Source organism: Streptomyces sp. NPDC047000 (assembly GCF_040644295.1).
Classification (GTDB): Bacteria; Actinomycetota; Actinomycetes; order Streptomycetales; family Streptomycetaceae; genus Streptomyces.
On sequence record NZ_JBEYWE010000001.1, the window covers coordinates 229,568 to 287,238 of the forward strand.

Annotated in this window: 44 protein-coding genes (2 of these 44 running past the window's edge); 21 read left to right on the top strand and 23 right to left on the bottom strand. The window is 72.4% G+C overall.

The annotated features are described in order from the left end of the window. The 8 genes from ABZ862_RS00970 to ABZ862_RS01005 all read left to right on the top strand — a co-directional run. Positions 1–1,110 carry the 3' portion of a magnesium chelatase gene (locus ABZ862_RS00970; RefSeq protein WP_360950084.1) on the top strand. 828 nt of this gene lie to the left of the window's left edge, so the window shows 1,110 of its 1,938 coding nt (coding positions 829–1,938); its start codon lies beyond the left edge, outside the window; its stop codon occupies positions 1,108–1,110. Next, positions 1,100–2,398, top strand: coding sequence for a CHAT domain-containing protein (locus tag ABZ862_RS00975; protein ID WP_360950087.1), 1,299 nt, complete (start codon positions 1,100–1,102; stop codon positions 2,396–2,398). Before ABZ862_RS00970 ends, ABZ862_RS00975 begins: the two co-directional genes overlap by 11 nt. Continuing rightward, positions 2,395–5,865, top strand: coding sequence for an FxSxx-COOH system tetratricopeptide repeat protein (fxsT, locus tag ABZ862_RS00980; RefSeq protein WP_360950090.1), 3,471 nt, complete (start codon positions 2,395–2,397; stop codon positions 5,863–5,865). Before ABZ862_RS00975 ends, fxsT begins: the two co-directional genes overlap by 4 nt. Before the next feature lie 183 nt (positions 5,866–6,048). Next, positions 6,049–6,312, top strand: coding sequence for a hypothetical protein (locus tag ABZ862_RS00985; RefSeq protein ID WP_360950093.1), 264 nt, complete (start codon positions 6,049–6,051; stop codon positions 6,310–6,312). Positions 6,313–6,427: 115 nt separating this feature from the next. Then, on the top strand, positions 6,428–7,624 hold the full coding sequence (locus ABZ862_RS00990) for an FxsB family cyclophane-forming radical SAM/SPASM peptide maturase (protein WP_360950096.1): 1,197 nt from the start codon (positions 6,428–6,430) through the stop codon (positions 7,622–7,624). 138 nt (positions 7,625–7,762) lie between these two features. Then, positions 7,763–8,893, top strand: a complete 1,131-nt coding sequence (locus tag ABZ862_RS00995) for an ABC transporter ATP-binding protein (protein WP_360950099.1) — start codon at positions 7,763–7,765, stop codon at positions 8,891–8,893. Further along, complete coding sequence (locus ABZ862_RS01000) at positions 8,890–9,603, top strand: ABC transporter permease (protein ID WP_360950102.1); 714 nt, start codon at positions 8,890–8,892, stop codon at positions 9,601–9,603. The genes ABZ862_RS00995 and ABZ862_RS01000 overlap by 4 nt, the downstream gene beginning before the upstream one ends. Beyond that, positions 9,600–10,268, top strand: coding sequence for an ABC transporter permease (locus tag ABZ862_RS01005; RefSeq protein ID WP_360950105.1), 669 nt, complete (start codon positions 9,600–9,602; stop codon positions 10,266–10,268). Before ABZ862_RS01000 ends, ABZ862_RS01005 begins: the two co-directional genes overlap by 4 nt. Before the next feature lie 80 nt (positions 10,269–10,348). On the opposite strand, the gene ABZ862_RS01010 is transcribed toward ABZ862_RS01005, so the two are convergent. The 4 genes from ABZ862_RS01010 to ABZ862_RS01025 all read right to left on the bottom strand — a co-directional run bounded on the left by ABZ862_RS01010 (position 10,349) and on the right by ABZ862_RS01025 (position 14,689). Continuing rightward, complete coding sequence (locus ABZ862_RS01010; RefSeq protein WP_360950108.1) at positions 10,349–10,948, bottom strand: ATP/GTP-binding protein; 600 nt, start codon at positions 10,946–10,948, stop codon at positions 10,349–10,351. A 10-nt stretch (positions 10,949–10,958) separates the two neighbouring features. Next, on the bottom strand, positions 10,959–11,351 hold the full coding sequence (locus ABZ862_RS01015) for a DUF742 domain-containing protein (RefSeq protein ID WP_360950111.1): 393 nt from the start codon (positions 11,349–11,351) through the stop codon (positions 10,959–10,961). 186 nt (positions 11,352–11,537) lie between these two features. Beyond that, positions 11,538–12,014: a roadblock/LC7 domain-containing protein gene (locus tag ABZ862_RS01020; RefSeq protein ID WP_360950114.1), complete on the bottom strand. Its 477-nt coding sequence runs from the start codon at positions 12,012–12,014 to the stop codon at positions 11,538–11,540. Continuing rightward, entirely contained in the window at positions 12,011–14,689 is a 2,679-nt protein-coding gene (locus ABZ862_RS01025) for an ATP-binding protein (RefSeq protein ID WP_360950117.1), read from the bottom strand. The genes ABZ862_RS01020 and ABZ862_RS01025 overlap by 4 nt, the downstream gene beginning before the upstream one ends. 489 nt (positions 14,690–15,178) lie before the next feature. Between ABZ862_RS01025 and ABZ862_RS01030 the strand changes: the two genes are divergently transcribed. Further along, positions 15,179–16,138, top strand: coding sequence for an ABC transporter substrate-binding protein (locus ABZ862_RS01030; protein WP_360950120.1), 960 nt, complete (start codon positions 15,179–15,181; stop codon positions 16,136–16,138). 9 nt (positions 16,139–16,147) lie between these two features. Beyond that, positions 16,148–17,722 (top strand): aromatic amino acid lyase, encoded by a 1,575-nt coding sequence (locus ABZ862_RS01035; protein WP_360950123.1) that lies wholly within the window; start codon positions 16,148–16,150, stop codon positions 17,720–17,722. A gap of 36 nt (positions 17,723–17,758) precedes the next feature. Here the strand turns inward: ABZ862_RS01035 and ABZ862_RS01040 are convergent, their stop codons facing one another. The 8 genes from ABZ862_RS01040 to ABZ862_RS01075 all read right to left on the bottom strand — a co-directional run bounded on the left by ABZ862_RS01040 (position 17,759) and on the right by ABZ862_RS01075 (position 26,314). Next, a complete protein-coding gene (locus tag ABZ862_RS01040; protein WP_360951355.1) occupies positions 17,759–19,090 on the bottom strand; it encodes a glycoside hydrolase family 43 protein in 1,332 nt (443 codons plus the stop codon). Between the two features lie 258 nt (positions 19,091–19,348). After that, the gene (locus ABZ862_RS01045) at positions 19,349–19,966 is read right to left on the bottom strand and encodes an ATP/GTP-binding protein (protein ID WP_360950127.1); all 618 of its coding nucleotides are present in this window, start codon (positions 19,964–19,966) and stop codon (positions 19,349–19,351) included. After that, entirely contained in the window at positions 19,953–20,312 is a 360-nt protein-coding gene (locus tag ABZ862_RS01050; RefSeq protein ID WP_360950130.1) for a DUF742 domain-containing protein, read from the bottom strand. The genes ABZ862_RS01045 and ABZ862_RS01050 overlap by 14 nt, the downstream gene beginning before the upstream one ends. A 1-nt stretch (position 20,313) precedes the next feature. Next, entirely contained in the window at positions 20,314–20,742 is a 429-nt protein-coding gene (locus ABZ862_RS01055; RefSeq protein ID WP_360950133.1) for a roadblock/LC7 domain-containing protein, read from the bottom strand. An 11-nt stretch (positions 20,743–20,753) separates the two neighbouring features. Further along, a complete protein-coding gene (locus ABZ862_RS01060) occupies positions 20,754–23,192 on the bottom strand; it encodes a nitrate- and nitrite sensing domain-containing protein (protein ID WP_360950136.1) in 2,439 nt (812 codons plus the stop codon). A gap of 239 nt (positions 23,193–23,431) precedes the next feature. Then, on the bottom strand, positions 23,432–24,439 hold the full coding sequence (locus ABZ862_RS01065; protein WP_360950139.1) for a substrate-binding domain-containing protein: 1,008 nt from the start codon (positions 24,437–24,439) through the stop codon (positions 23,432–23,434). 655 nt (positions 24,440–25,094) lie between these two features. Continuing rightward, complete coding sequence (locus ABZ862_RS01070) at positions 25,095–25,607, bottom strand: DUF6114 domain-containing protein (protein WP_360950142.1); 513 nt, start codon at positions 25,605–25,607, stop codon at positions 25,095–25,097. After that, positions 25,604–26,314, bottom strand: a complete 711-nt coding sequence (locus tag ABZ862_RS01075) for a DUF6230 family protein (RefSeq protein WP_360951358.1) — start codon at positions 26,312–26,314, stop codon at positions 25,604–25,606. The genes ABZ862_RS01070 and ABZ862_RS01075 overlap by 4 nt, the downstream gene beginning before the upstream one ends. A 629-nt stretch (positions 26,315–26,943) precedes the next feature. On the opposite strand from ABZ862_RS01075, the gene ABZ862_RS01080 reads away from it, so the two are divergent. Continuing rightward, a complete protein-coding gene (locus ABZ862_RS01080; protein ID WP_360950145.1) occupies positions 26,944–27,582 on the top strand; it encodes a Tat pathway signal sequence domain protein in 639 nt (212 codons plus the stop codon). A 40-nt stretch (positions 27,583–27,622) separates the two neighbouring features. Here the strand turns inward: ABZ862_RS01080 and ABZ862_RS01085 are convergent, their stop codons facing one another. Next, positions 27,623–28,564 carry a lytic polysaccharide monooxygenase gene (locus tag ABZ862_RS01085; RefSeq protein ID WP_360950148.1) on the bottom strand — a complete coding sequence of 314 codons (942 nt, stop codon included), beginning with the start codon at positions 28,562–28,564 and terminating at the stop codon, positions 27,623–27,625. Between the two features lie 461 nt (positions 28,565–29,025). Between ABZ862_RS01085 and ABZ862_RS01090 the strand changes: the two genes are divergently transcribed. The 4 genes from ABZ862_RS01090 to ABZ862_RS01105 all read left to right on the top strand — a co-directional run bounded on the left by ABZ862_RS01090 (position 29,026) and on the right by ABZ862_RS01105 (position 34,518). After that, positions 29,026–29,673, top strand: coding sequence for a ScbR family autoregulator-binding transcription factor (locus tag ABZ862_RS01090; RefSeq protein WP_360950151.1), 648 nt, complete (start codon positions 29,026–29,028; stop codon positions 29,671–29,673). Positions 29,674–29,786: 113 nt separating this feature from the next. Next, positions 29,787–31,946, top strand: coding sequence for a germacradienol/geosmin synthase Cyc2 (cyc2, locus tag ABZ862_RS01095; protein ID WP_360950155.1), 2,160 nt, complete (start codon positions 29,787–29,789; stop codon positions 31,944–31,946). 259 nt (positions 31,947–32,205) lie between these two features. After that, positions 32,206–33,333 (top strand): aminopeptidase P family protein, encoded by a 1,128-nt coding sequence (locus ABZ862_RS01100; protein ID WP_360950161.1) that lies wholly within the window; start codon positions 32,206–32,208, stop codon positions 33,331–33,333. Positions 33,334–33,534: 201 nt separating this feature from the next. Further along, complete coding sequence (locus tag ABZ862_RS01105; RefSeq protein WP_360951361.1) at positions 33,535–34,518, top strand: aminoglycoside phosphotransferase family protein; 984 nt, start codon at positions 33,535–33,537, stop codon at positions 34,516–34,518. A gap of 39 nt (positions 34,519–34,557) precedes the next feature. Here ABZ862_RS01105 and treZ read toward each other — a convergent pair whose 3' ends face one another. Further along, entirely contained in the window at positions 34,558–36,306 is a 1,749-nt protein-coding gene (gene treZ / locus ABZ862_RS01110; RefSeq protein WP_360950165.1) for a malto-oligosyltrehalose trehalohydrolase, read from the bottom strand. A 185-nt stretch (positions 36,307–36,491) separates the two neighbouring features. Here treZ and ABZ862_RS01115 point away from each other — a divergent pair, with 185 nt between their 5' ends. The 3 genes from ABZ862_RS01115 (at position 36,492) to ABZ862_RS01125 (ending at position 39,127) form a co-directional block, all read left to right on the top strand. Beyond that, positions 36,492–37,043, top strand: a complete 552-nt coding sequence (locus ABZ862_RS01115) for a DUF1707 and FHA domain-containing protein (protein WP_360950168.1) — start codon at positions 36,492–36,494, stop codon at positions 37,041–37,043. Between the two features lie 297 nt (positions 37,044–37,340). Continuing rightward, positions 37,341–38,666, top strand: coding sequence for a M14 family zinc carboxypeptidase (locus ABZ862_RS01120; RefSeq protein WP_360950171.1), 1,326 nt, complete (start codon positions 37,341–37,343; stop codon positions 38,664–38,666). After that, positions 38,663–39,127 (top strand): SSI family serine proteinase inhibitor, encoded by a 465-nt coding sequence (locus ABZ862_RS01125; protein ID WP_360950174.1) that lies wholly within the window; start codon positions 38,663–38,665, stop codon positions 39,125–39,127. Before ABZ862_RS01120 ends, ABZ862_RS01125 begins: the two co-directional genes overlap by 4 nt. A gap of 207 nt (positions 39,128–39,334) precedes the next feature. On the opposite strand, the gene treY is transcribed toward ABZ862_RS01125, so the two are convergent. Next, positions 39,335–41,719 carry a malto-oligosyltrehalose synthase gene (treY, locus tag ABZ862_RS01130; protein ID WP_360950177.1) on the bottom strand — a complete coding sequence of 795 codons (2,385 nt, stop codon included), beginning with the start codon at positions 41,717–41,719 and terminating at the stop codon, positions 39,335–39,337. Positions 41,720–41,936: 217 nt separating this feature from the next. Next, entirely contained in the window at positions 41,937–44,126 is a 2,190-nt protein-coding gene (gene glgX, locus ABZ862_RS01135; protein WP_360950180.1) for a glycogen debranching protein GlgX, read from the bottom strand. 438 nt (positions 44,127–44,564) lie between these two features. On the opposite strand from glgX, the gene ABZ862_RS01140 reads away from it, so the two are divergent. Both ABZ862_RS01140 and ABZ862_RS01145 read left to right on the top strand, forming a co-directional pair. Next, complete coding sequence (locus ABZ862_RS01140; RefSeq protein ID WP_360950183.1) at positions 44,565–45,806, top strand: SAV2148 family HEPN domain-containing protein; 1,242 nt, start codon at positions 44,565–44,567, stop codon at positions 45,804–45,806. Positions 45,807–45,888: 82 nt separating this feature from the next. Next, positions 45,889–46,611, top strand: a complete 723-nt coding sequence (locus ABZ862_RS01145) for a 3'-5' exonuclease (RefSeq protein ID WP_360950186.1) — start codon at positions 45,889–45,891, stop codon at positions 46,609–46,611. A 52-nt stretch (positions 46,612–46,663) separates the two neighbouring features. Here ABZ862_RS01145 and ABZ862_RS01150 read toward each other — a convergent pair whose 3' ends face one another. Beyond that, on the bottom strand, positions 46,664–47,530 hold the full coding sequence (locus ABZ862_RS01150) for an aminoglycoside phosphotransferase family protein (RefSeq protein ID WP_360950189.1): 867 nt from the start codon (positions 47,528–47,530) through the stop codon (positions 46,664–46,666). Between the two features lie 170 nt (positions 47,531–47,700). Then, positions 47,701–49,962, bottom strand: coding sequence for an MMPL family transporter (locus tag ABZ862_RS01155; RefSeq protein ID WP_360950192.1), 2,262 nt, complete (start codon positions 49,960–49,962; stop codon positions 47,701–47,703). Between the two features lie 530 nt (positions 49,963–50,492). Between ABZ862_RS01155 and ABZ862_RS01160 the strand changes: the two genes are divergently transcribed. Then, entirely contained in the window at positions 50,493–51,044 is a 552-nt protein-coding gene (locus ABZ862_RS01160) for a DUF1697 domain-containing protein (RefSeq protein ID WP_360950195.1), read from the top strand. A gap of 188 nt (positions 51,045–51,232) precedes the next feature. Here the strand turns inward: ABZ862_RS01160 and ABZ862_RS01165 are convergent, their stop codons facing one another. From ABZ862_RS01165 to ABZ862_RS01185, 5 genes are all read right to left on the bottom strand, one after another. Then, on the bottom strand, positions 51,233–52,570 hold the full coding sequence (locus ABZ862_RS01165; protein WP_360950198.1) for a protein kinase: 1,338 nt from the start codon (positions 52,568–52,570) through the stop codon (positions 51,233–51,235). Beyond that, positions 52,571–53,515 (bottom strand): protein phosphatase 2C domain-containing protein, encoded by a 945-nt coding sequence (locus ABZ862_RS01170; protein WP_360950201.1) that lies wholly within the window; start codon positions 53,513–53,515, stop codon positions 52,571–52,573. Between the two features lie 8 nt (positions 53,516–53,523). Further along, positions 53,524–54,198 carry a tellurium resistance protein gene (locus tag ABZ862_RS01175; RefSeq protein ID WP_360951364.1) on the bottom strand — a complete coding sequence of 225 codons (675 nt, stop codon included), beginning with the start codon at positions 54,196–54,198 and terminating at the stop codon, positions 53,524–53,526. Between the two features lie 321 nt (positions 54,199–54,519). Continuing rightward, a complete protein-coding gene (locus tag ABZ862_RS01180) occupies positions 54,520–56,136 on the bottom strand; it encodes a hypothetical protein (protein ID WP_360950204.1) in 1,617 nt (538 codons plus the stop codon). Beyond that, on the bottom strand, positions 56,133–57,671 hold the 3' portion of the coding sequence (locus tag ABZ862_RS01185) for a GTPase-associated protein 1-related protein (protein ID WP_360950207.1). Its footprint extends 1,161 nt past the window's final position; the window shows 1,539 of its 2,700 coding nt (coding positions 1,162–2,700); its start codon lies beyond the right edge, outside the window; its stop codon occupies positions 56,133–56,135. The genes ABZ862_RS01180 and ABZ862_RS01185 overlap by 4 nt, the downstream gene beginning before the upstream one ends.

Genomic DNA, 57,671 nt, shown 5'->3' on the forward strand with positions numbered 1-57,671 from the left:
CCCGACCAGATCGACGAGGCGGCACGGCTCATCGGAGTTTCCACGGCTCCGGCCGGGAACGGACGGGACGACGTTCCCGCCGATCTCGTTCCGCCAGCCGCTCCCGGGCAGGGCAGTGGCGGCCGACCGTCGCCGGACGGGCCGGTACCGGATCCATCCGGAGCCGACGAGGTTCCACCGGGATCCGCTCCGGCTGTGCACGCCGACTCCCCGGAAGCTCTGGATGCCTTCCAGGCCCACCAGGACCAAGCGCATGCCTCCGCCTATCCGGAGGATGACGCCCAGCTCCTTCGCGACTTCCACGCGCTGCGGATCCCGTGGCAGCAGCGCCCGGTACCCAGCTCCGCCCGAGGACCGGTCACCGGTGTGCGCCCTGCCACCGTACTGCGGGACTTGGCCCTTGTGGCCACCGCCGTGGAAGCAGCGAAGTACCAGCACCTGTCGGTCCGCCGCGCCCTGCGTGAACCTGGTGACGGCAGGCTGGTCATCCTTCCCGGTGACCTGCGCAGCTACATTCGGTTTCCGGTCGCCGAGCGTATGCTCGTCCTCCTTCTCGACCACACCTGCCGCAGCGGGTGGGACTGGCAGCCGGCCCTGGCTCCCTATCTGCAGTGGGCCTACACCGGGCGCGCCTCGGTCTGCGTGGTCGAGGTCGGCGGCCTGGACGCCGCTCACGAGCTGCGTGCCGAACACTTCGTCGCCCACAGTCTCCTCGACCCCAGGGTCGGTGCCGCACTGCACCGGCCGGCGGGCCGCAGCACCCCTCTTGCACATGGGCTGGCGGTGACCGATCAGCTGTTGCGGCGCGCGTTCCAGCAACAGTCCGACCTGGTGGAGGCGTGGCTCGTGGTGGTGTCCGACGGGCGGGGGAACGTCCCTCTCGACGCGAGTATCGGCGGCCGGCTCACAGGGCCGGTACGACGTACCGGTGTTGACGACGCTCTCGCAGCGGCTTCCCGGATCGGGGCCATGGGACGGATACGACTGCACTCGGTCGTGGTCGACGCGGCACGTCAGCCGTACCCCGACCTGCCTTTTCTGCTCGCTGACGCGCTGGGCGGGGTGACGGTGGCCGGGCGGACCGCGACAGAGGTACGGCATGGCGGCTGAATCCCGCGGACCGCTGGGTCTGGGGGCGGTGACACCTCTGGGTTTCCGCTCGCCGGCCAGAGCGCTGGTCCCCGAGCCGCTGCCGGCACCGCGCACCACGCCGGTACCGCAACAGGTGACCCTCTCCGCCGAAGCGGCCTCCCTGGCATCGGCGCCTGTCGATCCCGACTCACGCCTGCCCGACGGCATCGCCCGCCTCGCGGTACATCGGGGCATGGACGAACACGGAAAGGAGCCGTTCTGGCTGAAGGGCCGTAGCGGGGATCAGGAGCTGGCTCTCGACTCGGCGTATGCCCGACTGCGGCCGGACGACATTGCGCTGAGCAACATACGGAAGGGCGGGTTCGCCCCCAGCGAGCTGCTGCGAGCGGTCGCAGAGTGGTCGGGCAACCAGGAGGACCTCCTCGGCTGGATCAACGATCTGCGCGCCAGATACGGCACGAAGCTCCAACTGGTGGTCTGGGACGACACCGATTACGACATACCGTGGGAACTACTTCACCTGCCCCCGGACCACAGGTACGGCTTGGCGTCCGGAATTCTGGGCGCTTTGGTCACCGTGGTGCGCTGGACCACCATCCGCAGGCCGGGACCCGTCCCCGTGGCAGAACCCGCCAGCTGTTCCGGGCATGTCCTCGGCTACTACGCCAAGGACATGAGAGGTGACATCGAGGTGTTCGAGGGCTTCATCCACCGGGTGCACAAAGCCAGCAGTACGTTTCTCGGTGACCTTGCCCGTCCCGACCTCGGTGCCGGTCTGGTCTACATGGGCTGTCACGCCACCTACGGCTCGAAACTGTACGACCTCCGACTCGACACCCTCACGTGGGGAGAGCTCAACGCGCAATCCATGGCCGCTCTCGACGGCCGGCGCACCCTCGTGTGTATCAACGCCTGTCATTCGGCCCGCATGGTCGACAACAGTCCACGGGGGGAGAGAGCTCTGCGCGGGTTCGCCGAACTGTTCCTGCGCAAGGGGGCCGGCGGCTGCATCGCCACATCGGGCAAGGTGGGGGACGACGTCGCGCACACCCTGGTCCGTGATCTCGTCGAGCGGCTCTGTGCTGATCCCGAGCTTCCGGTCGCACAGGCGCTTCGCGAGTTCCGGGCCCGTGCCGTGGCCGCACTGCCCGATCCGCTGCCGTCTCTGTACACCGACGAGGGCACGTTCGACAAAGTGGGCCAGCAGCGGCTGCTGCCGCTGCTCTACAGCTTCATGTTCCTGTACTTCGGGCATCCTCTGACCACGCTCCGGCTGAGTCTTCGTGCTCAGGAGGCGAGATCGTGAGCAGTGATCCGGCCTCCTTGCCAGTGGCGCCCCTGGTGGCCTGGCCGCGCAGGGCGGTCGCCGGCCGGAGTTACCTCGTGACCGTCGATCTGGACGGACCGGTGGCGGCTGACGACTGGCCTTACACGGAAGAGGAGTTGGAGTTCGGCGTTGCCCTTGACGGCGCCCCCCGCTTCGTCTGCGAGGTACTGAACGATCCCAGTGTCGTCCTCCACCGTTTCGGCGGGACCTACGGCCCGGCCCGGTTCGTCGTCACCGCTCACGGCACGGTCGGGCCCGCCGCGATCTGGCTGACGATCAGCAACCGCTGGGGGGTTCCCGTCCGTACGGTCGAACTGGCCGGTGAGATCGTCGACGAGCCTGACGAACCGGGGGAGCCGGCTGCTGTTGTCTCCGTGCCCTGGGGAGGACCGGTCGTCGGACAGGATTTCGAGCGTGTCCCTTTGCGGGACCTCTTCGTCCTCCGCGGCGGGAGCGGCTCCCCTCCGGGAGAAGTGGCGTCATCGACCTCTGACCAGGTCACCATCAGTTATGCGGGTGCCCAGCGGCCTTGGGCCGCCTGGATCAGTCACCAGATCGAACAGGCGGGCTGCCGAACGAGCCTGCGACGGTGGGATCCGGGCTCCGGCACCCCGCTGGCCGATGCCCTGGCCGACCTGTTCCGACTGCCCGGCAGGATCCTTTTCATCTTCGACGACGGCTACCTCCGTCTGGGGGATCACAGCGAGGTCGCATGGAGCGAGGCCATGCGTGCGGTGCCGGCGGCCCTCGCGCAAAGGCTCGCGGCTGTCAGCCTGACCCTCCGGGCACTACCCGCGTTCACTGCGAACCTGGTGTCGGTCGACCTGCGAGAACTTGACCCCGAGGAAGCCCGCAGACGTGTGCTGCGCTGTCTCGGTCTGCCGCTGCCCGGTGGGCCGTCCGCGGAAGCCGGTCAGGACGCGGAAGCCGGGCCCCGATTCCCCGAAGACGTGCCGCACGTCTGGAACGTGCCGGTCCGCAACACGCGCTTCACCGGGCGTGACGAGCTCCTCGACGAGATCCACGACCGGTTCGAGCGTCCTGACCGGGGTGTGGCCCGGGTCGCGCTGAGAGGCATGTCCGGGGTCGGTAAGAGTCAGATCGCGATCGAGTACGCACATCGGTTCGGCACCGATTACGACGTCGTGTGGTGGGTCTCGGCCGGTTTCCGGGCCACTGCCCGTGAACGCTTCGCCCAGCTCGCCCCGAGCCTGGAGCTCCCGGTCGGCCAGGAGCTCCGTGCGCGGATCAGAGCGGTCCATGACGCCTTGCGGGCCGGGCAGCCGTACCGGCGCTGGCTGGTGGTACTGGACGGCGCGGACGACGTGGAGCAGATCCAGAACCTGCTTCCAGAGGGCGACGGACACGTTCTGCTCACCACACTCACCGGGGCCTGGGAAGCCCATGACGTCGTGGAGCTCAGGGTGCCACCGTTCCGGCGTGCCGAGAGCGTGGCCTACGTGCGCGACCGCGCCCCTCGCCTCACCCCCGACGACGCCGACCGCCTCGCCGAGGCCGTCCAGGACCTGCCGCTGCTGCTGGCGCAGACGGCGGCCTGGCTGGCAGCCAACGACATACCGGTCCAGGACTACATCGCGATGATCCGGCGCGGTGAGGCCGGCCGGATCGGCATCCGCATCTCGACCGACTATCCACTGGGATTCCGTGCGAGTTGGTCGATCACACTGGACACCCTCAGGGACCGGCATCGCGACGCGAGCGAACTCCTCGACCTCTTCGCCTTCTTCTCCCCGGACGCCATCCCGGTCCGGCTGATGCAGACGGCACGTCCCGCACACCTGCCGCCCGTCCTGGCCGCGGTGGCTGCCGACCCGGTCCGCTGGCGGACAGCGCTGCGCCGTCTGTCGGAATCCACTGCAGTACGACTGGAGTACTCGCAGTCGGCCGGGACGGCCGTGGACAACGCCTCCATGCACCGCTTGTACCACGGCTTCCTCCTGAGCAGTCTCTCCCAGGAGCGACGTGAGGAACTGTCACGGACCGCGTGCACGCTGCTGGCCGCGGCCGATCCTCGGCGCCCCAACGACACGGCCGAGTGGAACCGGTACGCGGAGCTCATACCCCATCTGGAGGCCGCCGGCGCGCTCGACAGCACTGTGCCGGAGGTCCGCCAACTGGTGCTGAACTGTATTGAGTACATGCGGATCCGGGGCGAGACCCGGGCCGCCCTGAAACTGTGCGAACAGGCATTTGACCGCTGGCACACCCGGCTGGACCCCGAGGACCCGGACATGCTGGTCCTGATACACGACCACGCGAACATGCTGCGGCGCGGCGGGCGCTACCTCGAGGCGGAAGCCGTCGGAAGGGCTGTCCTCGAACGCCTCACGGAGTCGCGGCGTGCGCTCGATCCCGATCTGCTACGGGCCCGCAACGGGCTCGCGGGCACCCTGGTTTCCCTGGGACGTTATGAAGAGGCGCATCAGATGTTCCACGACTGCGTCCGGGCGTATACCGCCACGCACGGCTCGGAGGCGACGCGCACCCTTCAGGACCGCAGCAACCTGGCAGTGGTCACAGGTCTGCTCGGACGGTTCGAGGAGTCACTGGAGATGCACCTCGACATCTTGCTGTTCAGAGAACGCCTGCTGCACCCGCGCCACCACCTGACGCTGCGGACCGGAATGCTGTGCGCCTGGATGCTGCGGCTGCTCGGCCGGTATGCCGAGGCCGTGAGCCGACAGGATGCCAACCACCGTGACCACCGGCGGGTCATGGACCGGTACACCCCCCAGGCCCTGCTTGCCGAACACAATTTCGCCCTCTGTAAGTGGCGTATCGGTGAACGGGCCACCGCCGAGGCCGTGATGAAGGATGTCGTCGACCGTTTCGTGCAACGGCAGGGCCCGCGCCACCCCGACGCACTTCTGGTGCAAGCCGGTCTCGCCATGCTCGAACTGAGGCTGGGCAGACTGGAGGACGCGCGGAGGCTCGCGGTCACCGTCGCCGACGGTTACCTTGCCCTGGTGGGCCCGGCGCATCCCTATGCCCTGGGTACGGCAGGCAACGTGGGCCTCGTGCTGGACGCCATGGGCGAGCGCGGCCGGGCCGCGCAGATCGCCGAGGAGACGCTGGCGGCGATGCGTGAGGCCGTCGGCCCCGTGCATCCGTGGACCCTGGGCGCCGGTCTCAACGCCAGCGGCGCGCGCAGCACGGCCGGGCGCCGGGAGGCAGCGGCAGACCTCAGTGGTGAGACCCTGCGCTCAGCGAGCCGGGTCATGGGCGCGATGCACCCGCTCACGCTCTCCTGCGCAGCGGCCCACGCCGATGATCTGCGCGGTCTGCGGCACGTTGACGAGGCCGGGAAACTCGAACGTTCGACACTTCTGCAACTCGAGGAGGCCCTTGGACCACACCATCCGCAGACCATGGAGACACGCCAACGGCGAAGGCCGTTCTGGGACTTCGAACCGCTGCCCACGTGACCCGGGCCCGGGTGGCTGCCGGGCGGATCAGGACGGCAGAGCAGGTCCCGGCTCGCTGAACCGGTGAAGCCGCCGTGGCATCGCGAGAACCCGGGCGGGGCGTGTCGCCCTGGTACGCCCACGGGCGGGAGACTGGGCGGACCGTGCGACCGCGCTGGGCGGCGGAGAACAGAGGAGCACAACGTGACGGACGTGGCCGAGGAGCAGGGCGTGCGGCGCGAAACCACCCGGCGGGCGGGGCACACAAGGGACGCAGCCCAGGCAGGATGCGATCGCGACGAGGGCGGCCCGCTGCCTGACTGGACGGGAACCGACCTGGCCGCGCTCCGTGCCCGGACCGTTCATCCCGCACTGGCCTCGGTGCTCACCACACTCCTGGCCCGGTCACTCCGCGACGACGGCGGTTGCGTGGCTTATCACGAGGACTCACCGGGCGTGGACATCTAGGGTGAGTACAAAGGCACGACCCGGAGGAGGCGAGGCCGTGCACAGCGTGCCGAACGGCGATTCAGGCCCCTGCCCGCACGAGGTGTTCGCACCATGGCCCTACTCCGCACCGGGCTTGGCCGCTGCGCGAGACGCAGAGTACCGGCTCCACCCTTTCAGGCAGTTCGTCCTCAAAGCGCATGGCCGGTGCAATCTGGACTGCCAGTACTGCATCATCTACCACAGCGCGGACGCCGGGTGGCGCAATCGTCCGGCCCAGGTCCCCCCGGAGGTGATGACGCGGACCGCCCGGCGGATCGCCGAGCACGCTGCGGCCCATGACCTCGCCGAGGTGCGGATCGACCTCCATGGCGGTGAGCCCCTGCTTTCCGGCGCTGCGGCGACGCTTGCCTACGCGGCTGCCGTGCGCTCGGCCCTCCCGGGCCACATCGGTCTCTGTACGACCGTGCAGACCAACGGAACCCTGGTCACCGAGCGGGTCCTCGACGAACTCGCAGAGGCGGACGTCCGGGTCGGGCTCAGCCTCGACGGCGGGACCGACGCGCTCAACCGCCGCCGCGTGGACCACTCCGGCCGACCCGCCTGGCCCATGGCGGCACGGGCCGCCCGGATGCTGGCCGATCGGCCCGGACTGTACAGCGGGATCCTGTGCACGATCGACATCACCAGTGACCCGGCGGAGGTGTACACCTCGCTGAGTGCCCTGCACCCCCCGCAGCTCGACCTTCTGCTGCCGCATGCCAACTGGTCGAGCCCACCACCGGGTCTCACCCCCCGCCCGCCATCGGCTGCTCGGGGCGGGCGGGCCGTCACCACTCCGTACGGGGACTGGCTGGCAGAGGCCTTCGACCTGTGGTGGGACCGCTCTGAGACCTCGCCGGACGAACCGCAGCCAAAGGTAAGGCTGTTCACCGAAATTCTGGCGCTGCTCCTCGGAGCACCCAGCACCACCGAGTCGGTGGGGTTGTCGCCGATGTGCGCCGTGGTGGTGGAGACGGACGGCACGCTCCAGCAGATCGACGCCGTCAGGCTGGCCTACGACCAGGCCGCCTCCACCGGTCTCGATGTCTTCCGCAACAGTTTCGACGAGGCACTGGACCTTCCCGCCTTCGTCGTTCGCCAGACCGGTGCCGCGGGACTGGCCGAAGAGTGCCGTGCCTGTCCCGTGGTGCGGGTGTGCGGCGGTGGTAACTACGCCCATCGATTCCAGCGCGGGACCGGATTCCGCCATCCGTCCGTGTACTGTGCGGATCTGGAACGGCTGGTCCGGCACGCGGCCGAGCGGCTGCTCCGGGTGATGCCCGAAGACTGACCCCGGTGACCGGTGTCATGGCCACCCGCCGAAGCAGCCCCGCAACATGACCTGTTTAGACTCTCCGGATCGACGGCCCACATTCGTCGGTCCGGCCCAACGGCCCGCACCTGCCAGACCCGAAGGGTATTCGGCGTTTTGATACGGATAGATTCAGTCACCAAGCGGTATCCGGACGGCACCACGGCGGTCGACCGGCTCTCCCTGGAGATCCCGGACCGTTCGATCACCGTCCTCGTCGGCCCGTCCGGATGCGGCAAGACGACGACCCTGCGGATGATCAACCGGATGGTGGAGCCCACCGAGGGCACCATCACGCTCGACGGCGTCGACATCACCCGGCAGCCCGTCAACACGCTGCGCCGGTCGATGGGTTACGTCATCCAGAACGCCGGTCTCTTCCAGCACCGCACGATCCTCGACAACATCGCCACCGTGCCCCGGCTGCTGGGCTGGAGCAAGGACAGGGCGCGGGGCAGGGCGCGGGAGCTGATGGAACGGGTCGGCCTCGACGCCTCGCTCGCCAGGCGGTACCCCTACCAGCTCTCCGGCGGCCAGCAGCAGCGCGTCGGCGTGGCGCGGGCGCTCGCCGCGGATCCGCCGGTGCTGCTGATGGACGAGCCGTTCTCCGCCGTCGACCCCATCGTGCGCAAGGGCCTGCAGGACGAACTGCTCCGTATCCAGGCCGAGCTGGGCAAGACCATCGTCTTCGTCACCCATGACATCGACGAGGCCATCAAGATCGGCACGATGGTCGCCGTGATGCGCACCGGCGGGCACCTCGCCCAGTACGCGCCGCCCGCGGAACTGCTGTCCGACCCGGCCGACGACTTCGTCGAGGACTTCCTCGGCACCGACCGCGGCATCCGCCGCCTGTCGTTCTTCCCGTCCGCCGCCCTGGAGTTGCAGACGCAGCCCGTGGTCGCCGTGGACGCCACCGAGCAGCAGATCGCCGCCCGCCGCGCCTTCGGGGCGCCGTACCTCCTGGTCACCGACCTGGCGGGCAAGCCGCTCGGCTGGAGCCCCGCGGACGAACTGACGGCGGGTCCGGTCGACCCGGCGCGACTGCTGCCGTACGGACGGCCGTTCGTGCACGGCCGTGAGTCGCTGCGCGCCGCCCTCGACGGCACCGTGCTGTCGCCCACCGGCTGGGCCGTCGGTGTGGACGGCGCCGGCCGGGTCACCGGGGTCGTGTCGCAGCAGGCCGTCGCCGAGGCCATCCGCACCGCCCACGCCGAGGGCCACACCGCCGAGAAGGTGGCCGGATGAGCGGCGGCCTCTTCCACATCCCGAGCGATCTGCAGAACAGCTACTGGGGTCTGGTCGGCGTGCATCTGCGCGAGGCGCTGCTGCCCGTGCTGGCCGGTCTGGTCGTGGCGCTGCCGATCGCGCAGCTGTGCGTACGGCTGCGCTGGCTGTACGTACCGGTGCTCGGCATCACGACCGTGCTGTACGCGATCCCCTCGCTGGCCTTCTTCGTCATCCTCATCGACTACACCGGCCAGAGCGAGACCACGGTGATGATCCCGCTGGCCGTCTACAGCCTGGTGATCTTCGTCCCGGCGATCGTGGACGGCGTCCGCTCGGTCCCCCAGGAGACCCTGGACGCGGCCACCGCGATGGGCTTCGGTCCCGTACGCCGTTATCTCCAGGTGCAGTTGCCCATCGCCGCGCCCGCCATCATCGCGGGCCTCAGGGTGGCCACCGTGTCGAGCATCTCGCTCGTCAGCGTCGGCATGCTGATCGGCAACCAGGGCGCCCTGGGCAACCTGCTGCACGACGGCATGATCTACCACCAGACCCGGCTGGTCTGGCTCTCCGTCCTCGGCACCGCCGTCCTCGCCATCCTCGCCGACGCCCTGCTGGTGGTGCTGCGCATCGTGCTCACCCCGTGGATGCCCAGCGGCTCCCGCCGGGCCCGCGCGGGCACCGCCCAGGAGCCGGCACCCGCTCTCGTCCTGGAGGACGCGGCCCGGTGAACATCCTGCACTTCGTCAACGCGTTCTTCGACGACGGCTCCCGCTGGCACGGCTACGACGGCATCCCCGTGCGCACCTGGGAGCACGTCCAGTACTCCCTGATCGCGCTGGGTGTCGCCGCCGTCATCGGACTGCCCGTCGGACTGATCACCGGTCACACCGGGCGCGGCGGCAACGTCCTCGCCCTGATCGCCACCGCCGCCCGGGCGCTGCCCAGCTTCGGTCTGCTGGTCCTGATGTTCATCGTGCTCGGGCTCGGCCTGCTGCCGGTGATGATCCCGCTGGTCGTCCTCGCCGTCCCGCCCATCCTCGTCACCACGTACGAGGCGATGCGCTCCGTGGACCCGTCCCCGGTGGACGCCGCGCGGGGCATGGGCATGCGCGAGGCGGAGGTCCTGTTCCGGGTCGAACTGCCCGTCGCGCTCCCGCTGATCCTCAGCGGCCTGCGCTCGGCGGCCATCCAGATCGTCTCGACGGCCACCATCGCGGCGTACGTCAGCCTCGGCGGCCTCGGCCGGTACATCGTCGACGGCCTCTACCAGCGCGACTACGAGAAGGTCGTGGGCGGCGCCACCCTGGTCGCCGTGCTGGCCCTGGTCACCCTCGGGGTGTTCTGGGCGCTCGCCCGGGCCACCGTGTCGCCGGGCGTGCGCAGAAGCGCCTGAGAGCGGCCGTACGGCAGCGGTGAGGGGGGCGGGTTCCCGAAGGAACCCGCCCCCCTCACCCGTACCGGCGGTGGCGGTTGTCAGCCCCCGGTGCGGGCCAGCGCCAGCTCCAGGACCACGAGCAGCGCGTCCCGCACCGAGCCGCGTTCACGGGCGTCGAACACGACGAGCGGGACGCCCTCGCTGACGTCGAGCGCCCAGCGGATCTCGTCCAGGCTGTGCTGCACCTTGCCGTCGAAGGCGTTGACCGCCACGGCGAAGGGCAGGCCCCGGTGCTCGAAGTAGTCGACGGCCGCGTAGCAGTCGTCCAGGCGCCGGGTGTCGACGATGACGAGTCCGCCGACCGCGCCCTCCACGATGTCGTCCCACATGAACCCGAAGCGCTCCTGGCCGGGCGTGCCGAACAGATACAGCTTCAGGGTCGGGTCGATGGTCAGGCAGCCGAAGTCCATCGCCACCGTGGTGGTGGTCTTGGTCGGGGTGTGGGTGAGGTCGTCCACCCCCGCCGCGACCTCGGTGATGGCGGCCTCGGTGGTCAGCGGCTCGATCTCGGAGATGGCGCCCACGGCGGTGGTCTTGCCCACGCCGAATCCGCCCGCGATCACCAGCTTCACCGGCAGCGGCGGTCGTACGGCGGTCTGCGCGGCCCCCCCGCCGAGCAGCGGTTCGGTCGGTGTCACTCGATTACCCCTATGGAGTCGGGATGGCGCGGAGGCCATCGATAACCCTTCGCAGGACGGATGCGTCGTGGACGATGCCGGTGTCGGGCACATGCACCGTCAGGTGCCCCGCGCTGCGCAGGTCCTCGGCGAGCACCCGCACCACGTTGAGATGCAGCCGCAGTTTGGCCGCCACCTCCGCGATGGACTGCGGGATCCGGCAGGCGGCGACGATGTCGTGCTGCTCGAAGGACAGCCCGTCGAGCTCGGCGAGACCTTCGGCGGTGGCGACCACCTGGGTCTCGACGGGCACCGGTCTGCCGACCGCGGTCGGCGCCACCCGGCCCGCGGTGACCAGGAACGGCCGTACGGCGGGGGCGGGTCCCACCGGGTCGGGGCCCGGAGGCGTCGTGCCGTCCGCCATGGATGTGTCTTCCTCTCTCGACGTGCTGCCGTGGGGGGAACCGGATGCCCGGCCGGCGGCCCGGCCCGGACCGCGTGGTCCGGCCCGGACTCCCCGGGCTCCGTGAGCCGGGGGAACAGCCACCGGCTCACGCGGACCGGCGCCGGACACGCGCGTCGCGTCTCCTCCCGCCGGTCCGCCGCGGCACTAGCGTGCCGACGTCATGCCGACGCTGTTCTTCAGCTCCAGCACCAGCTGGGGGCTGAGCGCGGCGCCCGCGCGGTTGGCGAACAGCGTCATCTCGTAGGCGATGTTGCCGAGCTTGGCCTCCTTGTCGGCGACGACGCCGAGCACGGCGCCGCTGCCGATCGCGGAGACCAGCACATGGCCGCCCTCCAGGTCGATGATGACCTTGTTGAGGCCGCCCAGGCCGTAGTTGCCCGAGGCGCCCGCGGCCAGGCTGGTGATGCCGGAGACGATCGCGGCGAGCCGCTCGGAGTCGGCGTGCTCACGCAGTTGGGACACCGCGATGAGCAGACCGTCCGAGGACACGGCGATGGCGTCCACGACGCCGGCGGTCTCGGTGGCGAAGCGGTTCAGCAGCCAGGTGAAGTCCGCTGCCGCGGCCCGCAGGTCGGTCGGCGTGCTGCCTCCCGCCGCAGTGCCTCCTGTCGACGTACTCACTGCTCGGCTCCTTCCGGGAGGTCGTTCTGGTCATGCCGGTCGTTCTGGTCGTGCTGTGCGTGCGGGGGCCGCGGGGCGGCCAGGGCGCTGTCGCGGTTGGCGCGGGCCACGGCCTCCTCGAACTCGTCGAGGGCGTCGCGCACGGCGTCCGCGTCGGCGGGCCGCGCGGCCTGCCGGGCGGCCTGGGCCGCGGCGTCGACGGTGGTCCGGAGCGTGGCGCCCCGGACCCGGCGCCGCAGCGTGCCGGACCCTCCGGAGCCGGCGCCCTCGCCGCCCGGCCGCGCCGGTCCGGTCCCGGTGGACCCGTGCGGGTGGGTGGTGTCCTCGGTACGGCTGTGTTCGGTCACCGTCACCCCGCTCCGGGCCCGCGGGATGAGCGGGGGCTTGTCGTCGTCGGTCCCGGCCGCCTCGCGCCGCGGTACCCGGCGGGGGAGGAGGTCGGGGTGGTCGGGGTCCGCCGCCGGGTCCGGGAAGCCGCTTTGCGTGTGCAGCGCGGTCGACGGGACGGGCCCCGAGGGAGCGGGCTCCGGTGCGCGCGGCGACGGTACGACGGCCGCCGGGGCGGGAGCGGGGGGCAGGGCGGGCGGTGCTGAGGGCACGGGCGGCGCGGCGGGCAGGGCGCGCTCGGCGGAGGGGGCGGCGGGCAGGGACGGCGGACCGCCGTACCGGCCGGTGCCGTCCGTGCCGTACGCGCCGTCCTTGCCGTTCCGGACCTTCATGCCGTCCGTGGCCAGCGAGCTCATGGTCAGCAGCAGCGACGACGGCAGGGACACCTCGGCGGTCACACCGCCGCCCGGGGTGCGGGAGAGCGTGACGGCGATGTTCCAGCGGCGTGCGAGGGTACCGACCACGAACAGGCCGAGCACCTTGGTCGGTACGACGTCGAGGCGTTCGCGGCGCACCAGGCGCGCGTTCTCCTCGGCGATCCGTTCCGGGCTCATGCCCAGGCCGTGGTCGGCGATGACGATGAACGTGCCGTCCTCACCGGAGCGCACGGTCACCTCGACGGGGCTGCCCGCCGGGGAGAACGACACGGCGTTCTCGAGGAGTTCGGCCACCATCAGGGTCAGGTCGCCGATGACGTCCGGCTCCATCACGGCCTCGGTGCCCGCGTGCAGCCGTACCCGCTGATAGCCCTCGATCTGGCCGAGCGCGGCGCGCACCACGTTGCTGAGCGGGGTGGGACCCGCGTCGAGCACCGTCTCGCGGATGCCGGCCAGCAGCATCAGGCTGTCCGCGTTGCGGCGCAGGCGGACCGCGATGTGGTCGATGGAGTAGAGCCGTTCCAGCAGGGCCGGGTCGGTCTCGCCGCGCTCCACCGCGTCGATCAGCGCGAGCTGACGGGTCGTCAGGTTGCTGACGCGGCGGCCCACGTTGCCGAACATCTCCGCCACGTTGCGGCGGCTGACGACCTGACGTTCGAGCAGTGCGGCGGCCGTGGTCTGCACATGGTTGAACGCCTCGGCCAGCTCACCGATCTCGTCCTGCGCGGTGACCGGCATCTCGCGCAGCCGGGGCGGGCCGTCGTCCTCCGCGTCGTCGTCGGCCACCCGGGCCAGTTCGCGCCCGGCGACCTCCGCGACCTGCTGCGCCGCCCCGGTGAGGGCCTGCACCGGCCGCACCACCGAGCGGCGCACGGCGATCGCGAAGCCGATCCACAGCGCGAACGCGATCAGGGCGAAGCCGAGCAGCAGACCGGCGCGCCACTGGGCGTCGCTCGAGGACCGGTCGGCCCGGTCGGCGATCTGCCCGACCAGTGACGTGGTGATCCTCAGACGGGACCCGGCCTGCTGCGGGTAGGACGGGTAGTCGTCCATCGCGTCGCGGAAGGCGGCGCGGATCTCGGCGGGGTTGTTCTTCTGGAGTCCCGTCGGGTCCACCTGGAGCTCGGCGTACGCCTCGGCGATGTCCCGCTGGGCGGTGCTGTGCTCGATCCCGGACAGCTCGTCGGCCTGTGCCTCGGAGGCGAACCGGCTGAACCGGTCGGCCTGGTAGGAGTACAGGTCGTAGGAGCCGACCGCGCTGGTGAACTCGATGAGCGCGTTGGTGTCGCCGGTCGTCGCGGAGAACACGCTGGTCTCGAAGGACGCGTGGGCGGCGTTGGCGCGCAGCAGCGAGTCGAGCATGTTGCCGGTGAAGGTGGAGGAGAGCGACTCGTTGCGGTCCAGGCCGAGACCGTCGATGAGGACCTTGGCGGCGTTGGTGTACGCCGGGTCGATGTTGGACGCGGGCAGATAGCTCTGCTCGACCGTCCCGCGCAGGCTGGACAGGCCGCTGACCTCCTTCAGCGCCTGCGCCTCGGTGTCGGGCAGCCGGTCGCCGAAGGTTCTGCGCACCTTCTCGATCTGCGCGTCGACCCGGGCCTGCGCCTTGCGGTAGGAGGCGAGCGAGGGCTTGCCGCCCGAGCCGGCGGCCTCATGGCGCACCGACAGCAGGACGGCTTCCTGGTGCTCGCTCTCCACCCGGTCCGCCAGAACGGCGACCTGGGCACTGTCCCGGACGAGCTGGGCGGCCGTCCTGGCACTGCTCGACTGCCCCACCTGGTCGGTGATGAGGTACGCGAGCAGGATCGCCACCACCGCGAGCGGCACGCCGACCAGCAGGTTCAGCTTGCGCCGGAAGGGCCAGCGGTTGGCGAAGCCACGGACGGGCGCGTCCACCGCTTTCGTGGACACCGGGCCTCCTTCGTGGGGGGTGTCTCCACCCGGACATGAGGGGGTGTCCCCCCGGAGAACAGGGGTGTCACCACCCCGAAGACTGATGTGTGACGGCACCGGAGCGGGCCCCGTGCACCGCGGGACGGGCGTCAACTCGGCTGAGACTATCGCCTTCTTGAACTGACAATCACTCGCCCTACGTCAAGAATCCATTACAAGGCGCACTTGTTCTGCCCGACTTCATGCGCAGTTCGTTCACAAGTGCCCGCATATTGAAGCCAATCAGTGATCCGGAGCACTTGACTCACAGAGAACGAGCTGGATTGGATCGATGTCAGCGGATGACGACCCACCGCTTCCCGACCCGTCCCTGCCCGAACGCCGCTGATTTCCCGCCGCCGTCCGCACACCGGAGTCCGGACGTCCTGTCCGGATGCCGAAGTCCGGACGCGGGATCCGCGCGGCGCCGCCCGACGCCCCCGTCTCCCGAGCTCGGAAACTGGAATCGTGACTGCAAACGCCCACACCCGCAGGTCCACCATCAAGCACCCCGGCGCGGCGGTCCTCGCACTCGCCGTGACGTCGGCCCTGCTGGCGGGATGCTCCTCCTCCGACGACAGCAAGTCCGACCCCCTGAACGACAGCAAGGCGAGCGGTGACACCGTCGTCGTCGGCTCCAACAACTTCGCCGAGAGCATCCTGCTCGCCGACATCTACGGCGAGGCCCTGAAGGCCAAGGGCGTCAAGGTCACCTACAAGCCCAACATCGGCACCCGTGAGACCACCTACGGCCTGCTGAAGAACGGCTCCATCTCGGTGCTGCCCGAGTACAACGGCGCCCTGCTGGCCTACCTCGACCCCAAGGCGACACCGAAGACCGTCGAGGCGACCACCGCCGCGATCAACGCCAAGCTGGAGTCCAAGCTGACGCTGCTCGACCCGGCGCCCGCCCAGGACAAGGACTCGGTCACCCTCAACGCGGCCACCGCCGCGAAGTACGACCTCACCGGCAAGTCCAGCATCGCCGACCTGAAGTCCGTGGCGAAGGACCTGGTCATCGGCGGCTCGCCGGAGTTCCAGACCCGCCAGCAGGGCCTGGTGGGCCTGAAGTCGGTCTACGGCGTGGAGTTCAAGTCCTTCAAGGCGCTCGACGCCGGCGGCCCGCTGACCCTGGCCGCGCTGAAGAAGGACACCGTGCAGGCCGCGGACGTGTTCACCACGGACCCGACCATCACCAAGGAGAAGTTCGTCGTCCTGCAGGACCCGGAGAACCTCTTCGGTTTCGAGAACGTCCAGCCGCTCGTCTACAAGTCGGCCCTGCCCCAGAAGGGCGTCGACGCGCTCAACGCGGTGTCCGCGAAGCTCGACACCACGACGCTGCTCGACCTGGACACCCAGGTGCAGTCGGAGAACAAGGACCCGCTGGACGTCGCCAAGGCCTGGCTGAAGTCCGCCGGACTCGACTGACGGCCGCAGTTGGACACCACCGCAGACGACCCGACGCGGGTGTCCCCGGACGCCGGGGACATCCGCGTCGTGCTCGACGGCCGCGCGCTCGGCATACCCGGACTGGTCCGGCTCGCCGACCGCGCGGCGGTGCCCGCCGTGGCACCCGAGGCCCTCGACCGGACCCGCCGCGCCTGGGCCGCCGGCCGGCGGCTGGCCGCCGAGGGCCGCTGGTACGGCCGCGGCACCGGCGTAGGCGCCCACCGCTCGGTGCCGGTCGAGGCGCACGACGAGGCCGCGCACGGTCTGCGGGTGCTGCGCAGCCACGCGGCCGGTGCCGGAGCGCTGCTCCCGGCCCGGCAGATCCGCGCGATGCTCGCCGTCCGCGCCAACCAGCTGCTCGCCGGCGGCTCCGGCATCCAGCCCGCCTTCGTCACCGCCCTCACCGAGGCCCTGCGCCTCGGCGTGCACCCCGCGGTCAACGAGTACGGCGGCGTCGGCACCGGCGACCTGACGGCACTCGCCCAGACCGGCCTGACGCTGATCGGGGAGCGCCCCTGGCTCGCCGACCCGGCGCCCGGACCGGCCGTACCCGTGCCGGACCCGGCCCCGCCCGGCCCGGCGGCGGGCCCCGCGCCGGCGGATCCGGCGCTCTCCCTCACCCTGCCCGCCCCCGTCACCCCGCAGCCCGGCGACGCCCTCGCGCTGCTCAGCAGCAACGCCCTGGCACTCGGTCAGGCCGCCCTCGCCGTGCACGACATCGACCTGCTGCTGCGCGCCACGCACGCCGTCGCCGCCCTCTCGCTCGCCGCGGTCTCCGGCTCCCCGGAGGCCTACGCCGCCCCCGTGCACGCCCTGCGCCCCTACCCCGGGCCGGCCCGCGCCGCCGCCGAGGTGCGCCGGCTGCTCGGCATGGCCGACCGGCCGCTCAACGCCGGCCGCCGCATACAGGACCCGTTCGGCTTCCGGGCGTTCCCCCAGGCGCACGGCGTCGCGCTGGAGGCGGCCGAACGGCTGCGGCAGGTGGTCGAGGTGGAGATCAACTGTCCCTCGGAGAACCCGGTCGTCGACCCCGACGGCACCACCGTCCACCACCACGGCGGCTTCTACGCCGCACCCCTGGCCCTCGCGCTGGACGGCCTCGACCTGGCCCTGCTGCAGACCGCCCAGCTGTCCGCCGCCCGGCTGGCCGCCCTCACCCGGGCGGACCTGACGGGGCTGCCCGCCTTCCTGGCGACCGGTCCCGCGAGCAGCTCCGGCACGATGATCCTCGAGTACACGGCCAACTCGGCGCTCGCGGAACTGCGCTCCTGCGCCGCGCCCGCCTCGGCCGGGCACGCCGTGCTCTCCCACGGACTGGAGGAGGCGGCGAGCTTCGCGGGCCAGGCCGCCCGTCAGGCGCTGCGCGCCTTTGGTGCCTACGCCACCGTCCTGGCCTGCGAACTCGTCACCGCCGTCCGTGCGCTGCGGCTCCGGCCGGTGCCGCCGCCGGTGGCGGCGTACACGCTGGCCGCGGCCGCGCTGCCGTCCGGCACCGAGGACCGCCCGCTGACCGGTGACGTGGCGGCGGCGGTGGAACTGCTGCCGCAACTCGCCCGGTTGTAGACCGGGCCGGCCGGTCGGCCGCCTCGGTGACGTGGCTCAGTAGCCGACGGAGAAGGTCGCGTCCTGGAGCTCGGTGGCCGTGGCGACCGGGTCGATGCGCAGCACGTAGTCGGAGTGGCGGATGTAGCGGGTCGGGTAGTTGTACGACCGGAAGGACGACCACGTGGAGTCCGCGAGACCGGCCGTACGGTAGAACGTGGCGTCCTGGGAGTAGGCCGACGTACCGTCGTTGACGTCCAGCTGGAGCTGGTAGTCGTAGTGCCGCAGATAGCGGGTCGGGTAGTTGACCGACTGGAAGGACACCCCGGCGCTGTCGGCCAGTCCGGGGACCAGCTTCCACTGCGAGTCGGTGTACGGGTCGAACGGGTACTCGTCGATCCGGCCGACGAAGTTCGCATGCCGGAGGTAACGGGCCGGATAGTTGTAGGACTTCAGCCGGTTCCAGACCGGTGCGCCCCATCTGGCCAGCAGGTTGTCGTACTCCGTGGTGCTGATCGGCTGGATGCCGGCGTGCTTGGAGTTGACCGGCTGGGTGTAGAGCCTCTGGTCCAGCGCGGTCCAGGTGCCGGCCGCGAGACTGCTCGACTGCCAGGCGTAGAAGACGCCGTTGGGGGTGTAGGTGTCACCCCAGAGGTACCAGGTGCCGGTCGTCTGCGACTTGACGAGGATCGGCGCCTCGGTGCCGCCGTGTGCCACGGCGGTGCTGAACTCGGTGAAGCTGCCGGGGTCCAGGGTGGTGGAGCGGGCGCCGACCAGCGTGCCGCCCTTCTTGAAGTAGAGGTAGTTGACGCCGTTCACGCCGACGGCCATGTCGCCGTCGATCACGTCGTAGCCCGGGTCGAAGAAGACCTGCGGGGCGGACGCGGTGACGAAGTCGGAGGTGTAGTTGACCATGATGACGTTGTGGCCGCTGGAGTTCACGGCCGAGTAGATGAGCGCGTACTGTCCGCGCCCCGCGTCCCAGAAGGCCTCCGGTGCCCAGGCGTGGGTGGCCATGTCGTGCAGTTTCAGCCGGTGGTAGCCGGTGAAGGTGCGCAGGTCCGTGGAGTTCCAGACGTGCACGTACTGGCTGATGTAGCTCCAGTCGGTGCCCTTGAGGTCCGTGGCGAGGACCGTGAAGGTGCCGTCCTGCCTGCGCAGCACGAACGGGTCCCGCAGCCCCAGCGCGCCCTCGGTGGGCGTGACCACCGGGTTGTTCTGGTTGAGCGGCGTCCAGCGCAGCGAGTCGGGGCTGACGGCGAGATGGAGGCCGTAGTCCGTACCGGTGCCGTTCGGCGACTCGGTGAAGTAGGCCATCACATACGCCGATCCGGCCGCCCGGGCGGAACCCGCGCCCAGGGCCAGCGAGAGCGGCAGGGCGGCGGACATGCCGAGCAGACCCCGGCGGGACAGCCGGGGGCCGTGCGCGGTGTGCGGGTCGTGCCCGTCGTGGGGACTGCGGGAGCCATGGGTGCTGCGGGGGCCGGCGGCTGTCATGTCGCTCCAAGGGGGCCGAGGGGTGCGGGTGCCCGGGATCTGACGGTATATCGAACACGGTTCGGGAAACCGGTCAGAACGTAGAAGGCTGACGCGTACGCGTCAATAAGATCGGCACCCTTGGCCGGAACTCGACGGACCGGGCGGCCCTCAGGGCCCGCCCGGAGCGATCCGTCCCGGCCCGTCGGGCCCGCCGGCGGTGGCGATCAGCTGGTCGATCAGCGCGATCAGCACGTCCCGGCACGACTCCCGGTCCCGCGCGTCGCACAGCAGCACCCTGGCGTGCTCCGGCAGCGCCAGTGCCTCCCGTATCTCCTCCGGCGGGTAGGGGTGCTCACCGTGGAAGCCGTTGACGCCCACCACGAAGGGGATGCCCCGCCGCTCGAAGAAGTCGATCGCGGCGAAACTGGTCTCCGGCCGCCGTACGTCGACCAGGACCACCGCGCCCAGCGCGCCGATCGCCAGGTCGTTCCACATGAACCAGAACCGCTGCTGCCCGGGCGTGCCGAACAGATACAGCACCAGCTCCCGGCTGATGCTGATCCGGCCGAAGTCCAGGGCCACCGTGGTGGCCGTCTTCCCCTCGATGCCGTCGAGATCGTCTATGCCCAGACCCGCCGCGGTCAGCGGTTCCTCGGTGCGCAGCGGAGCGATCTCACTGACCGACCCGACCAGGGTCGTCTTGCCGACGCCGAACCCCCCGGCGATCAGGATCTTGACCGTGTCCGGGGCCGTCCCGGGCCGGGCGGTGGCGCTAGAGCCGGCCAAGGCCGTCCCTCACTTTCTGCAGCAGTTCCAGGTCGGGCGTGGCACGCGACACGAGACGCGGTGGACGGGCGGTGATCCGGCCCGCCTCCAGCAGATCGCACAGCATGATCACGACCACACTCACCGGCAGGTCGAGCAGCGCGGCGACCTCCGCCACGGCGACCGGCTCGGCGCACATTTTCAGGATCCGGACGTGCTCCGGCTGCGGCCGCACCGGCCACGGAGGCGGCGGATCCACCGCCGTCAGCGTGGTGATGAGGGTGAAGTCGGCGCGGGAGGGCCGGGTCCGGCCGCCCGTCAGCGTGAACGGCCGTACCAGCCGGCCTGCCGCGTCGCCTCCGCTCACCTCACTCGCCGCGGTCCGACAAGGCGGCGCCCGCGCGCGGAGCCGCGCTCAGATGCTCGCCGATCTTCTTCACCAGCATGTTCATCTGGTACGCCACCACACCGACGTCCGCGCCCTGGCTGGTGAGCACCACCAGATGGGCACCCGGCCCGGCCGAGGTGAGGATCAGATAGCTGTGCGCCATCTCGATCAGCGCCTGCCGCACCGGGCCGCCGCGGAAGTCCATGCTCACACCCTTGCTGAGGCTCATCAGCCCGGACGCGGTGGCCGCGAGACGCTCCGCGTCGTCCCGCAGGAAGCCGGTGGACTTGCTGACCACCAGACCGTCCTCGGAGAGCACGACGGCGTGGTTCACCTCGGCGACCCGTTCCACGAGTCCGGTCAGCAGCTGGTCGAGCTGGGTGTGGGTGGCAGGGATGGGGCGTGTCATGGTGATGTCCTTCATGAACGGTCGGCTGGCGGCGTAGGACTGACGGGACGGCCCGCGGCGGACACCGGCCGGTCCGGTTCCCCGGCCGCGGGCAGATCCCCATCATCCCCGTCGTACGGCGGCGGCGCGTCCTCGTCACGCGCCTGGAGCGTGCCACGCAGGAAGCCGGACAGTGAGGAGGCGGCACGTTCCGCGGTGAAGTCGGTGAGATCGGCCGACCCGTCGCGGTCCTCCTTCCCCTCAAGGCTCCCGGGCTCCTCGCGCAGTTCCGCGGCGAGACTGGTCTGCGGCACCCGGCGGGGCAGCGGGGTGAGCCCGCTGCTCCAGGACGGCCGGGACGCCGTACGGGCTCCGGTTCCGGCCCTGGCTCCGGCACCGGCGCGGGGGACCGGTCCGGCCGCGTCGTCGGCGCGGGGGGCCGGAGCGGCCGCGTCGTCGGGGCGCGGCTTCCTGACGGGCCGGGGCTTCGGGGCGACCGGCTCGAACGCGGCCTCCCGGGCGGGCGTCGCGGCGCCGTCCCGGGCCTCGCGGACCACGATCTCGTGCGGCACCAGCACGATCGCCGTCGTCCCGCCGAACGGCGACGGGCGCAGCGTCACGGTGATGCCGTGCCGGACGGCCAGCCGGGACACCACGAACATGCCGAGACGCAGGTCGTCGGCCAGCCCCGCCACATCGAACTGCGGGGCCACCGCCAGCTGGGCGTTGAGAGAGGCGAAGTCCTCGTCGGACATGCCGAGTCCGCGGTCCTCGATCTCGATGACGAGACCCTTGGCCACCATCGCGGCCCGTACCCCGACGGGGCTCGGCGCCGGTGAGTACACCGTCGCGTTGTCGATCAGCTCGGCCAGCAGATGGATGACGTCGGCCACCGCGGGCGGCGCCAGCGACACATCCTCCTCGGCGTGCAGCTCCACCCGCTGGTACTCGGCGACCTCGCCGACGGCGCTGCGCAGGATGTCGATCAGCGCGACCGGCTCGATCCAGCTGCGGCGCGGCTGCTCGCCGCTGATGATGACCAGGTTCTCCTCGTAGCGGCGCAACTGGCTCGCCGTGGAGTCCAGTTCGTACAGGCCCTTGAGGACCTCCGGGTCGGTGTGGGTACGCTCCAGCGCGTCCAGTTTGCTGAGCTGGAGGTTGACCAGGTTCTGGCTCTGCCGGGCGATGCCCAGGATGACCTTCTGGAAACCACGCCTGGTGTCGGCCAGTTCGACCGCGGTGCGCACCGCCGTGCGCTGAGCGGTGTTGAACGCCCGCGCCACCTGGCCGAGTTCGTCGTTGCCGTAGTCCAGCGGCGGGGTGGCGAGCTCCACGTCGACCTTCTCGCCCCGGTCGAGCCGGGCCACCACATCGGGCAGCCGTTCCTCGGACAGGCTCAGGGTGGCGACCCTGAGACCGCTCAGCCGGCGCGACAGCGATCGGGTTATCCGCGTCGACATGATGACGCTCACCAGCAGCGCCACCAGACCGCCGGCGCTCAGCGAGGCCGCCGTCACCAGCAGCCCGTGCGCCTTGTCGGCGCTGCGGGTGAGCAGGGCCGAGGTCTGCTGGCGGATCAGCCGGGAGTACTCGGCGGAGACCACCAGGAGCGAGGCCCGCCACTGCTTGCGCACATCGGGCAGGACGACGCGCTGCTTGCCGCTGCCGGACGCCCCGGCCGCGAGCACCTTGTCCTCCGCCGCCTCCAGGGCCTTCCAGGACGCGCTCTGGAGAATGGCCTCCGTCTGCGCCTTGGTGCTGCCCGTCAGTGACGGCTCGATCTGGTCCGTCACCAGCCAGCGCCGGGTGTTCACCAGTTGGGTGAAGGTCGCCCACGTCTTCTCGTCCATCGTGCCGGACTGCCCGGCCAGGGTGAGCTGCGCGTCCTCCTCGGAGATCAGCTCGGCCGCGTGCTCCAGGGCGACCAGGGGGCCGGCCTGCGAGGTGAGGTCGCCGTCGTCGACCTGGGACAGCTCCTGGAAGGCGTGGATCTGGTCGTCGATGATCGAGGTGTACTGGTCCAGGGCCTGTGCCGAGGTGATGTCGCTCGGGTAGTCCACCTGTCCCCGGTAGTACTCCAGGCTGCCCACGGAGGCGACGACCGAGTACAGCCGGTCCTTGACCCGGGCGGGCGCCTGCTTGATGGCGTCGGCCTGGCTGACCAGTTTCGCGACCGCCTTGTCCGACGCGCGGCGCTGGGCGTCCAGTTGCACCCGTGAGCTGTCCGACGAGGTCAGCCACTGAGCGGACAGGCTGCGCTCCTTCTGGAGCGCGAGGGTGGCCTCGGTGCCCATGGCGCCGGTGGACCTGCTCAACTGCGTCTGGGAACGCAGGTTCAGGCCCTCTGTGAACATCTGCGTCGTCGTCACACCCCACATGGCGGCGAGGGTGACGCTCGGCACCAGCGCCAGGAGGATCAGGGAGAGACGAATGGAGCCGAGACGGCGCCGGGGACCTGTCCGTGGAGACATCGTCGTCCTAGGGCGAGCAGCGGGGAGTTGGCGGGGTCGGAACGGTCGGTGGAGTGGGAGGGACCGGGAGTGGAGGGAGCGCGGGAGGTGCACGAAGGAGCGGGGAGGAGGAACAGGGACAGGTGGAACACAGGGGTCCGCAGGATGCTATCCGTACAAGTGACCGTACGCACGGTGAGAGTGCGATTCTTTCCCGCCGGAGGTGTGTGAGGTGCCCCCGGCGGAGCACGGCCGACGGCTCAGCGGGTGCCCTTCGCGGCGAACTTCGCGACCGTCTCCACGTTCGTCTTGGTCACGAACGCCGGGCCGGTGAGCACCGGGGCGGAATCGCCGCCGCTGACATTGCCGTTCGTCCGGTACAGCCACAGCGCGTCCACGGCCAGATAACCCTGGAGATACGGCTGCTGGTCCACCGCGAACTGCACGTCACCGTTCTGCACGGCCTTCACCAGGTCGCTGTTCAGGTCGAACGTGGCCACCTCGGACTTCGCCCCCGACTTGTGCACCGACTTCACCGCGGCGAGCGCGAACTGCGCGCCGTTCATCACCACTTCGTCGATGGTCGGGTCCTGCTTCAGCCGCGCGGCCACCGAGTCGGTCACCGCGTTCATGTCGGTGCCGTCCACGTAGAGGATGTCGGTCTGGCCGCCGAAGGACTTCTTCATGCCGGCACAGCGCGCCTCCAGCGCGACGTTGCCGCGCTCGTGGATCACGCACAGCGCGTGCTTGGCCCGGAGATCGTTGAGTTTGTCACCCACGGCGCGGCCCGCGACGCTCTCGTCCTGCCCGAAGTACTCCAGCGCGCCGTCGGACTTCCAGTCGTTGATGCCGGAGTTGAGGCCGACGACCGGGATGCCCGCCGTGATGGCGTCGTTGATGGCACTCCTCATGGCCTCCGGCTTGGCCAGGGTCAGCGCGATGCCGTCCACGCCGTCCTTGACGGCGTCCCGGACCAGTTCGGCCTGGCCGCCGGCGTCCGCGTCACTCGCGTACGTCAGCGCGATGTTGTCCTTGGCGGCCGCGTCCTCCGCGCCCTTCTGCACCCGCGCCCAGAACTCGTCGCCCTTGGCGCCATGGGTGACCAGGGCGACCTTGAACCGGGCGTTGCCCGCCTTGCCGGCCGTGGAGCCCGCGGAGTCGCTGCCGGAACCCGAGCAGCCGGCCAGCAGCAGGGCGGCGACGGCGCCTACCGCGGTCACGGCGGAGCCGCGCGCACGTCTCGAACGGGCGGGTGGTGGATTGTTCATGAGGACAGGGCACCTCACTGTGCGGCCGAGCAAGAGGAAAACGGAAGCCCGGGCCGGCCGGTGACGCCGCCCGGGTGACTCTCCTGGGCCGGAGCCAACCCTGTGAGGCGGTCGGTAGTCAAGTGACCAGCCACTTGGTGTGCACTGTTGCTGCCGCATTGTGATGAACGCCGGGCCGCCGGGAGGCCGTGCCGCCCGACGTCCTGCCTCCCGGCGGGTCTGCCGTCCGCCTCCCGGCGGGCCTTCCGTCCGCCACCGTCCGTCTGCCTCCGGCGCCTGCTGTCGGCCGCCTGCCGCCGTCTGCCGTCCGCCTCCGGCGCTTGGCCGTCCGCCGTCGTCCGTCCCTCCGCGGTCTGCCGTTCGCCGTGCGTCGGCTGTGCGTCGGTCGTCCGGCTCCGGCCCGTCTCCCGTCGTCTGCCTCCGGTGTCGTCCCCGGGCGCCCGCGGTGTGCCCCCGGTCCTGCCCCGGTGTGCCCGCCCGCGAACCCGCCCGGTGTACCTGCCCCGGTGTGCCCGTCCCGTTCCGGGGCGGTGACCACGAGAACTCCGGGTGCCGGTCGTCGGGGCGGGACCGCGTGCACGGGCGCGGTGAAAGCCCGTTGTCCCGTCCGCGGGGCGGACGGGACAACGGGCTGTGCGTGCGTCACCCGGCGCGGTCAGACCGCCTCCGCGGCCCCGGGCACCGCCGCCTCGAACGCCTCCCCGGCGTCCCCGGCGTCCCTGTCCGGTCCGGTCCCCCGCTCGTCCCGGCCCTCCCGCAGTGCCGCTTCCCGCGCGGCCTTCCTGCGGTGCCGCCGGCTGATCCGCGGCTCCTGGTCGGGCAGCCAGCCGAAGGCCATGCAACTGCCGGTCGCCCCGAGGAGCAGACCGATGAAGAAGCCGCCGAGGTTGGACGTCATCCACGTTCCCAGGGACAGCAGGATGCCGAGCACGGAGTAGAACAGCCGCTGGGCCGGGTTGAAGAGCAGCAGCAGTCCGCACACGATCATCAGCGCGGGCAGCAGATAGCCCGCCAGACCCTGCATGCCGACATGGAGGATCACCGGGAGCGGCGCCTTCATGGTCACCAGGATCTCGGCGCCGCCCAGGGTGAGCAGTACCCCGGCCGTGAACGGCCGCTGCTCCCGCCACTCCTGGAAGCGGGCGCGGCGGCTCGGTGGGCCGCTCATTGCGGGCAACCGTCGCCACCGAAGCGCATGTGCAGCCCGGGCAGCTTGAACACGGCAGCGGTGGCGGCGTAGTTGTGCTGGTAGAGGTGGTTGATGACGACGCCGTCGGCCTGCTGGCCGTAGACGCCTCGCGGGCCCTGGACACCGGCCTTGTCGAAGGTGCTGGCGTCGCGCCCGATCTCGATGTTGTTGAACGACGCGTCGCCCTTGATGTCGTCCGAGTCGATCGCGAGGTTCGACACGCTGACCGGCTTGGACCCGCCGCCCGCGGTGAGGACGAGCTGGATGCCGCCGAGGTCGACGCTCTGGCACATGTTGGTGATCGTGCCGTTCTTCACCACCGAGGTGACGACCAGCTCCTGACCGCCGGTGTCGCCCGCGTTGGGGCTGTTCTCGATCATGTTGTCGAGTCCGCCGTACTGTTCGAAGCCGGTGCCGTCGAGCCGGTCGGCGGTGACCACGAACGGCATGCCGGAGATCGCGAACTGGACGCCGAGGGCCCCCTGGGCGGTGAGGATCGCGAGGCCGGCGGTGACCGCCGCGGCCGGCACCGCCATGACCGCGGCCCGGCGTGCCCGGACCCGTCCGTGTCTGCGGGGTTCCGCGGGGGTCGTGCCGGACGCTGCTGCTCCGGTTCCGGAACCGGTCTCGGGGTCCGGGTTACCGGGGGTGTTGTCGGCGGACGGGAAGTCCGAGGACGAGGCCATCTCTGCTCCCATGGGCATAGTCATGCGGGTTGGGCTTCAGTGGCGCGTTGTCCTGGCGCGGACAGCGGCTGCCGTGCACCCGTCCCCACGACTCCCGGCGTCGCACGGGCCTTCTGGGTTACGCGGCAGTAGCCTTCCAGGAAGTTACCGGGGGTTACATTGAAGGGTCAAGGGAGTTGTGAAAAACGGGTGTCGATTGCGTGTTACCCGCAGACGTTATTGGCAACTTGCTTTTGACGTCTTGACGTTGACGGAACATCAGGTCTACAAATCTGCCTGGCTTCCCCCAGGATCCGTGGCGCCGGATCCGCCGCGCGGCACACCGGCCGCGTTCCCGGGACCCGTTCTTCTTTCCCCCTGCCGTCGGGGCGCTCCTCGCCCCGACGTCGTTCCTGTGCGGTCGGACACGGTCGGCTTCCCCCATCGGCCCGTGCCCGGCCGCCTCGCGCCCGGCCCGGCCGGAGATCCTCCTCCGGGAGTCTCCGGCCGGTGTCCGGCCGACGCCGTCGCCGGTCCGTCACGTACGGAGAAGGCGTGACGGACCGCGACGGCCGACGCCGGGTCCGCCTCGGCCCCACGGGGCCCGAACTCACCCTCAGCACCCCCACATCAGAGAAAGAGGCACCCGCATGCGTACCCGCATCCTCCTCGCCCTGGCCGGTTCCGCCGCCGCGCTCTCCCTCACCGCCGTCCCGGCCTCCGCCGCCACCCCCGTCCTCACCACCAGCGCGGGGGCCGTGGCGGTCGGCGACGTCGTCACCGCACCCCTGGCCAGCGGGACCAGCGCCACCCTGTACTCCAGCGCGACCGGCACCAGCGGCGTCAAGTGCACCACGTCGCAGTTCACGGCGAGTGTCACCTCCAACCCCGACGCCCCCGGCACCGCCACGGAGTCGGTCAGCGGCCACTCCTTCACCGCCAGCAGCTGCACCAGCAACGTCCTCGGTGTGACCGGCGTCAGCAGCGTCACCGTCGACAACCTGCCGTACACCGCCTCCGTCACCTCGGGCGGTGCCCTCACCGTCTCCCCGGGCAGCGCCGGCGCCATCCAGACCACGGTCAAGCTGAGCACCCTGCTCGGCTCGATCACCTGCGTCTACCAGGCGTCGGGTCTGACCGGTACCGCGAGCAACGCCGACAGCAGCATCAACTTCACCAACCAGCAGTTCACCAAGGTCTCCGGCTCGTCGCTGTGCTTCGCGAGCGGCTACTTCACCGCCAAGTACGCCCCGGTCACCGACGGCGGCGCCGCGGTGTCCGTGAACTGACGCATCATCAGGAGCACGACGGCTGCGCGGCGTCGGACGATCAGCGCCTGCGCAGCCGCAGCAACAGGGCGGCGCCCCCGGTGAGCACCAGCACCGCGGCGGCGCCGCCCGCCACGACCGGGGCCGACGGTCCCGCCCCCACCCCGGTGGCATCGGCCACCGGGGTGCTGCTCGCCGCCTGCTTCCCCGCGGACCCGCCCGGCTGCGCCGTGGCGCCCGTGGAGTCGGCCGGGGACGTGGCCGAGGCGCGCCGTGACGGCGTGGCGGCGGACGCCGGTACCGCCCCTGACGCCGAAGCCGACGCCGCCGAAGCCGGCCGGGACGCGGAGGACTTGGCCGCGCCGCCCGGGAACACCACGTCGGAACACGAGTAGTAGGTGTCCGGCGTGCTGCTGGTCTGCCAGATCGTGTACAGCACCTGCCGTCCCGTGCGGTCCCGCGGCAGTGTCGCGCCGATGCGGTAGGCGTCGTCCCGCAGCGGCGGGTCCTTCACCTCGGCGAACGGTCGCGACGGCAGGTCGGACCAGGTCAGCGGCCGGTCCGGGTCGTAGCCGGGCTTCGTCAGGTACAGCCGGAACGTGCCGGCGTGCGGGATCGGCGCGGCGTACGTCATCGTCAGCCGCGCACCCGGGGCGAGCCGGGTGGCGGGCCAGTCCGGACGCGTCAGATCGAGCCCCTTGTAGCCGGAGAGCCCGCCGCTGCACAGCTTTCCGTCCGGGATCACCTGGCGGTCCCTGCCGCCGACGTCCGGCACCCGTACGTCGTCGAAGAACGTGAAGGGCGCGCCGTTCGCCGCGACCGCCGCCCGGCAGGCCGCCGTCCGCGTGTACGCGCCGCCGTCGGGGGAGCAGGCGAAGGTCCGGCTGACCGGGTCCGTGGGCGCGCCGTGCGCCTGGGCGGGGCCCGCCGCCCACAGGGCGAGCAGGGCCCCGGCCGCCGCGGCGGCTGCGGCGGGCCTCAGGGGCGCGGTGGTACGGCTCATCCGGGACGTCTCCTCGGCGGGCGCGGACGGGAACGGTACCGGGCAGTACGGCCGGACGGCGCGGTGTGTTCAGTCCGTCGGCCGGTCCGTCCGGAGTGCTCCGCCGTCACATTGAAAACAAACCGTTCGCCTCGTAATCTGGCGATCTCCGGGTCGACGCCCGGTCGTCCGTCATGGCCGTGTGACACCGAGGGAGGGCGTGCTGCGACCGCGAACACGCGCGAATGCCGCGGCACCTGCGGCCACGTACGCCACACTGACACGTGTCGTTCGGCCGTTGCGCATGCGGACGACGGCACGGCATGGCCGAAAGGCGGGGGTGCGGGACGTGTGCCGACCGCTCCCGTCACCCCTCTCGTCGTCACCGGAACGTGCGTGGTCCCGCACGGAAGGTGACGTGAAACAAACCGCGCACCCGGTTCTTTCCGTTCCCGATTCCGTCCCAAGGGGGAGTCCAGCCGATGGCGAGGCAGTTACGCGCCGAGCAGACCCGCGCGACGATCATCACGGCCGCCGCAGACCTGTTCGACCGTCACGGCTATGAATCGACGAGCCTGAGCGACATCGTCGAGCACGCCCAGGTCACCAAGGGCGCCCTCTACTTCCACTTCGCGGCCAAGGAGGACCTCGCCCAGGCCATCCTCGGACTCCACGCCCGGCTGTCCCGGCAGGTCGCGCGGGAGATGGAGGGCCGCGGCTACTCCTCGCTCGAGTCCTTGATGCGCACCACGTTCGCCTACGCGCGCCTCGCCGTGGAGGGCCCCATTCCCCGGGCGGGACTGCGGCTCGCCGCCGGAGAGGTCGAGGTGCGGCCGCCGTTGCAGCACCCGTACGCCGACTGGCTGGACATCGTCTCGCGCCGGCTGGTGGCCGCGGCCAAGGAGTCGGACATACATACGGACATAGACGTCGAGGCGGCCGCACACTCCCTGGTCTGTTTCTTCGTCGGCACCCGCGTCGTCGGCCGCACCCTCGAACCCGTCGGCCGCCATCCCCGCCGCCTTGCCGAAATGTGGCACCTCGTCGTCCGCGGCATGGTGCCCGTGCCGCGCCGCGCCCGCTATCTCACCCTCGCCACCCAGCTGGAGCGGGAGATCAGGATCCCCTGACCGGTGGTGCGCCCGGGGCGTCCCCGAGGCGGCTTTCCCGCCCGGTTCACGCGAAGGGGTGATCGGCGGCGGCCCGGCGGATGCCGGTGCGCGGCCACGGGTAGGGCCCGGCCATGACGCAGCCGTTCGAACTCCCGCGCTTCTACATGCCGTATCCCGCGCGGCTCAACCCGCATCTCGACGAGGCCCGCACCCACTCGTCCGCGTGGGCCCGCGAGATGGGCATGCTGGAGGGCTCCGGAGTCTGGGAGCAGGCCGACCTCGACGCGCACGACTACGGGCTCCTGTGCGCGTACACCCACCCCGACTGCGACGGCCCGGCCCTCTCGCTCATCACCGACTGGTACGTGTGGGTGTTCTTCTTCGACGACCACTTCCTGGAGAAGTACAAACGCACCCGGGACCGCGCCGCGGGCCGGGCCCACCTCGACCGGCTCCCGCTGTTCATGCCGCTCGACCCCGCCGCGCCGGTGCCCGAGCCGCTCGACCCGGTCGAGGCCGGCCTCGCCGACCTGTGGGCACGCACGGTCCCCGCGATGTCCGACGGCTGGCGCCGCCGGTTCGCCGTCGCCACCGAACACCTCCTCAACGAGTCGATGTGGGAGCTGTCCAACATCGACGAGGGGCGGATCGCCAACCCCGTCGAGTACATCGAGATGCGGCGCAAGGTGGGCGGCGCCCCGTGGTCGGCGGGGCTCGTGGAGTACGCGACCGCCGAGGTGCCCGCGCAGGTCGCCGGCACCAGGCCGCTGCGGGTCCTCATGGAGACGTTCTCCGACGCCGTGCACCTGCGCAACGACCTGTTCTCCTACCAGCGCGAGGTCGAGGAGGAGGGCGAGCTGAGCAACGGCGTGCTCGTCCTGGAGACCTTCTTCGGCTGCACCACGCAGCAGGCCGCCGACACCGTCAACGACATCCTCACCTCCCGCCTCCACCAGTTCGAGCACACCGCGCTCACCGAGGTCCCGGCGCTCGCACTGGAGAAGGGCCTCACCCCCGCCGGACTGGCGGCGGTGGCGGCGTACACCAAGGGGCTCCAGGACTGGCAGTCCGGCGGCCACGAATGGCACCTGCGCTCCAGCCGCTACATGAACGAACGCGCCCGCTCCACCAGCCCCTGGCAGCTCCCCACCGGCCCCGGCACCTCCGCCGCCGACATCGGCGCACTGCTGGCCGTGGCCGCCGGCGAGCGGCTGCGCGCGTACACCCACCAGCCGTACCAGCGGGTCGGCCCGTCCCTGCTGCCCGACTTCCACATGCCGTACCAGGTGCGGATCAGCCCCCATCTGGACGGCGCCCGCCGCGGACTCGCCGGCTGGACGCACCGCATGGGCATGCTCCAGGAAGGCGTCTGGGACGAGGACCGGCTCGCCGCGGCCGACCTCGCGCTCTGCTCGGCGGGCATCGACCCCGACGCCACCCCGGAGGCCCTCGACCTCAGTGCCGCGTGGCTGGCCTGGGGCACCTACGGCGACGACTACTACCCCCTCGTCCACGGCCACCGCCGCGACCTGGCCGCCGCCCGGCTGACCACGGCCCGCCTGTCGTCCTGCATGACGGTCGAGGACGGGGCGGCCCCCGCCGTCGTCCCGGGCAACGCCATGGAACGCGGTCTGATCGACCTGTGGTCGCGCACGACGGCGGGGATGACCGAGGACCAGCGGCGCACCCTCAGGCAGGCGGTGGACGACATGACCGAGAGCTGGGTGTGGGAGCTGTCCAACCAGCTCCAGCACCGGATCCCCGACCCGGTCGACTATCTGGAGATGCGCCGCGCCACCTTCGGCTCCGACCTCACCATGAGCCTGTGCCGGATGGGCCACGGCCCCGCCGTACCGCCCGAGGTGTACCGCAGCGGCCCGGTCCGCTCCCTGGAGAACGCCGCCGTCGACTACGCCTGCCTGATCAACGACGTGGTCTCCTACCAGAAGGAGATCGAGTACGAGGGCGAGATCCACAACGCCGTCCTGGTGGTGCAGAACTTCTTCGGCGTCGGCTACCCGGCCGCGCTCGGAGTCGTCCACGACCTGATGACGCAGCGCATGCGCCAGTTCGAACACGTCGCCGCCCACGAACTCCCGGTCCTGTGCGAGGACCTGGCCCTCTCCGACGCGGCCCGCGCCGTCCTGCGCGACTACGTCGCCGACCTGCAGAACTGGATGTCCGGCATCCTCCACTGGCACCTGTCCGTCGACCGCTACAAGGCCCCCTACCTGGCCCGCCGCGCCCACGGCTTCCTCCCCTCCCGCACCCCGACCCTGCTCCTGACCTGACCTGACCTGACCTGACCGGCCCGCCCGACTGGGGCCTGCCCGACGGGGGTCCGGGGGCGGAGCCCCCGGGGCCGGGAACGGGAAGGGGCGGCGGGGGCGAGAAAACCGAACCGCACCCCCTCGTCCGCCCCCGCCGGCCTCGCACAGCCGTCCGCGGACAAAGCCGCAGGCGTGAAGCGGCCCCATCCGCTCGCGTCGGTTCGCGCGGCCGGGCAGGATGCTGCCCGTAGCATCGTCTCGCCCGTTCACGGAGGTCCCGATGACCGCCAGCTCCCTCGCGCCGTTCACCGCCGCCGACTACCGGGTCCGGATGGCGAGGGCCGCGCGCGCGGCCTCCGACGCGGGGCTCGCGGGGCTGCTCGTGGCGCCCGGCCCCGACCTGGTGTGGCTCACCGGCTACGCGCCCCCCGCCGCCACCGAGCGCCTCACCCTGCTGGTCCTCACCCCGGGACACGACCCGGTGCTGGTGGTACCGGCCCTGGAGGCGCCGGACGCCGCGAAGGCGTCCGGCGCCCCCGCCCTGACCCTGTGCGACTGGACCGACGGCAAGGACCCCTACGCCCTCACCGCGGAGCTCCTCGGCCCCACCGGCACCTTCGTCGTCAGCGACAACGCCTGGGCGATGCATCTGCTCAACCTGCAGAAGGCGCTGCCAGGCACCTCCTACGCCTCCTTCACCGACGCCCTGCCCATGCTGCGCGCCGTGAAGGACGGACAGGAACTCGAGCTGCTCGCCGCGGCGGGCGCCGCCGCCGACGCCGCCTTCGAGGAGATCCGCACGGTGCGCTTCACCGGCCGCCGCGAGTCCGAGATCGCCGCCTACCTCGCCGACCTGCTGCGGCGTTTCGGGCACTCCCAGGTCGACTTCACCATCGTCGCCTCCGGGCCGAACGGCGCCGATCCGCACCACGAGGCCGGCGACCGCGTCATCGAGCACGGCGACATGGTCGTCCTCGACTTCGGCGGCCTGCGGGACGGCTACGGCTCCGACACCTCCCGCACCGTCCACGTCGGCGAGCCCACCGACGAGGAGCGCCGCGTCCACGACCTCGTGCGCCGGGCCCAGGAGGCCGGTTTCCGCGCGGTCCGGCCCGGTGCGGCCTGCCAGGAGGTCGACCGGGCCGCCCGCGCGGTCATCGAGGACGCCGGGTACGGCGAGTACTTCATCCACCGCACCGGCCATGGCATCGGCGTCACCACGCACGAGCCGCCGTACATGATCGAGGGCGAGGAGCAGCCCCTGGTCCCCGGGATGTGCTTCTCCGTCGAACCCGGCGTCTATCTGCCCGGCCGCTTCGGCGTGCGCATCGAGGACATCGTCACGGTCACCGAGGACGGCGGCCGCCGGCTCAACGGCACGACCCGCGAGATGGTGATCGTGGACTGACCCCCGCCCCGGCGACCCCTGCCGGCCCCCGGCGCCGGTCCCGCCCTGTCACTCCCGGTCCCACCAGCATCAATCCCCCCGACACCGGTAAGGAGTACTCCGACGACCCGCACGACTCAGGGCACCCGTGGCACCGACGGGACCGGCCGGACCCCGGCGGCCCCCGCGCAGCGACCCCACCCGAACGACGACGGCGTGACCATGACCCAGGCACCGACACCCACCGCGGACCTCGTCCGCGGACTCGTCCGTTCCCTCCTCAAGGACGGCACGGAAGGCAAGGACGGCACGACGGGCAGGGGCGGCACGGGCGCCGCCGGGCCCGACGTCCGGCCCGTCTCCCCGGGCGGTGGGTGCGCCACCTGGTGGGTCGGCGGCCGCCATGTGCTGCGCCTCGCGCCCGACCGCGACGCCACCGTCCGCCAGCGCCGCGAGCTGCGGGTGCGCGACCTCGTCCGCCCGCACGTCGCCGTCGCGGTCCCGGCCAGCGTGGCGCACGGCGAGTGGGCGCCCGGACTGTCGTACACGCTGGACACCAAGGTGCCCGGCGGCTCTGCGGAGGAACTCGACGTCACCGCCGTCGGCGAGGCCGACCTGGCCGGACTGTTGACGGGGCTGCGCCAGGTGCCCGCGCGGCAGGCCGAGGCGCTCGGCGTGCCGCGTGTCCCGCCGCGCTCCCTGGAGGCACTGCGCCGGATGGCCGTGCACGCCGCCCGGCAGCTCGGCGCCGCCGACGAGTTCGAGCCGGCCCTGCTGGGCCAGCTCACCCCGCCCGGCGCGGCCCAGCTCGCGGCCCAGCCCGGCACCGCGGTCCTCGTGCACCACCGGCTGACGGGCGGGCACCTCGTGGTCAGCGCCGACGGCCGGGTGCGCGGCGTGCTCGGCTGGACCGGCGCGGCCCTCGGCGACCCCGCGGAGGACATCGCCGGCCTCGCCCTGGCCGTCGGCTCCCCGACGGCCGTCCGGGCCGCCACCCTGGCCGGCTACGGCGCCCGGCCCTGCCTGCGCGGCCTGTGGCTGGCCCGCTGCGACGCCGTCGTCCGCCTCGCCGCCCGCCTGGAGGACCGCGATCCCACCCCGCCGGCCGTCCTGCGCACCCGGCTGCGGCACGCGTGGGAGGCGATCCTGCTGGAGCGCGTCACGGAACTCCGGGGGGACGGGGCCGGGGACCACGGCGACCTGTGAGATCCGTACCCTGCGCGACGACAGCCCAGAACCCCTCCCTCAGGACTGCGCCAGCACCACGCAGGACTCCCCGGGCAGCCGCAGCAGCCCGTCCGGGCCGGGTGCCTCGACCGGTTCCCACGCGGCGAGGACCTCCGCGCGGCGCGGCCCCAGCGGAACCGCCGCGCTCTCCTTGCCGAGGTTGAGCACCACCCGGATGTCGCCGCGCCGGAAGGCGAACCAGTGGGCGTCCTCGTCGTAGGCGGCCCTGATGTCGGTGAGGTCGGGGTCGAAGAGGTCGGGCTGGTCGTGGCGCAGCGCGATGAGCCGCCGGTACCAGGCCAGCATGCGGGCGTGCGGCTCACGCCCCGGTTCCGACCAGTCGAGGCAGGAGCGGTCACGGGTCGCCGGTTCCTGCGGGTCGGGGATGTCCTCCTCGGCCCAGCCGTGTGCGGCGAACTCGCGCCGCCTGCCGCGCCGTACGGCCTCGGCGAGCTCCGGGTCGGTGTGGTCCGTGAAGAACTGCCACGGCGTGCCCGCGGCCCACTCCTCGCCCATGAACAGCATCGGCGTGAACGGCGCGGTCAGCGTCAGGGCCGCCGCGCAGGCCAGCAGGCCGGGCGACAGCGACGCGGCGAGGCGGTCGCCCTGCGCGCGGTTGCCGACCTGGTCGTGGGTCTGGCTGTAGCCGAGCAGCCGGTGCGCGGCGACCCGGGTGGGGTCCAGCGGGCGCCCGTGGCACCGGCCCCGGAAGCTGGAGTACGTGCCGTCGTGGAAGTAACCGCCGGTCAGCGTCTTGGCGAGGCCGCCGAGGGAGGCGTGCGCGAAGTCGGCGTAGTAACCCTGCGACTCGCCGGTGAGCACGGTGTGCAGGGTGTGGTGGAAGTCGTCGTTCCACTGGGCGTGCAGACCGAGGCCGCCCTTCGCCCGCGGGGTGATCAGCCGGGGGTCGTTCAGGTCCGACTCGGCGATCAGGAACAGCGGCCGCCCCAGGCCCTCGGCCAGGGCGTCCACGGCCGTGGAGAGCTCCTCGAGGAAATGGCACGCGCGCGTGTCCTTCAGCGCGTGCACGGCGTCCAGGCGCAGCCCGTCGATCCGGTAGTCGCGCAGCCAGGCGAGCGCGCTGCCGACGAAGTACGCGCGCACCTCGTCCGAGCCGGGCGCGTCCAGGTTGACGGCCGCGCCCCACGGCGTGTGATGGGTCTCGGTGAAGTACGGGCCGAAGGCGGGAAGGTAGTTCCCGGACGGGCCGAGATGGTTGTGGACCACGTCGAGGACGACGCCGAGACCGAGCTCGTGGGCCCGGTCGACGAAGCGCTTCAGCGCCTCGGGGCCGCCGTACGGCTCGTGCACGGCCCACAGCGACACGCCCTCGTACCCCCAGCCGTGCCGGCCGGGGAAGGGGCACAGGGGCATCAGCTCGACGTGCGTGACGCCCAGCTCCACCAGATGCTCCAGGCGGGCGGCGGCAGCGTCCAGGGTGCCCTCGGGCGTGTACGTGCCCACGTGCAGCTCGTACAGCACCGCGCCCGGCAGCGGGCGCCCGGGCCAGTCGGCGGTGCGCCACTCGTACCGCTCCTGGTCGACCACGGCACTCCAGCCGTCCGGCCCCTCCGGCTGGCGGCGCGAGCGCGGATCGGGCAGCACGGGGCCGTCGTCCACCGCGAAGCCGTAGTGCGTGCCGTCGTGCGCCCCGGCCTCCCCGCGCCACCATCCCGGCCGCCCGGGATCATGCCGCATCGCGTGCGTGACGTCGTCGCAATGGAGCGTCACACGGCCGGCCTGCGGTGCCCACACCTCGAACTGCACGGACGGTTCCCCTTCGTCTGCTTCCCTGGCATGTAGCCCGTCCATCGTGCGTCAAACGAGATCGATCCGCCGTGGAATCACCGTTCGGGTCACCCCCGTGACGCCGGGCGGCGCCCGGTACGTGCGCGGGCGGGGTGTTCCGCGGTTTCTGGACACCCGGGGTCCACTGACCGACAATCACCAGCGTGACGTCGTCCTTCGAGTTCCACACGTACCCCGCACGACCCTCCGACGCGGAACGGGACAAGGCGCTGAAGGTGCTGCGTGACGGCGTCGCCATGGGACGGCTGTCGCACGACACGTTCGTGCGCCGCATGGAACTCGCCCTCTCCGCCCGGCACAGCGACGAACTGGCCGTGCTCACCGCCGACCTGCCGCAGGAGAACCGCTTTTCACGCGCGGTGTTCGGCACCGTCGAGGCCGTCTCCGGTTTCACCGTACGGCTGCGCCGCGCCTGGCGGGCCGAACGGCTGCCCAAGCTGCTGCTGCCGCACCCGGCGGGCGGTCAGGCGCTGCGCATAGGCCGCGACCCCGCCAGCGGGCTGCGGCTCACCCACGAGACGGTCTCCCGCGTGCACGCGGAACTGCTCGTGCAGGGCGGCACGTGGGTCCTCAGGGACCTCGGCTCCACCAACGGCACGACGGTCAACGGGCGGCGGGTCATCGGCGCCGCCGTCGTCCGCGAGGGCGACCAGGTCGGGTTCGGGCAGATGGCGTTCCGGCTGTCGGCGAACTGAGCCGGCGGGCCGGGACAGGGCCGGCCCGGCGGGCCGTGCCGACCGGTGGGCCGCGCCCGGCAGCGGGCCGGAAGCCCCGGGTCCGGTGCGGGTACGGCCCAGGCCCTGGTGCGGGTCGGGCTCAGGTCAGGGTCGGGTCAGGCGCGGGTCCGGTGGCTGAAGAAAGGTTTCCTTCGCTGCGGTGTTGACGTACCCCGGCCCGCGTGACTGACTGTGCGTACACCGTGCACAACAGGTGAAGCGCCGGCGCCCGCACTGTGGAGGTGTGCCCTGCCGCCACGCCTCCGTTACCCGTCCGTGGACGAACTGGGCGCGCATGCCGCCGCGCTCGTCGCCCGTCATCCCCGACAGGCCCGGCTGCGCCCGGTCGGCACCTCCCGCGCGGGAACGCCGCTGTGGCTGCTCTCCGTCGGTCACGGCGCCCGCCAGGCCCTCGTCGTCGCCGGACCGCACGCCAACGAGCCCGTCGGCGGTGCCACCGTCCTGCGGCTCGCCGAACGGGCACTGGCCGCCCACGGCCGCGACGAGTACGCCGACCTGACCCTCAACCTGCTGCTGTGCCTCGATCCGGACGGCTCCCGCCGCAACGAGGGCTGGCTGACCGGCCCTTACACCCTGGGCCGCTACTTCCGGAACTTCTTCCGCCCCGGCTTCGCCGAGCAGCCCGAATGGCTGCCCGACGGCGCCGCGGCCGCCGCCCTGCCGGAGACCCGCGCCCTGCTCGACCTCCAGGACGAACTGCGGCCCTTCTTCCAGTGCTCCCTGCACGGCGTCGACATCGGCGGCGGCTTCGTGGAGCTCACCAGGGACCTGCCCGGCCTCGCACCGCGCCTCGCCCGGATCGCGGCCGGACTCGGCATCCCGCGCGAACTCGGCCCCTACGACGCCCTGTACTGGCCCCGTCTCGGCCCCGCCGTGCATCTGATCCCGCAGCCGCACCGCGGCTCCCGGACCGCCGCCATCACCGAGGCCGCCGTCGACTCGACGTGGTTCCATCCCCAGCCGCACGGCACGGTGACCGCCGTCGTCGAGTCCCCCATGTGGGGCGTCGACGCCGTGGAGGACGGCTCACCGCCCACCGACCCCGACACCCGGCTGCGCACCGTCAGCCGCACCCTGCGCGCCGACACACGGCTCCTGGAACATCTCCTGGAGCGCCTGCGGTCCCACCTGGCCGACGCCCCCGAGACCGCGCGTCTGCTCGCCCCCGTCGACGACTATCTGCTCATCTGCCCCGGTCTCGCCGACGCCTGGGACCCCGACACCGACGACGGCACCGCACGGCGGCTGCCGCAGCTCAACACCGGCCATCTGGTCGCCCTGGCCCTCTCCGGGCGTCGCCTCGCGCTGCGCACGGCGGGACTGCTGCACCGGCTCGTCCTCGCCTCCGGCCACGACCCGGCCGGCGTGCTGCCCGAACTGGACGGCCTGATCGACACCTGGTGCGCCGAGTACCGCGACGGCTTCCAGGCACGCTGGATCCCCGTCTCCCGCCAGTCCGAGTACCAGGCGCGCGTGGTGCTCAGCACCTGCGAACTCGCCGCCCGCCACGCGCGGGTGCGTCCCCGTTCGGGTGAGCCGGGCTGGGGTACGGAGGCCGCCGTGCCGATGCACCGGGAATGAACCACTTCACCCGATCGACGACGGTGCGCGGCGCCCTGCTCGCCGCGACCGCGCTCCTGGCCGTGGGCCAGACCTCCGCCCAGGCGGACCCGTACCCGCACGGCCACCACCGCCACGGTCACGGCAACTGGATGTACGTCACCGTCACCCACGGCGACGCGCGCGCGGACGGCTCCCGCGGGAGCGGTTCCCGTGCGGGCGCCTCCCGCGATGCCCTCCTGCTGTGCGACCCGCCCCGGGGACACGCCCGCGCCGCCGACGCCTGCGCCGAACTCGACGCGGCCTCCGGCGACATCGGCGCCGTCCCGCGCAAGGACGCCCTCTGCCCGATGATCTACGCCCCGGTCACCGCCCGGGCGCAGGGCGTGTGGAACGGCACGCGGGTCACCTACGCGCGCACCTTCTCGAACACCTGTGAGATGTCGGCCCTCACGCGCGACGTCTTCGCCCTCGACGCCTGACCCGTCGCCCTTCCGGCGCGTCGTCTCCCCGGCGCCCGGGGCTCGCGCGTGAGGCCCCCTCGCGCGCGTGCCCCGCGTCTCCTCGCGCGTGTCCGGGTGCGCCGTACGCACCTGTCCGCCGGCGTCGCGTCCGCGCGGCATCCCCCGGCGTGCCGCCGTCGGCGGTGACACGGCCCGCACCGGGGGTTCCGGGCGGCCGGTCCGCTGTCACTCCGCCCGCCCGGCTGCCGTGTCGTCCGTGCGCTCCAGCAGGGCGACCGGCAGGCGGGCGAAGAGGTCGGCCGCGAGGACATGGCCCTCGAAACGGCGCTCCGGGGCCAGGACGTCCGTCCAGCGCCCCGGAGGCAGGAGCAGGCGGGTGTCCTGCCAGCCGCCCGATTCCGCCAGGCGCAGGGAGAGCCGGGTGACCGCCGTGACCGTCCGTCCGGAGCGGGCGAACGCCAGGCAGTGCCCGGCCGCCGGCCCCCGCGCGGGCAGCGCGGCGTACGTCGCCGACTCGCCGAAGGCGTCCGGGTGGCGTGCCCGCAAGTGCAGGGCCGCCGCCGTCAGCGCGTCCTTGCCGCCGGGATCCCGGGGCGGGAACGCCGCCGGACGGCGGTTGTCCGGGTCCACCAGGGCCCGGTACTCGCCCTCCGTGCCCTGGTAGACGTCCGGCACGCCCGGCATGGTCAGATGCAGCAGGGCCGTCCCGAGGACGTTGGCCCGGATGTGCGGCTCCAGCGCGGCCCGCAACGCCGTGACACGCCCGCCGGGCGCCCCGCAGGGCCCCGCCGTCACGAACGCGGCCACGGCCTCCTCGTACGCCGGCTGCTGCTCCGTCCAGCTGGTGCGCAGCTTCGCCTCCCGCACATGCTTGAGCAGCGTGTCCCGGACCCTCCCGGCGGCAGCCGGACCGAGTCCGAACACCGTCTGCCAGGCCGCCCACGCGAGCTGCGCGTCCGGCACGCTCCCGGTCTCCGCCTCGGCCTCGGCCACGGTTGTGGCCCAGCGGTCGGGGCACTCGGTCAGCACCGCCAGGGCCGCCCGCACGTCGGCGCTGCGCTTGGTGTCGTGGGTCGACACGACGGTCCCGGTGACCGGCCGGTCGCGCTGCACGCGCGCGCAGTACGCGTGGAAGTCCTCCGGCGGCACGGTGGGGGCACCCGGTTCACCGCCCACCTCGGTCGCCGACAGCAGCGGCACATAGCGGTAGAACGCGGTGTCCTCGACGGACTTCGCGCGCAGCGCCGACGACGTCTGGGCGAAGCGCGCGCGGAACTCCGCGAGGTCGTACGCGTCGTGCCCGGCGCCGTCGGCCGACGCCAGCAGCAGACCCCGTACGGCGTCCACGGCCCCCGCCTCCTCCGGCACGGCGAAGGCGCGCCGGGCCTCCTCCGCGGCCTCCTCGGTGACGACGCCGGCCGCGTCCGCGGCGCCGTAGGGCCGGTAGACCTCCATCCGCACCAGCAGCTCCCGCAGGGCCGTGCGCAGTGCCCAGGGGGCCCGGTCGCGCAGCGCGAGTCCCGGGGACGCCGCGCACAGACGGCCGGCCACCCGGGTCAGCCGGTCCAGCTCGGTGGCCAGCTCGTGCGTGATCACCTCGTACGCCGCGTGCCGTGCCGTCGCCGCCCAGTCCCCGCCGAGGTCCGGCTCCGGGGCCGCACGGCGCCGGTAGTGCCCCAGCAGCTCCCCGGCCCCCACCGGATCGGCGAGGACGCCGTCCACGCGGCGCAGGGCGTCGTAGCCCGTGGTGCCCGCCACGGGCCAGGAGCCGGGCAGCCGCTCGCCGTCCGCGAGGATCTTCTCCACGACCGTCCAGCGCCCGCCGGTGGCCTCGTGCAGCCGCGTGAGATAGCCCCCCGGGTCGGCGAGACCGTCGGGGTGGTCGACGCGCAGTCCGTCGAGGACGCCCTCGTCCAGCAGCCGGAGGATCTTGCCGTGCGTCGCCTCGAACACCGCCGGGTCCTCCACCCGCACCCCGATCAGCTCCGAGATGCTGAAGAACCGCCGGTAGTTCAGCTCCGTGCGGGCCAGCCGCCACCAGGCGAGCCGGTACCACTGGGCGTCCAGCAGCTCCGGCAGCGGCAGATCCGCGGTGCCCTCGCGCAGCGGGAACGTCTGGTCGTAATAGCGCAGTACACCGTCCCCGGCCGTCAGCCGCCCCAGCTCGGTGCCGAGCGGCCCGCCCAGGACCGGCAGCAGCACGCGGCCGTCCTGCGCCTCCCAGTCGATGTCGAACCAGCGCGCGTACGGCGAGCCGGGGCCCTCCCGCAGCACCTCCCGCAGGGCCCGGTTGTGCACCGGGTCCATCGCCATGTGGTTGGGCACGATGTCGGCCACCAGACCGAGGCCGTGCTCCCGCGCGGTGCGCGCCAGCTCCCGCAGCCCCGCCTCGCCGCCGAGCTCCTCGCGCACGCGCGCGGGGTCCACGACGTCGTAGCCGTGCGGGGAGCCCGGGACGGCCTCCAGGACGGGTGACAGATGCAGATGCGACATGCCGAGCGACGCCAGATACGGCACGGCGGCGGCCGCGGCGGCGAAGGGGAACCCGGGCTGGAGCTGGAGCCGGTAGGTGGCCGTGGGCACGGTCGCTGGGGGGCGCTCAGATGTCATGAAGAGCTACGTACCCGCCGGGGCGGACTTCGTGTCACCCGCCCGGACACTCGCCCGCCCCGCGGGGGTGCGCCGCACGGACGTGCCGCCACGCGCACGGGACGGGCGCGTCGGCCATGCGGGCGCGGACCCGGGACGGCCGCCGCGCGCGGGGCCGGGCGGACCGGCGGCCCGGTCCGGACGGCGCCCGCGCGCGGCGGCCGCGGCTCCCCGCCGGCTACGCCGGCCGGCGCAGTACCGCCATGCTGCGGTCCAGCAGGGTCAGCCGCTCTCCGGCCGCCACCTTCTCGCCCGTGCCCGGCGCCACGCCCTCCGGGCGGCCCGTGTCGACCACGACCTCCCACTGCCGTCCGTGATTGACCGGCACGACGAACTCGAGGGTCTCCGGCGAGGCGTTGAACAGCAGCAGGAACGAGTCGTCGGTGATGCGCTGCCCGCGCGCGTCGGGCTCCGAGATCGCGTTGCCGTTCAGGAACACCGTCATCGCCGAGGCCTGCGCCGAGTCCCAGTCCCGCTGGGTCATCTCCTGGCCCTCCGGGGTGAACCAGGCGATGTCGGAGAGGTCGTCGTGGGTGCCCTCCACGGGCCGCCCGTGGAAGAAGCGGCGCCGCCGGAAGACGGGGTGGTCCTTGCGCAGCCCCACCATCGCCCGCGTGAACTCCAGCAGCGCGCCGTCCCCGCCGGCCTCCGCGGCCCCATCGGTCCCATCAGCCCCGTCGGCCCCTTCCGGAACCCCGGTCTCTGCGGTCTCCCGCCGATCCGCCGGCCAGCGCACCCAGGACAGCTCGCTGTCCTGGCAGTACGCGTTGTTGTTGCCGCTCTGGGTGCGCCCCAGCTCGTCGCCGTGGCTGAGCATGGGCACGCCCTGGGACAGCATCAGCGTGGCGAGGAAGTTCCGGGTCTGCCGGGCGCGCAGCTCCAGCACCGCCGGGTCGTCGGTCTCGCCCTCGGCCCCGCAGTTCCACGACCGGTTGTGGCTCTCGCCGTCGCGGTTGTCCTCGCCGTTGGCCGCGTTGCGCTTCTCGTTGTACGACACGAGATCGCGCAGCGTGAAGCCGTCGTGGCAGGTCACGAAGTTGATGGAGGCGAGCGGGCGGCGGCCGTCGTCCTGGTAGAGGTCGGAGGACCCGGTCAGCCGGGAGGCGAACTCCGCGAGGGCCCGCGGCTCGCCCCGCCACAGGTCGCGCACGGTGTCCCGGTACTTGCCGTTCCACTCGGTCCACAGCGGCGGGAAGTTGCCGACCTGGTAGCCGCCCTCGCCCACGTCCCACGGCTCGGCGATCAGCTTCACCTGGGAGACCACCGGGTCCTGCTGCACCAGGTCGAAGAACGACGACAGCCGGTCCACCTCGTGGAACTGCCGGGCCAGCGTCGCCGCGAGGTCGAAGCGGAAGCCGTCGACATGCATCTCGGTGACCCAGTAGCGCAGCGAGTCCATGATCAGCTGGAGCACGTGCGGCGAGCGCATCCGCAGCGTGTTGCCGGTGCCCGTGGTGTCCATGTAGTAGCGCGGGTCGTCCGCGAGGCGGTAGTACGACGCGTTGTCGATGCCCCGGAAGGACAGCGTCGGGCCCAGGTGGTTGCCCTCGGCGGTGTGGTTGTAGACCACGTCGAGGATGACCTCGATGCCCGCCTCGTGCAGCGCGCGCACCGCCGACTTGAACTCCAGGACCTGCTGCCCCCGGTCGCCCCAGGACGCGTAGGCGTTGTGCGGGGCGAAGAAGCCGATGGTGTTGTAGCCCCAGTAGTTGTTGAGGCCCATGTCGACCAGCCGGTGGTCGTTGACGAACTGGTGTACGGGCATCAGCTCGAGCGTGGTGACACCGAGCGAGGTGAGGTGGTCGATGACCGCCGGGTGCGCCAGACCGGCGTACGTGCCGCGCAGCTCCTCCGGCAGCCCCGGGTGGCGCATGGTGAGGCCCTTCACATGGGCCTCGTAGATCACCGTGTGGTGGTACCCGGTACGCGGCCGCCGGTCGTCGCCCCAGTCGAAGTACGGGTTGACCACGACCGACGTCATGGTGTGCGGCGCCGAGTCCAGGTCGTTGCGCCGCTCCGGTTCGCCGAAGTGGTAGCCGTAGACCTCCTCGCCCCAGCGCACCGAGCCGCTGACCGCCTTCGCGTAGGGGTCGAGCAGCAGCTTCGCCGAGTTGCAGCGCTGCCCGTGCTCGGGCGCGTACGGTCCGTGCATCCGGTAGCCGTACCGCTGCCCCGGCATGACACCCGGCACATAGGCGTGCCGTACGAACGCGTCGGTCTCCTTGAGCTCCACCGCCGTTTCCGAGCCGTCGTCGTGCAGCAGACACAGCTCTACTCGGTCCGCGGCCTCCGAGAAGACCGCGAAGTTGGTGCCGGCGCCGTCGTACGTGGCGCCGAGGGGATATGCCTCGCCGGGCCAGACCTGCATGGTTACGACTCTTTCAGGTTGCCGCGCCGTTGGGGGCGCCTTGTCGTCGAGTCTCCCCGAAAGTGAGGGAAGCATCAGTGGCGTACGTCCCTCTTGCCGCTCGCCCCGTGCATACGCGTGAAGATCTGCCCATGCCCCGGTCCCCGCGTGTCATCCGTCGAACATCTATTCCGACGTACGTATGGGGATGCGTCCCCGGCGGGAGCCGGCGGGGGACCGGCGGGGCCGGCGGGAGCCGCACGGGGAGGGGGCGGACGCCGTCCCCCGGCGGCAGGCCCCCTCCCGCACCCGTGCCGGCCCCGGTGCGCCGAACGGTCGGCGGAGGCAGGACAGTTCGGAATCGCCTTCGTCATCCGGCTGCACCGCCGGTCACTCCCGGAGTACCCTTCCTTGATCGTTGGACAGGGAGTGCTCGGGGGAGCGGAAGGCGGTGCACGGGTGGGCTCGGGAGGGCTGGAGTTGCCCCCTGGTGACAACGGTCATGAGGGGAACTCGGCAGAAGTCCCGCCCGGCGCGGTGTCCTTGGCCCGTCCGATGGACGCGGCGGGGGCCATCGGCCCGGAACTGGACTGGGACGCCGGTGCCTGGCGCGAGGTGCACGTCCGCGCCCAGCGGGCCGGCCGGGCCTACATCTGGCTGAACCTCGTGGAACAACGGCTGCGCGCGGTCGTCGCCGCCGTGCTGCGCCCGATCTACGAACCCGTCCACGGCGACGAATGGGTGGTCGCCGCGGCCGGACCGGCCGGACAGGAATGGGTGCAGCGTGCCGTCGCCGTACGCGAAGTCAGCCGCCGCAAGGGCTACTTGCTGGACCCGGCCGACGACAATGTGATCAGTTTCCTGACGCTTCCTCAGCTGCGCGAGCTGATGGTGCAGCACTGGCCGTGCTTCGAGCCGTACGTCGACGAGCGCCGCGACGTCGAACTCGCCCTGGACGAGCTGGAGGTGACCCGCAACGTCGTCTCCCGCAACCGCGCGCTGTCCGAGGCGGTGCTCCGGCAGGCCGAGCGGGCCTCCGCCCGGCTGCTGGAGATCCTCGGCGCGGGCAGTGACGTGCCCTCCGCGCGCCGGCTGCCCGTCGACGCCGTCGAGGACCTCGTCGGCGACCGGTACGCGGACGTCGTCGCCGTGCATCCCGACCGGGTGCGGCTGCTGCGGCAGTTCCCGGCCGAGGACATCTTCGGCGGCGCCCGGCGGCTGGACGCCGTCGGCATCGGCCTCAACCTCCTGGTGCAGAACTTCTCCGGGCGCCGTCTGGTGCGGCTGGCCGAGGCGGGCTGCCGGGTGCGGCTGCTCTTCCTCAGCCCGGCCTCCAGCGCGGTGAAGCGCCGGGAGCGCGAACTCGGGATGAAGCGGGGCGAACTGTCCCGGTCGGTCGAGATGAACATCCTGCACATGCGCCGGGTGCGTGCCCGGCTGCGCGACCCCGGCGCCTTCGGGATCCAGGTCTACGACGAGACGCCGCGTTTCTCCGCCTACCTCGTCGACGGCGACGGCACGGACGGCGTGGCCGTGGTCCAGGCCTATCTGCGGCGCAGCCGCGGGATGGAGACGCCGGTGTTCGTGCTGCGCGGCGGAAGCCGGGTCGTCAAGTCGGACGAGATCGACGAGGGCGGCCTCTTTCCCGCCTACCGCGAGGAGTTCGAGCAGATGTGGGCGGATTCGCGGCCTGTGTCCTGATCCGTGCGTCCGCGGCTCATTGTCAGTGGCGCGTGCGATGGTGGGGACCACTCGGGGGAGAGCACCACGAAAGGGGGACCCCATGGGCTGGCACCGGGAGCTGCTGATCGGCTTCGACCTGGAGACGACCGGGACCGATCCGCGTGAGGCGCGCATCGTCACGGGCGCCGTGATCGAGGTCAAGGACGGACAGCCGCTCGGGCGCCGCGAGTGGCTCGCCGACCCGGGCATGGAGATCCCGGCGGACGCGGTGGCCGTGCACGGGATCAGCAGTGAGCGGGCCGCGGCGGAGGGCCGTCCGGCGGACCAGGTGGCGGACGCCATCGCCGAGGTGCTGGCGGGGTACTGGAACACGGGAGTGCCGGTCGTCGCGTACAACGCCACGTTCGATCTCACGCTGCTCTCCGCCGAACTGCGGCGGCACGGGCTGCCCTCGCTGCGGGAGCGGCTCGGCGGGCGGGAACCCGCGCCTGTCATCGACCCGTACACCATCGACCGGCGGGTCGAGCGGTACCGGCCGGGGAAGCGGAACCTCGAGGCGGTGTGCGCGGAGTACGGGGTCGTGCTCGGTACCGCTCACGACGCCCTGGCCGACGCGCTGGCCGCCGCGCGGCTCGCGGGGGCCATAGCCGGCCGGCACGGGAAGATAGCCGCACTCGCCCCCGCGGAGCTGCACCGGCGGCAGGCCGGGTGGTACGCGGCCTGGGCGGCGGACTTCCAGGCGTTCCTGCGCAAGAAGGGGGACGCGGAGGCCGTGGTCGACGGGGAGTGGCCGATGCGGTCCGTCGCGGGGGTGCGGGGATGATCGCGGTGCGGCGGTGAGCCCGGTCGCGTGCCCCCGGACGGCGGGGGGCCGTTCAGAACGAGTGCCAGCGGACGGTTTCGTCGCTCTCCCGCAGTGACGCCACTCTGCGGGTGAACTCCGTCAGGGCCCCCGGGTCGGTCGGGGTGTGCTGGGCGACCCACGCACAGCTGGCCGTCTCCCTCGCGCCCCGGAGGACCGCGCAGCCCTCCCAGCCGGTCACGTCCCAGCCGTAGGCCGTGGTGAAGGCGTCGTAGGACTCCGCCGGCAGGCCGTAGCGGTCCCTGGTCAGGGCCATCACCACCAGATCGTGCTCCCGCAGATCGCAGGAGAAGGTCTCCAGGTCCAGGAGGACCGGGCCGGCCGGGGTGATGTGCACATTGCGGGGGAGCGCGTCGCCGTGGACCGGGCCGGGAGCGAGGCGGGGGGCGAGGGCGGCCGCGGCGGCCGTGTACGCGTCCCGGCGGTCGCGGAGAAACGCCGCGTCCGCCGGAGCGATCGCGTCGCCCGCGAGGCGCAGCCAGCGTTCCACGCCGCCCAGCAGGTCGCGGGGCGGGAGGGGGAAGGGCGGGTCGGGCAGGGCGTGCACCAGGCGGAGGAGACGGGCCAGGTCCCGCGGTCCGGCGGGGCGTACCGGGTCGGGCAGGCGGTGCCACACCGTCACCGGGTGGTCCTCGACGAGCAGCGGTGCGGGTCCGGCCGCCCGGGCCGCCGGGACCCCGGCCCCGGCGAGCCACCCCGCGATGTCCAGCTCGCGGCGGGCCCGGTCGAGCAGTTCGGCGTCCCGGCCCACCTTGACGACCAGGTCACCGGCGGCGAAGACGGCGTTCTCGCCGAGGGCCAGGAGGCGGGCGCGCAGGGCGGCGGCGGTGGGCACGACGCCGGCCGCGATCAGTACGCGCCGTGCCTGTGCCTCGTCCATCCGCCCGCCTCCGCCGGAGTTCCGTACCGCCGGCGGCCAGTCTCGCATCCGCTGCCCGCGGGGGACACGACGGAGCGGATCCCTCCGGGCGGTGGGGCGGGTGGGTGGCCGGGAGGCCCCGGGGTGCCGGGTGGGGAGGGCCGGCGGGCCCGGGGCCTGGAGGGAGGGGGTCAGACCTCGGCGGGTGCGGTCTCGTCCTCGTCCTCGCCCCGGACCACGCGGGTCACCGCCGCGGGCGACTCGTCGTGGCTGAGGTCGGGCAGCCGGCGCAGCCACCTGGGCAGGTACCAGTTGCGCTCGTCCAGCAGCGCCATCACCGCCGGGAGCAGCACGCCCCGGATGACCGTCGCGTCGATGAGCACCGCCGCCGCCAGGCCCACGCCCATCTGCTTCATGGTCTGCATGGACAGCGTGCCGAAGATCGCGAACACGGCGACCATGATGACGGCGGCGCTGGTGACGACACCGGCCGTGGTGACCACACCGTGCCGGACGGCGTCCCGGGTGCTGAGGCCGCGCAGCCGGGCCTCACGGATCCGGGAGACCACGAACACGTGGTAGTCCATCGACAGGCCGAACAGGATCACGAAGAGGAACAGCGGCAGCCAGCTGACGATGGCACCCACGCCCCGCGCGCCGACCAGCGAGGCGCCCCAGCCGTGCTGGAAGACGGCGACGAGGATGCCGTAGGCGGCGCCCACGGACAGCAGGTTCAGCAGGATCGAGGTGAGCGCGACCGTCAGGGAGCGGAAGGACAGCAGCATCAGCAGGAAGGCGAAGACCACGACGAACGCGAAGACCGGGCCGACGGAGCCGAGGAGCTGGTCGTTGAAGTCGTGCGAGCCGGCGACCTGGCCGGTGATCGGCGCCTGGACGCCGTCGACCGTGCCGAGCGTGGCGGGCCGCACCTCGTCGCGCAGCTTCTCCAGGCTCGCGGTCGCCTTGTCCAGGTCGGAACCGCCGACCAGCGGGACATAGACCAGGGCGACGTTCTGGGCGTCGTGCACCTTGATCTCGACCGGGCCGCGCGAGGCGCCCGAGCTGATCGCCTCGTCCTTGAACCGCAGCAGCGCGTCACGCACCTCGGCGGAGTTGATGTCCCTGGCCTTCACGACCACCTCGGCGGGCTCGGAGCCGCCCGGGAACGCGTCGTTGATCCGGTTGTACGTCTGGACGATCGGCAGGGTGTCGCCGAACTCCTGGTCCAGGGTGAGCTGGGCGGTCTTCATGCCCAGCGCGGGCGACGCCACGGCGAGCAGCGCACCCGCCGCCACGACGACGGCCACCCACGGCCTGGCCAGCACACCGCGCAGCACGGTGTTCCAGAACCGGCTCTCGGAGCTGCCGCCCCCGGACCGCCTGCGCCGCTTCAGGAAGGGGATGCGGCCCTTCTCGACCCGCTCGCCCAGCAGTGACAGCAGCGCGGGCAGCACGGTCACCGAACCGACCATGGCGACCGCCACCACCATCAGCGAGGCCAGGCCCATCGCCTCGAACTCGGCGATCCCGGTGAACAGCATGCCCGCCATCGCCACGCACACCGTGATACCGGAGATGATGATCGCCCTGCCGCTGGTCGCGGCGGCGATCCGCAGCGCGGTCTGCGCGTCCCGGCCCGCCTCCCGTTCCTCGCGCTCCCGGCGCAGATAGAACAGGCAGTAGTCGACGCCGACCGCCATACCGACCAGCAGCATCACGGAGTTGGCGGTGTCGCTCATCGGCTGGAGGTGGCTGACGACGCCCATCAGGCCCATCGTCGCCATGATCGCGGTGACCGCGAGGCCGACCGGCAGCAGGGCCGCCACCAGCGCGCCGAAGGCGATCAGCAGGATGCCCAGCGCCACCGGCACGGCGGAGAGCTCCGCCTGCTGGAAGTCGTCGCCGAACGCGTCGTCGTACTGCTTGTGCATGCTGGCGCTGCCGATCTCCTCGATCCGCAGCGACGTGTGGTCCTTCTGGACCCCGGCGACGGCGTTCAGCACCGGCTCCACCCGCTGCGACGCGGTCTCGGGGTCGCCCCGCATGTCGAACTGCACGAGGGCGCTGCGCCCGTCCCGGGATATCGTCCTCGTGTCGTACGGCGAGGTCACGTCCGTCACCCTGCCGGTCCTCCCGACGGCCTCGACGACCGCGGCGACGGCGGACCGGAACTCCGGGTCCGTGGCCTTCGCGCTGCCGCTCTTCGCCTGGACGAGTACGGACTCGCCGGCCGGAGACTCGATCCCGGCGTCGTCGATGATCCGGCCGGCGGTGTGGATCTCGCCCTTGAGCTGGCCCGTCTCCTTGACGTCGACCCGGCCCGCGGCCGAACCGAGTCCCATCGCCAGGACGACGAACAGCACCCATATGCCGACCGCCGCCCATCGGTGCCGTGCGCTCCAGCCGCCGGCCCGCGCGGCCAGGCCCCGCACCCGCGATTCTCGGTTCTGCATGACGGGCTTGCCCCCTTGTCGTCGCGACGGCCCGCTGCCCTCGCCCTCCGGTTCGAAGGTATGGGCCGGATAAGCCCGTCACCTCGTGCTGTCCGGTGAAGTACCGAGCCCCCCGCTCCTCCCGTCGGACCGCGCCCCCTCCGCACTGGGGAGGACGGCCGACCCTGACATCCACCAGCCGCTCTCAGGGGTGGAGATCAGGGTCGGGGGGTGAGGGCGAAACTTTGTCGGACAGCCCCCGACCGCGTGTGGTCGTTGATCCGCGCGCCCCGGTCGGCCAGAGTTTCGCCGAGCCGCACCGGCGGCCTCCCGCGGCGGCTGCCGTGCCCACCCCCACGGGGCACGGCAGCCGCTCAGGGCCTGTACGGGGTGGTGATCCGGGCTCGCGGGGCGTGGCACGCACGCTCGCCGCGTTGCCGAACTGCCCTGGTGGCTCCGCCACAAGGGCAGTTCGGCGCCTTGCGATCGCACGCACCACGCCCCGCTCCCTGATCCGGATCACCACCCCGTACAGGCCCTAGGGTGGGCGTGTGACGACGACGTACGCCGTGCTGCTGCGCGGGATCAATGTGGGCGGCAGGAAGAAACTCCCGATGGCCCGGCTCCGCACCCTCATGGAGGGGCTCGGGCACACCGGTGTGAGCACGTATCTGCAGAGCGGCCAGGCGGCGTTCACCGTCGATCACGGTGACGAGGAATCGCTGGCCGCCGAACTGGCCGGGGCCGTCGAGCGGGAGTTCGGCTTCACCGTGGACGTCCTGGTGCGCGACCACGCCTATCTCGCGGCCGTCGTCGCGGACTGCCCGTTCCCGGCCGCCGAGCTGGAGGCCAGGCAGCTGCACGTCACCTACTTCTCCCAGCCGGTCGACGCGGACCGTTTCGCCGAGATCGACCGGCCGGCCTTCCTGCCGGAGGAGTTCCGCCTCGGCGACCGCGCCCTGTACCTCTACGCCCCCGACGGACTGGGCCGCTCCAGACTCGCCGAGTGCCTCAGCCGTCCCCGTCTCGGCAAAGGGCTGGTCGCGACCACCCGCAACTGGAACACGGTCGTCAAACTGGCGGAGCTGACCCGCACCGGCTGACGGCACGCCGTGGGGCCCGCCCGGTCACGACGCGTCAGGCTGTGACATTCACATGCCACGGAACGCAGTAGTAGGTGCCGGCCGTGAGAAGAAACGTGCCCCTGCGGTACGCCGCGGTCCGGCGCGCGTCGCGGTCCGGCGGCGCAGGGGAGCGCCGGACCGCGAACGCCGCACCGGCGCCGCCCGGTTCACCCGGCCCGTACGACCGCCCGGGCGCCGCCCCCGAGGTCCAGCTCCAGACCCGAGCGCAGTGGCACGGTCTGTCCCGGGCCGATCCGCTGCACGGTGCCGTCCGAACGGGCCCCCGTCCAGGTCTCCTCGGAGCGGTTGGCGATGCCGTAGCGGCCCGGCTTCGACGGGTGCTCGACCAGTTCCGCGACCAGCGAGGCGTCCGAGCAGTCGTGCCGCGCCGGCTCCGGGTCCAGATGGTGCTCGTGCACCCGGGCGGCCCGGCGCAGCCGGATGTGGTGCTCGGTGCGCGGCGGGGCGGTCGTCACCGTCAGCCGCGGCGGCAGGACCAGCCGCTGCCCGCAGCCCCAGCACAGCCGCGGCGGCGGGTTCTCGCCCGGCTCGGTCATGTTCTGCCGCCCGCAGGAGGCGCACTCCACCACCGAGTCCAGCACCGCCCGCAGCGCGTTGCGCCATTCCGACTCCCGCACCCGGGACGCCGGGTCGTGCAGCCCGGTGGTGAAACCGCGGCGGAACAGCTCCTGGAGCCTGCCCGCCGCCGCGTCCCAGGTGGCCAGCACGGTCGCGTGCTCCGCCGGGTCGGGGGCGTTGGAGTCGTCGGCCGGATCGAACACGAACAGCGGGTCCCTGCCGTAGAGCTTGCGTTCCGCGGCCTCGTCCAGGCAGTGGATCTGCAACTCCCGTCTGCCCTTCAGCGGATGATGGTTCATCAGCAGCATGAACAGCAGCACGGCGAGCGAGTGCAGATCGGACTGGGTGCCGGGCCGGGCACCCGGATCGCCGCGCACCAGCTCCGGGGCCATGAACTCCATCGTCCCGGAGATGCCGCTGGCGTCGCCCTCCACCACCGCGTTGTCGTTGTCGCAGACCAGCACGTCACCGGTGGCCGGATCGAAGAAGATGTTGCCCCAGGAGATGTCCCGGTAGGCGATGCCGCGCGAGTGCAGCGCCTGGTACGCCTCCACCGTGTAGAGGCACGCCGTCAGCAGCGCCCGCGTGCTGGTGCGCAGCCGGCGGCGGAACAGCGCGGGCAGTCCCTTGAACCGGTCCGGGCGCAGTCCCATCAGATAGCCGTACGAGCCATGGTGCTCCGGCACGTACGCCTCCGGCCACAGGAACCGGTCGTCGGCGAAGTCCCGGTCCACCAGCTCCCGTACGATCGCCTCCTGCTCCGGGGTCGCGCACGTCGGGTAGTACCACTTCAGCGCGCGTTCCCCGGCCGGCGTCCGCACCCGGTACACCTCGCCCTGGCCGCCCGCGCCGAGGAAGCCGGTGATCTCGACCTCGTCGCCGTTCTCCGCCGTGAGGCGGGTACCGCTGTCGAGCATGCCGCTCATCTACGTCTCCGAATTCCGTTCCAGTTCCGTGCGGCCGCCGCCGGCCGCCGGCCACTCGTCCGGGACGGGCCCGGCCGCCCCGGACGGCGACGGCGCGCGCTTTGCCGGCCGCGCGTGGTCCGCGTAGGCGTGCCGCAGCGCCGCCACCAGGGTCGTGTCGTCGCCCGAGTACTGTGACGCCTGCCCCAGCCACCGGGGCAGCGCGGCCCGTACGTCCTCGTCGCCCTCCGACGTCAGCCGGCCGTCCAGGTCCGCGACGAACTGCCGGTAGCCGTCGCCCGACGCGTAACTCTTGGACAGCCCGTCCGTGGACAGCACCACGAGACGCGGGGTGCGTGCCTCCTCGAACACCGGCGCCCAGTGCATCCGCACCGACCGCCACGCGTCCCGGCCGCACAGCGACTCGGTCTCGTCGCCCAGGTCCTCCTCCGCGGGCGCCAGCGGGCGGCACAGGGTGCCGTCGTGCTCGACGACCGCGAGATCACCGTCACCGATCTGCCAGGCCACGAACAGCCACGGCGTGAGGACGGCGCCGATCAGCGTGGTGCCGTACAGCACCAGCTTCTGGTCCGGGCGCGGCTCGGGGCCGCCCGCGTCCGGACGGGGAGGCCTGCGCTCCCAGTGGCCCAGGGCCGTCTCCCGCCACGCCTGCACGAGGGCGCGCGGGAAGTCGTCCCGGGCGTACGTCATCAGACGGGCCAGCCGCCCCGGTTCATGGCAGTCGCGGGCCGACCGGCCGAACTCGGCGGCCAGCGCGGTGAACCGGTCCACGGCGAAGCGCGCGCCCAGGTCGCTGCGCGCGTGCACCGCAGAGCCGTGCCCGTCGGCCACCGCCAGCACCAGCGGATCGTCACCGGAACCGGTGCCCTGCACCGTGAACCAGTCCTGGTTGCGCCTCTTGTTGACTCCCTGGACGGTGCCGCTCAGGGTCTCCCACCGTCGCACCCCGAGCGTCACCACACGTCGTCGTCATCGTCGTCGTCCAGGACCGGCGGCGCGAACGGCTGTTTGGGGAGCGTCGCCCCGTCGCCCTGACCGCCTCCCGCGACGGGCTGGGAAGCCGCCTTCACGGCCGCCGTGGACGCCCACCGGATGGCCGCCGCCAGCTGTTTGGGACTGTTGGCGTCCAGCGGCTGCAACTCCGGGTTGCCGAGGAACTCCTGGAGCACCCCGCGGTCCGCGTCGGTGCCGATCGCGACGGCGACCCGGACCGCCTTGCGGCCCCACGGCGTCGCGTCGATCGCCTTCAGACCCGCTCTCCAGTCGTCCGTGGGCACCCCGTCGGACACCAGCGCCAGCACCGGCTTGAGGGCGCGCTGCGGCATCGGCGGGGTCCGCAGCTCACGGGACACCAGATGCAGTGCCTCGCCCAGGTTGGTCATGCCGTCCACCTGCACGTCCTGCCAGGTGAAGTCGTCCACCGGGACGGGGTCCTGGGTGTGCCACTGCGCCGTGGTCGAGAACGTGACCGTCCGCAGCAGCAGTTGCGCGGCCGGGTTGTCGTGGGCCACCGCCCGCATCTCCGGAACGGCCTCCCGGATGGCGTAGTTGAGCTTGGCGATCTTCTCGCCCTGCATCGAGTACGAGCAGTCGAGCAGCCAGATGAAGTGGACCGGCCGGTTGGCCATGGGGCCGCCGGGGATGTCACTCACCGCGTGTCCTTCCGGTGGTCGTGAGGGGCTTCTCGGTCATCTGTCGCGTCCTTTCATGCCGTCTGGTGCGTCTCGTGGGCCGAACCGGGGGCGATGCGTCTGGTACCTCCGGTGCGGCGGGTGGGTCGGGGCGGGCAGGGACGGCTGCGCGGCGCCGCCGGGCGTCCGGCGCGGGGCCCGGTCAGGTCAGCAGCCACCACGCGCCGCCGGCCAGCGTCGCCGCCGCCAGTACCAGCGAGGCGACGAAGAGCCCCGCCACCAGGCGGCGGGCCCGTCCGATCGGAGGAGTCACCTGGCTCATGCCGCGCTGCACTTCCTCTCTTTCCCGGACCGGGATCCGGACCCGGCGAGCCGGCCGGTGCGCAGTCCCGAGACGGCGAGCAGCCACAGCACCGGCTCGGCCGCCCGGAGCTGCTCGCTCTCCAGCGGGCCCGTGCCCGTGGCCGCTCCGGCGCTGACCGCCCAGTAGCGGTCGGTCCGGAAGTCATGCCCGAGGGCCCGCACCAGCCCGCCGAGCCCGATGTCCGAGAGCCAGCCGTCGATCCGTGCGCCCGGCACCGGAACCGGCAGCGACACCAGCCGGTCGAGGACGTCCCGCTTGGTGACCACCGCCGCCACCGGCAGCCGGGCCCGCCGCCCGGTGAGCGCGGCGAGTTCACCGGTCAGCCGCTGGTACGTCTCCCACGGCCCCTGCGCCGACGGGCGGGCGTCGGCGGCCCGCGCCCGGTCCGCGTCGCTCAGCCTGCCGCGCACCTTCGGGTCGGCCAGCACGTCGGTCACCAGGATCACCCCGTCGGCGTGCGCCAGGTACCCCTGGGCGCGCACCCGTTCGGCGTCCTTCACCGACTCGCCCATCGGATCGTAGAGATACAGCAGACGGCGGCGCCGCCCCCGGGCCACCGTGAGCAGCTGCGCACGGGGCTGGGCACGGGTGGTGGCGCGGGCCCGGCCGGTGCCGCGGAGCTCCTGGCCGAGGTCGTTGTGGGCGCGGCGGTCGTCCGGCGAGGCGTACTCGACCTTCAGTTCGCCGTTCCTGGACAGCGCGTGCAGACCCTCCACCATCGCGGCGAGCAGCATCGTCTTGCCCGAGGAGGTGCCGCCGACCAGCGGCGCGTGGACCACACGGGTGGTGCCGACCGCGTCCGGCAGGAACCGGTCGCAGTACGGGCACAGCGCCGCCAGCTCGCCGCGCCCCGCCATCCTGGTCGTGGGCAGCCGCGTCCCGCACCCGCACTCGTGCCACAGCACGCCGTATCGTCCGGGCCGCAATTCACCGTGCGGCGCACGGCAGTCCGGGCAGCGGTGCACGGCCAGCGGCACCCGCCGCCAGCAGCCCGGATGCGGGCACACCGGCCGCAACCGGCGTACCAGGGCCCAGCCGTCCTCCATGCCCCGCAGCACCGGAACGGCCGCCGCGCAGCCCAGCCACACCAGACCGGTCAGCAGCGCGAAGAACACCAGCGCCCAGCCCAGCAGCACGGTCGCCAGGACCGCACCGAGCAGCGCGCCCGCCGTGGTGCCGGGCGCGACGAACACGATCAGCAGCAGCCGGTACAGCGGTGCCCGGGCGGGCCGGCCGGACGGGCGGCGCCCCCGGAAGAGGTTCCGTGCGACACGGTGCAGCCACGGATCGCCGAACGCCGCCCAGATCACCCGCATCCCGAACGCCGCCGCCGAGCCGCAGTCCACCGGTAACTGCCGCGACCAGTAGCCGGGACGTGCCGGCTCGCCGGGCCCGGCCGGCGGCAGCCGCCGGTCGTACCGCCCCACCTGCCAGGGTCCGAGCGCCCGCCACACGGCGCGCACCCCGAGCCCCAGGAAACCCCACAGCGTGTGGAACAGGCACACCGCGACCGCGACCAGCCATGACCAGCCCGCCAGGGCCAGCAGCGGCACGGTGTACTCCGGCCTCACCGGCGGCCCTCGCCGGCCGGGGGCTCCGCGCCGTCGTACCGGCCGTCCGGCCCGCCGCGCCGCCCCCGCCCGGCGAGCCGGCCCGCGAGACGGCCGAAGGCACCAGGCCGGTTCCAGGCGCGGTAGGCGTCCAGCTTGCCGCCGCCCGTCCGGCCGAGCGCCTCCTCGACCCCGGCCCGGTCCGCGGCGGGCAGCGCCCGCACGACCGGCCGCAGCACCTTGCCGAGCAGCGCCGTGCGGACCTCGTCCCAGCCCGGGGCGGTGCCGGGGAAGGCGCTCCAGTCACAGAACCGGGCGGCGAGATACGCCGGTGAGGCGCGCAGCCGGTCGGCGGTGCGCTCCGCGCGCGCGGCCCGCTCGTACGCCGCCAGCATCCCCGGTTCGGCCGCGCGGGCGAGGTCGTACAGCTCGCTCTCCGGCACATGGGTCGCCAGCAGCCGCCGGGCGAGCGCCGCGTACGCCCGCTCGGTCACCGGGTCCGGGACGGGTTCGGCGGCGCCGTCGCGCAACTGCCGTACGGTGCGAACCCAGTTCTCGCCCTCGGCCGAGGTGCCGAGCCGCCCCGCGAACTCCAGCAGGAGCAGGGCGGCCCGCTGTCCGGGGCGCAGTTCGTCGGAGAACCGGGTCAGCAGATCGACGGCGAGGAACGGTACGCCGGGGTCGTCCGCGGAGGCGGCCAGCGCGGCGTCGATCAGCAGGTCCCGGGTGCCGGCGGCGCGGTGCGCGTCCGAGCCGATCTCGTTGAGCAGCAGGCTCGCCTCCTCGCCGGTCGGGCGGTCCTCCGGGCCCGGCCACACCAGATGGAACGCCGTGCGCAGCACGGGCGGTTCGGCGTGCGGGGAGACGCCCGCGGTGCGCAGCACGGCCTGGAAGCGGGCGAGCCGGTCGCCTCCGGCGGCGGGCTCGGGCGGGGCGGCGCACATCCGCAGGTGCGGGCGCAGGGGCGGCAGCCCGACCGGCAGTCCCGAACCGCCGAGCCGGGCCGCGACCCGCACCGGATGCGCGGCGGCGAGCGCGTCCAGGGCGGCGAACAGGGCGATGCGCAGGGCGGGATGGCCGTGCACGGCGTCCAGGACGGCGGGCGGGCAGCCGGGTACGGATGTGCCGGGTGCGCCGGTTGAGGCAGGTGCGGCAGGCGCGGCGGTGGAGTCCGGGTCCGGGTCCGGGGTCCCTGCCGGGTGGGCGGGGCGGGTGGGCGCGGCGGGTCGGATGCCGGGCGCCGGGGGCGCGTCCGGGCCGGGGTCCGTGTCCGGGCGGCCGACGAGGGCGCGGGCGAGACGTCCGGCGAGTTCCGGGAGGACGTCCGTGCAGTCGATGTCGAGCAGGTCGGCGACCCTCAGCAGGGCCAGGGGGCGCCCGGCGGGCGGCTCGGCGGCGTCCGCGATGCCGGACCAGAGGGCGGGGGCCAGCTCGCGGGCCAGTTCCTCCTGGGCGCGCGGGGTGAGCGAACCGGCGCGCAGCACGGGCACCGGGCCCCGTGCCAGCACCGCGGACGCCAGCACCAGCGCGGCCAGCGGCGCGGACACCGACGCCGG

What these genes read in the sequence shown, in the direction of transcription:
- ABZ862_RS00975 (WP_360950087.1), top strand. Translation starts at nt 1,100, where the DNA reads ATGGCGGCTGAATCCCGCGGACCGCTGGGTCTGGGGGCGGTGACACCT.
- ABZ862_RS01000 (WP_360950102.1), top strand. Translation starts at nt 8,890, where the DNA reads ATGAGCGGCGGCCTCTTCCACATCCCGAGCGATCTGCAGAACAGCTAC.
- ABZ862_RS01015 (WP_360950111.1), bottom strand. Translation starts at nt 11,351, where the DNA reads ATGGCGGACGGCACGACGCCTCCGGGCCCCGACCCGGTGGGACCCGCC.
- ABZ862_RS01040 (WP_360951355.1), bottom strand. Translation starts at nt 19,090, where the DNA reads ATGTCCGCCGCCCTGCCGCTCTCGCTGGCCCTGGGCGCGGGTTCCGCC.
- ABZ862_RS01055 (WP_360950133.1), bottom strand. Translation starts at nt 20,742, where the DNA reads ATGACACGCCCCATCCCTGCCACCCACACCCAGCTCGACCAGCTGCTG.
- ABZ862_RS01060 (WP_360950136.1), bottom strand. Translation starts at nt 23,192, where the DNA reads ATGTCTCCACGGACAGGTCCCCGGCGCCGTCTCGGCTCCATTCGTCTC.
- ABZ862_RS01065 (WP_360950139.1), bottom strand. Translation starts at nt 24,439, where the DNA reads ATGAACAATCCACCACCCGCCCGTTCGAGACGTGCGCGCGGCTCCGCC.
- ABZ862_RS01070 (WP_360950142.1), bottom strand. Translation starts at nt 25,607, where the DNA reads ATGAGCGGCCCACCGAGCCGCCGCGCCCGCTTCCAGGAGTGGCGGGAG.
- ABZ862_RS01075 (WP_360951358.1), bottom strand. Translation starts at nt 26,314, where the DNA reads ATGGCCTCGTCCTCGGACTTCCCGTCCGCCGACAACACCCCCGGTAAC.
- ABZ862_RS01080 (WP_360950145.1), top strand. Translation starts at nt 26,944, where the DNA reads ATGCGTACCCGCATCCTCCTCGCCCTGGCCGGTTCCGCCGCCGCGCTC.
- ABZ862_RS01085 (WP_360950148.1), bottom strand. Translation starts at nt 28,564, where the DNA reads ATGAGCCGTACCACCGCGCCCCTGAGGCCCGCCGCAGCCGCCGCGGCG.
- ABZ862_RS01090 (WP_360950151.1), top strand. Translation starts at nt 29,026, where the DNA reads ATGGCGAGGCAGTTACGCGCCGAGCAGACCCGCGCGACGATCATCACG.
- cyc2 (WP_360950155.1), top strand. Translation starts at nt 29,787, where the DNA reads ATGACGCAGCCGTTCGAACTCCCGCGCTTCTACATGCCGTATCCCGCG.
- ABZ862_RS01100 (WP_360950161.1), top strand. Translation starts at nt 32,206, where the DNA reads ATGACCGCCAGCTCCCTCGCGCCGTTCACCGCCGCCGACTACCGGGTC.
- ABZ862_RS01105 (WP_360951361.1), top strand. Translation starts at nt 33,535, where the DNA reads ATGACCCAGGCACCGACACCCACCGCGGACCTCGTCCGCGGACTCGTC.
- ABZ862_RS01125 (WP_360950174.1), top strand. Translation starts at nt 38,663, where the DNA reads ATGAACCACTTCACCCGATCGACGACGGTGCGCGGCGCCCTGCTCGCC.
- treY (WP_360950177.1), bottom strand. Translation starts at nt 41,719, where the DNA reads ATGACATCTGAGCGCCCCCCAGCGACCGTGCCCACGGCCACCTACCGG.
- glgX (WP_360950180.1), bottom strand. Translation starts at nt 44,126, where the DNA reads ATGCAGGTCTGGCCCGGCGAGGCATATCCCCTCGGCGCCACGTACGAC.
- ABZ862_RS01145 (WP_360950186.1), top strand. Translation starts at nt 45,889, where the DNA reads ATGGGCTGGCACCGGGAGCTGCTGATCGGCTTCGACCTGGAGACGACC.
- ABZ862_RS01150 (WP_360950189.1), bottom strand. Translation starts at nt 47,530, where the DNA reads ATGGACGAGGCACAGGCACGGCGCGTACTGATCGCGGCCGGCGTCGTG.
- ABZ862_RS01155 (WP_360950192.1), bottom strand. Translation starts at nt 49,962, where the DNA reads ATGCAGAACCGAGAATCGCGGGTGCGGGGCCTGGCCGCGCGGGCCGGC.
- ABZ862_RS01165 (WP_360950198.1), bottom strand. Translation starts at nt 52,570, where the DNA reads ATGAGCGGCATGCTCGACAGCGGTACCCGCCTCACGGCGGAGAACGGC.
- ABZ862_RS01175 (WP_360951364.1), bottom strand. Translation starts at nt 54,198, where the DNA reads ATGGCCAACCGGCCGGTCCACTTCATCTGGCTGCTCGACTGCTCGTAC.